The organism is Micromonospora sp. DT231 (assembly GCF_049847025.1).
Classification (GTDB): Bacteria; Actinomycetota; Actinomycetes; order Mycobacteriales; family Micromonosporaceae; genus Micromonospora.
In genome coordinates, this window is sequence record NZ_JBNCNO010000001.1 from 682,449 (window position 1) to 736,525 (window position 54,077).

General features: G+C 72.1%; 61 protein-coding genes (2 of these 61 cut by a window edge). 38 read left to right on the forward strand and 23 right to left on the reverse strand.

Annotated features, from left to right (window positions below; all coding sequences use genetic code 11):
• Nucleotides 1-277 carry the final stretch of an SDR family NAD(P)-dependent oxidoreductase gene (locus tag ACPXBU_RS02960; RefSeq protein ID WP_425756188.1) on the forward strand. 629 nt of this gene lie to the left of the window's left edge, so only the last 277 of its 906 coding nucleotides appear in the window; the start codon falls outside the window, past its left edge; its stop codon occupies nt 275-277.
• 12 nt (nt 278-289) lie between these two features.
• Here the strand turns inward: ACPXBU_RS02960 and ACPXBU_RS02965 are convergent, their stop codons facing one another.
• The 3 genes from ACPXBU_RS02965 to ACPXBU_RS02975 form a co-directional block, all read right to left on the reverse strand.
• Complete coding sequence (locus tag ACPXBU_RS02965) at nt 290-1,741, reverse strand: cryptochrome/photolyase family protein (RefSeq protein WP_393369047.1); 1,452 nt, start codon at nt 1,739-1,741, stop codon at nt 290-292.
• Between the two features lie 64 nt (nt 1,742-1,805).
• The gene (locus tag ACPXBU_RS02970) at nt 1,806-2,978 is read right to left on the reverse strand and encodes a low temperature requirement protein A (RefSeq protein ID WP_425756190.1); all 1,173 of its coding nucleotides are present in this window, start codon (nt 2,976-2,978) and stop codon (nt 1,806-1,808) included.
• Nucleotides 2,979-2,998: 20 nt separating this feature from the next.
• Nucleotides 2,999-3,418 carry a hypothetical protein gene (locus tag ACPXBU_RS02975; protein WP_393369053.1) on the reverse strand — a complete coding sequence of 140 codons (420 nt, stop codon included), beginning with the start codon at nt 3,416-3,418 and terminating at the stop codon, nt 2,999-3,001.
• Nucleotides 3,419-3,603: 185 nt separating this feature from the next.
• Here ACPXBU_RS02975 and ACPXBU_RS02980 point away from each other — a divergent pair, with 185 nt between their 5' ends.
• Nucleotides 3,604-4,689 (forward strand): S-(hydroxymethyl)mycothiol dehydrogenase, encoded by a 1,086-nt coding sequence (locus tag ACPXBU_RS02980; RefSeq protein ID WP_425756192.1) that lies wholly within the window; start codon nt 3,604-3,606, stop codon nt 4,687-4,689.
• Nucleotides 4,689-5,318 (forward strand): MBL fold metallo-hydrolase, encoded by a 630-nt coding sequence (locus ACPXBU_RS02985; protein WP_425756194.1) that lies wholly within the window; start codon nt 4,689-4,691, stop codon nt 5,316-5,318. The genes ACPXBU_RS02980 and ACPXBU_RS02985 overlap by 1 nt, the downstream gene beginning before the upstream one ends.
• Nucleotides 5,319-5,346: 28 nt before the next feature.
• On the opposite strand, the gene tsaA is transcribed toward ACPXBU_RS02985, so the two are convergent.
• The 3 genes from tsaA to ACPXBU_RS03000 all read right to left on the reverse strand — a co-directional run bounded on the left by tsaA (nt 5,347) and on the right by ACPXBU_RS03000 (nt 7,229).
• Nucleotides 5,347-5,775, reverse strand: a complete 429-nt coding sequence (gene tsaA / locus ACPXBU_RS02990; RefSeq protein ID WP_425756196.1) for a tRNA (N6-threonylcarbamoyladenosine(37)-N6)-methyltransferase TrmO — start codon at nt 5,773-5,775, stop codon at nt 5,347-5,349.
• A gap of 134 nt (nt 5,776-5,909) precedes the next feature.
• Nucleotides 5,910-6,545, reverse strand: coding sequence for a malonic semialdehyde reductase (locus tag ACPXBU_RS02995; protein ID WP_425756198.1), 636 nt, complete (start codon nt 6,543-6,545; stop codon nt 5,910-5,912).
• Nucleotides 6,546-6,752: 207 nt separating this feature from the next.
• Nucleotides 6,753-7,229: a MarR family winged helix-turn-helix transcriptional regulator gene (locus ACPXBU_RS03000; protein WP_393369067.1), complete on the reverse strand. Its 477-nt coding sequence runs from the start codon at nt 7,227-7,229 to the stop codon at nt 6,753-6,755.
• 122 nt (nt 7,230-7,351) lie between these two features.
• On the opposite strand from ACPXBU_RS03000, the gene ACPXBU_RS03005 reads away from it, so the two are divergent.
• Complete coding sequence (locus ACPXBU_RS03005; protein ID WP_425756201.1) at nt 7,352-7,810, forward strand: VOC family protein; 459 nt, start codon at nt 7,352-7,354, stop codon at nt 7,808-7,810.
• Nucleotides 7,811-8,217: 407 nt separating this feature from the next.
• The gene (locus ACPXBU_RS03010) at nt 8,218-8,937 is read left to right on the forward strand and encodes a hypothetical protein (RefSeq protein WP_425756203.1); all 720 of its coding nucleotides are present in this window, start codon (nt 8,218-8,220) and stop codon (nt 8,935-8,937) included.
• A 62-nt stretch (nt 8,938-8,999) separates the two neighbouring features.
• Here ACPXBU_RS03010 and ACPXBU_RS03015 read toward each other — a convergent pair whose 3' ends face one another.
• Nucleotides 9,000-10,370, reverse strand: coding sequence for a hypothetical protein (locus ACPXBU_RS03015; RefSeq protein ID WP_425756205.1), 1,371 nt, complete (start codon nt 10,368-10,370; stop codon nt 9,000-9,002).
• Nucleotides 10,371-10,571: 201 nt separating this feature from the next.
• Between ACPXBU_RS03015 and ACPXBU_RS03020 the strand changes: the two genes are divergently transcribed.
• The 4 genes from ACPXBU_RS03020 (at nt 10,572) to ACPXBU_RS03035 (ending at nt 13,972) form a co-directional block, all read left to right on the forward strand.
• Nucleotides 10,572-10,883, forward strand: coding sequence for a MazG-like family protein (locus tag ACPXBU_RS03020; RefSeq protein WP_425756207.1), 312 nt, complete (start codon nt 10,572-10,574; stop codon nt 10,881-10,883).
• Nucleotides 10,884-11,480: 597 nt separating this feature from the next.
• Entirely contained in the window at nt 11,481-12,068 is a 588-nt protein-coding gene (locus ACPXBU_RS03025) for a hypothetical protein (protein ID WP_425756209.1), read from the forward strand.
• A 207-nt stretch (nt 12,069-12,275) separates the two neighbouring features.
• Nucleotides 12,276-13,250: a pirin family protein gene (locus ACPXBU_RS03030; RefSeq protein ID WP_425756211.1), complete on the forward strand. Its 975-nt coding sequence runs from the start codon at nt 12,276-12,278 to the stop codon at nt 13,248-13,250.
• Nucleotides 13,251-13,303: 53 nt separating this feature from the next.
• A complete protein-coding gene (locus ACPXBU_RS03035; RefSeq protein ID WP_425756213.1) occupies nt 13,304-13,972 on the forward strand; it encodes a hypothetical protein in 669 nt (222 codons plus the stop codon).
• Nucleotides 13,973-14,233: 261 nt separating this feature from the next.
• On the opposite strand, the gene ACPXBU_RS03040 is transcribed toward ACPXBU_RS03035, so the two are convergent.
• Both ACPXBU_RS03040 and ACPXBU_RS03045 read right to left on the reverse strand, forming a co-directional pair.
• Complete coding sequence (locus tag ACPXBU_RS03040) at nt 14,234-14,914, reverse strand: DUF1345 domain-containing protein (RefSeq protein WP_425756215.1); 681 nt, start codon at nt 14,912-14,914, stop codon at nt 14,234-14,236.
• A gap of 42 nt (nt 14,915-14,956) precedes the next feature.
• Nucleotides 14,957-15,229, reverse strand: coding sequence for a DUF2795 domain-containing protein (locus ACPXBU_RS03045; protein ID WP_328654669.1), 273 nt, complete (start codon nt 15,227-15,229; stop codon nt 14,957-14,959).
• A 157-nt stretch (nt 15,230-15,386) separates the two neighbouring features.
• On the opposite strand from ACPXBU_RS03045, the gene ACPXBU_RS03050 reads away from it, so the two are divergent.
• From ACPXBU_RS03050 to ACPXBU_RS03070, 5 genes are all read left to right on the forward strand, one after another.
• Nucleotides 15,387-15,797 carry a DUF2267 domain-containing protein gene (locus ACPXBU_RS03050; RefSeq protein ID WP_425756218.1) on the forward strand — a complete coding sequence of 137 codons (411 nt, stop codon included), beginning with the start codon at nt 15,387-15,389 and terminating at the stop codon, nt 15,795-15,797.
• 206 nt (nt 15,798-16,003) lie between these two features.
• Complete coding sequence (locus tag ACPXBU_RS03055; RefSeq protein ID WP_393373102.1) at nt 16,004-17,029, forward strand: TerC/Alx family metal homeostasis membrane protein; 1,026 nt, start codon at nt 16,004-16,006, stop codon at nt 17,027-17,029.
• 76 nt (nt 17,030-17,105) lie between these two features.
• Nucleotides 17,106-17,705: a sulfite oxidase-like oxidoreductase gene (locus ACPXBU_RS03060; RefSeq protein WP_393373104.1), complete on the forward strand. Its 600-nt coding sequence runs from the start codon at nt 17,106-17,108 to the stop codon at nt 17,703-17,705.
• A 7-nt stretch (nt 17,706-17,712) separates the two neighbouring features.
• Nucleotides 17,713-18,477, forward strand: coding sequence for a ferredoxin reductase (locus tag ACPXBU_RS03065; RefSeq protein ID WP_425756691.1), 765 nt, complete (start codon nt 17,713-17,715; stop codon nt 18,475-18,477).
• Between the two features lie 34 nt (nt 18,478-18,511).
• Complete coding sequence (locus ACPXBU_RS03070; RefSeq protein ID WP_425756221.1) at nt 18,512-18,805, forward strand: DUF6510 family protein; 294 nt, start codon at nt 18,512-18,514, stop codon at nt 18,803-18,805.
• Nucleotides 18,806-18,823: 18 nt separating this feature from the next.
• Here the strand turns inward: ACPXBU_RS03070 and ACPXBU_RS03075 are convergent, their stop codons facing one another.
• Nucleotides 18,824-19,540 carry an MBL fold metallo-hydrolase gene (locus ACPXBU_RS03075; protein ID WP_393373109.1) on the reverse strand — a complete coding sequence of 239 codons (717 nt, stop codon included), beginning with the start codon at nt 19,538-19,540 and terminating at the stop codon, nt 18,824-18,826.
• A 111-nt stretch (nt 19,541-19,651) separates the two neighbouring features.
• On the opposite strand from ACPXBU_RS03075, the gene ACPXBU_RS03080 reads away from it, so the two are divergent.
• The gene (locus tag ACPXBU_RS03080; protein ID WP_425756223.1) at nt 19,652-20,209 is read left to right on the forward strand and encodes a TetR/AcrR family transcriptional regulator; all 558 of its coding nucleotides are present in this window, start codon (nt 19,652-19,654) and stop codon (nt 20,207-20,209) included.
• Nucleotides 20,210-20,263: 54 nt separating this feature from the next.
• On the opposite strand, the gene ACPXBU_RS03085 is transcribed toward ACPXBU_RS03080, so the two are convergent.
• Entirely contained in the window at nt 20,264-21,013 is a 750-nt protein-coding gene (locus ACPXBU_RS03085) for an SDR family oxidoreductase (RefSeq protein ID WP_425756225.1), read from the reverse strand.
• Between the two features lie 26 nt (nt 21,014-21,039).
• Nucleotides 21,040-21,483, reverse strand: a complete 444-nt coding sequence (locus ACPXBU_RS03090; protein ID WP_425756227.1) for a hypothetical protein — start codon at nt 21,481-21,483, stop codon at nt 21,040-21,042.
• Between the two features lie 230 nt (nt 21,484-21,713).
• On the opposite strand from ACPXBU_RS03090, the gene ACPXBU_RS03095 reads away from it, so the two are divergent.
• Together ACPXBU_RS03095 and ACPXBU_RS03100 are read left to right on the forward strand one after the other, a co-directional pair.
• Nucleotides 21,714-22,322: a TetR/AcrR family transcriptional regulator gene (locus ACPXBU_RS03095; RefSeq protein WP_393373118.1), complete on the forward strand. Its 609-nt coding sequence runs from the start codon at nt 21,714-21,716 to the stop codon at nt 22,320-22,322.
• A gap of 104 nt (nt 22,323-22,426) precedes the next feature.
• Nucleotides 22,427-23,146, forward strand: a complete 720-nt coding sequence (locus ACPXBU_RS03100; RefSeq protein ID WP_393373120.1) for a VOC family protein — start codon at nt 22,427-22,429, stop codon at nt 23,144-23,146.
• Nucleotides 23,147-23,176: 30 nt separating this feature from the next.
• Here the strand turns inward: ACPXBU_RS03100 and ACPXBU_RS03105 are convergent, their stop codons facing one another.
• Nucleotides 23,177-23,851: an NAD(P)-dependent oxidoreductase gene (locus ACPXBU_RS03105; protein ID WP_393373122.1), complete on the reverse strand. Its 675-nt coding sequence runs from the start codon at nt 23,849-23,851 to the stop codon at nt 23,177-23,179.
• A gap of 97 nt (nt 23,852-23,948) precedes the next feature.
• Between ACPXBU_RS03105 and ACPXBU_RS03110 the strand changes: the two genes are divergently transcribed.
• From ACPXBU_RS03110 to ACPXBU_RS03155, 10 genes are all read left to right on the forward strand, one after another.
• A complete protein-coding gene (locus ACPXBU_RS03110) occupies nt 23,949-24,338 on the forward strand; it encodes a winged helix-turn-helix transcriptional regulator (RefSeq protein WP_393373124.1) in 390 nt (129 codons plus the stop codon).
• On the forward strand, nt 24,335-24,862 hold the full coding sequence (locus tag ACPXBU_RS03115; RefSeq protein ID WP_425756231.1) for a GNAT family N-acetyltransferase: 528 nt from the start codon (nt 24,335-24,337) through the stop codon (nt 24,860-24,862). Before ACPXBU_RS03110 ends, ACPXBU_RS03115 begins: the two co-directional genes overlap by 4 nt.
• Before the next feature lie 110 nt (nt 24,863-24,972).
• Nucleotides 24,973-26,649, forward strand: a complete 1,677-nt coding sequence (locus ACPXBU_RS03120) for a S1 family peptidase (protein ID WP_425756233.1) — start codon at nt 24,973-24,975, stop codon at nt 26,647-26,649.
• The gene (locus ACPXBU_RS03125) at nt 26,646-28,919 is read left to right on the forward strand and encodes a tetratricopeptide repeat protein (RefSeq protein WP_425756235.1); all 2,274 of its coding nucleotides are present in this window, start codon (nt 26,646-26,648) and stop codon (nt 28,917-28,919) included. The genes ACPXBU_RS03120 and ACPXBU_RS03125 overlap by 4 nt, the downstream gene beginning before the upstream one ends.
• A 30-nt stretch (nt 28,920-28,949) precedes the next feature.
• The gene (locus ACPXBU_RS03130) at nt 28,950-30,374 is read left to right on the forward strand and encodes a VWA domain-containing protein (protein WP_425756237.1); all 1,425 of its coding nucleotides are present in this window, start codon (nt 28,950-28,952) and stop codon (nt 30,372-30,374) included.
• Complete coding sequence (locus ACPXBU_RS03135; protein WP_425756239.1) at nt 30,371-31,564, forward strand: hypothetical protein; 1,194 nt, start codon at nt 30,371-30,373, stop codon at nt 31,562-31,564. Before ACPXBU_RS03130 ends, ACPXBU_RS03135 begins: the two co-directional genes overlap by 4 nt.
• A gap of 2 nt (nt 31,565-31,566) precedes the next feature.
• The gene (locus ACPXBU_RS03140) at nt 31,567-33,009 is read left to right on the forward strand and encodes an ABC transporter substrate-binding protein (RefSeq protein WP_425756241.1); all 1,443 of its coding nucleotides are present in this window, start codon (nt 31,567-31,569) and stop codon (nt 33,007-33,009) included.
• A 16-nt stretch (nt 33,010-33,025) separates the two neighbouring features.
• Nucleotides 33,026-33,349 (forward strand): CU044_2847 family protein, encoded by a 324-nt coding sequence (locus ACPXBU_RS03145; protein ID WP_393373145.1) that lies wholly within the window; start codon nt 33,026-33,028, stop codon nt 33,347-33,349.
• 67 nt (nt 33,350-33,416) lie between these two features.
• On the forward strand, nt 33,417-35,570 hold the full coding sequence (locus tag ACPXBU_RS03150) for a glycogen debranching N-terminal domain-containing protein (protein ID WP_425756244.1): 2,154 nt from the start codon (nt 33,417-33,419) through the stop codon (nt 35,568-35,570).
• Nucleotides 35,571-35,624: 54 nt separating this feature from the next.
• Nucleotides 35,625-36,926 carry an NAD(P)/FAD-dependent oxidoreductase gene (locus tag ACPXBU_RS03155; RefSeq protein ID WP_393373150.1) on the forward strand — a complete coding sequence of 434 codons (1,302 nt, stop codon included), beginning with the start codon at nt 35,625-35,627 and terminating at the stop codon, nt 36,924-36,926.
• Nucleotides 36,927-36,950: 24 nt separating this feature from the next.
• On the opposite strand, the gene ACPXBU_RS03160 is transcribed toward ACPXBU_RS03155, so the two are convergent.
• From ACPXBU_RS03160 to ACPXBU_RS03170, 3 genes are all read right to left on the reverse strand, one after another.
• Nucleotides 36,951-38,045, reverse strand: coding sequence for an AI-2E family transporter (locus tag ACPXBU_RS03160; RefSeq protein ID WP_425756246.1), 1,095 nt, complete (start codon nt 38,043-38,045; stop codon nt 36,951-36,953).
• 137 nt (nt 38,046-38,182) lie between these two features.
• Complete coding sequence (locus tag ACPXBU_RS03165; protein ID WP_425756248.1) at nt 38,183-38,977, reverse strand: spermidine synthase; 795 nt, start codon at nt 38,975-38,977, stop codon at nt 38,183-38,185.
• 115 nt (nt 38,978-39,092) lie between these two features.
• Nucleotides 39,093-40,070, reverse strand: a complete 978-nt coding sequence (locus ACPXBU_RS03170) for a DUF2267 domain-containing protein (RefSeq protein ID WP_425756250.1) — start codon at nt 40,068-40,070, stop codon at nt 39,093-39,095.
• Between the two features lie 201 nt (nt 40,071-40,271).
• Between ACPXBU_RS03170 and ACPXBU_RS03175 the strand changes: the two genes are divergently transcribed.
• Nucleotides 40,272-40,586 (forward strand): hypothetical protein, encoded by a 315-nt coding sequence (locus ACPXBU_RS03175; protein ID WP_357572640.1) that lies wholly within the window; start codon nt 40,272-40,274, stop codon nt 40,584-40,586.
• 82 nt (nt 40,587-40,668) lie between these two features.
• On the opposite strand, the gene ACPXBU_RS03180 is transcribed toward ACPXBU_RS03175, so the two are convergent.
• The 3 genes from ACPXBU_RS03180 to ACPXBU_RS03190 form a co-directional block, all read right to left on the reverse strand.
• On the reverse strand, nt 40,669-41,328 hold the full coding sequence (locus ACPXBU_RS03180; protein ID WP_425756253.1) for a dihydrofolate reductase family protein: 660 nt from the start codon (nt 41,326-41,328) through the stop codon (nt 40,669-40,671).
• Nucleotides 41,329-41,384: 56 nt separating this feature from the next.
• Complete coding sequence (locus tag ACPXBU_RS03185) at nt 41,385-41,975, reverse strand: helix-turn-helix domain-containing protein (protein WP_425756255.1); 591 nt, start codon at nt 41,973-41,975, stop codon at nt 41,385-41,387.
• Nucleotides 41,976-42,177: 202 nt separating this feature from the next.
• A complete protein-coding gene (locus ACPXBU_RS03190; protein ID WP_425756257.1) occupies nt 42,178-42,510 on the reverse strand; it encodes an STAS domain-containing protein in 333 nt (110 codons plus the stop codon).
• A 210-nt stretch (nt 42,511-42,720) separates the two neighbouring features.
• Here ACPXBU_RS03190 and ACPXBU_RS03195 point away from each other — a divergent pair, with 210 nt between their 5' ends.
• From ACPXBU_RS03195 to ACPXBU_RS03215, 5 genes are all read left to right on the forward strand, one after another.
• On the forward strand, nt 42,721-44,505 hold the full coding sequence (locus ACPXBU_RS03195) for a SpoIIE family protein phosphatase (RefSeq protein ID WP_425756259.1): 1,785 nt from the start codon (nt 42,721-42,723) through the stop codon (nt 44,503-44,505).
• Nucleotides 44,502-45,539, forward strand: coding sequence for a cobalamin B12-binding domain-containing protein (locus ACPXBU_RS03200; protein ID WP_425756261.1), 1,038 nt, complete (start codon nt 44,502-44,504; stop codon nt 45,537-45,539). Before ACPXBU_RS03195 ends, ACPXBU_RS03200 begins: the two co-directional genes overlap by 4 nt.
• A 116-nt stretch (nt 45,540-45,655) precedes the next feature.
• Nucleotides 45,656-46,003, forward strand: coding sequence for an STAS domain-containing protein (locus ACPXBU_RS03205; RefSeq protein WP_425756263.1), 348 nt, complete (start codon nt 45,656-45,658; stop codon nt 46,001-46,003).
• Between the two features lie 68 nt (nt 46,004-46,071).
• Complete coding sequence (locus tag ACPXBU_RS03210; protein WP_425756265.1) at nt 46,072-46,518, forward strand: response regulator; 447 nt, start codon at nt 46,072-46,074, stop codon at nt 46,516-46,518.
• A gap of 112 nt (nt 46,519-46,630) precedes the next feature.
• Entirely contained in the window at nt 46,631-47,152 is a 522-nt protein-coding gene (locus ACPXBU_RS03215) for an ATPase (RefSeq protein WP_425756267.1), read from the forward strand.
• Nucleotides 47,153-47,164: 12 nt separating this feature from the next.
• Here the strand turns inward: ACPXBU_RS03215 and ACPXBU_RS03220 are convergent, their stop codons facing one another.
• The 3 genes from ACPXBU_RS03220 to ACPXBU_RS03230 all read right to left on the reverse strand — a co-directional run bounded on the left by ACPXBU_RS03220 (nt 47,165) and on the right by ACPXBU_RS03230 (nt 50,010).
• Nucleotides 47,165-48,016, reverse strand: coding sequence for a hypothetical protein (locus tag ACPXBU_RS03220; RefSeq protein ID WP_425756269.1), 852 nt, complete (start codon nt 48,014-48,016; stop codon nt 47,165-47,167).
• 436 nt (nt 48,017-48,452) lie between these two features.
• Nucleotides 48,453-48,878 carry an OsmC family protein gene (locus ACPXBU_RS03225; RefSeq protein WP_393373180.1) on the reverse strand — a complete coding sequence of 142 codons (426 nt, stop codon included), beginning with the start codon at nt 48,876-48,878 and terminating at the stop codon, nt 48,453-48,455.
• A 166-nt stretch (nt 48,879-49,044) separates the two neighbouring features.
• Nucleotides 49,045-50,010 (reverse strand): serine/threonine-protein kinase, encoded by a 966-nt coding sequence (locus ACPXBU_RS03230; RefSeq protein WP_425756271.1) that lies wholly within the window; start codon nt 50,008-50,010, stop codon nt 49,045-49,047.
• A gap of 199 nt (nt 50,011-50,209) precedes the next feature.
• On the opposite strand from ACPXBU_RS03230, the gene ACPXBU_RS03235 reads away from it, so the two are divergent.
• From ACPXBU_RS03235 to ACPXBU_RS03245, 3 genes are all read left to right on the forward strand, one after another.
• Complete coding sequence (locus ACPXBU_RS03235) at nt 50,210-50,440, forward strand: hypothetical protein (protein ID WP_088947960.1); 231 nt, start codon at nt 50,210-50,212, stop codon at nt 50,438-50,440.
• 104 nt (nt 50,441-50,544) lie between these two features.
• Entirely contained in the window at nt 50,545-51,300 is a 756-nt protein-coding gene (locus ACPXBU_RS03240) for a response regulator transcription factor (protein WP_425756273.1), read from the forward strand.
• Nucleotides 51,278-52,783, forward strand: coding sequence for a sensor histidine kinase (locus ACPXBU_RS03245; protein WP_425756275.1), 1,506 nt, complete (start codon nt 51,278-51,280; stop codon nt 52,781-52,783). Before ACPXBU_RS03240 ends, ACPXBU_RS03245 begins: the two co-directional genes overlap by 23 nt.
• Before the next feature lie 24 nt (nt 52,784-52,807).
• Here the strand turns inward: ACPXBU_RS03245 and ACPXBU_RS03250 are convergent, their stop codons facing one another.
• The gene (locus tag ACPXBU_RS03250) at nt 52,808-53,653 is read right to left on the reverse strand and encodes an arginase family protein (RefSeq protein WP_425756693.1); all 846 of its coding nucleotides are present in this window, start codon (nt 53,651-53,653) and stop codon (nt 52,808-52,810) included.
• Nucleotides 53,654-53,851: 198 nt separating this feature from the next.
• Between ACPXBU_RS03250 and ACPXBU_RS03255 the strand changes: the two genes are divergently transcribed.
• A complete protein-coding gene (locus ACPXBU_RS03255) occupies nt 53,852-54,001 on the forward strand; it encodes a hypothetical protein (RefSeq protein WP_007459587.1) in 150 nt (49 codons plus the stop codon).
• Nucleotides 54,002-54,018: 17 nt separating this feature from the next.
• Nucleotides 54,019-54,077: the 5' portion of a class I SAM-dependent methyltransferase gene (locus ACPXBU_RS03260; protein ID WP_425756277.1), read on the forward strand. 1,372 nt of this gene lie beyond the right edge of the window; 59 of the gene's 1,431 nt are visible here — the first part of the coding sequence; its start codon is at nt 54,019-54,021; its stop codon lies beyond the right edge, outside the window.

Sequence of the window (54,077 nt, forward strand, 5' to 3'; positions counted from 1 at the left end):
GTACGCGGCCGGCCGGGAGCAGTTCGAGAAACTGCTCACCATCGCGCCGAGCCGGGCCGCCGAGGTGATCCTGCGCGGCGTCGAGCGGAGGCGCGGCCGGGTGCTGATCGGCTGGTCGGCGAAGCTGCCGGACCTGCTGGCCCGGGTCCTGCCGGCCTCGTACAACCGGTTGCTGGTCGCCGGCCTGAACCGGCGCGTCGTCCGCCCGGCGCCACCCGTCCCCGGTGTGCCGGCGCCTCGCCCCGGCGACGCCGACGCGGCCCGCGAGGTGGCCTGACCGGCGGCGCGGTCACGGGGGTGTGCTGCCCCGCTTCTCCTCCTGGGCCAGCACCGCCTCGCGGTGCTCCGGCTCGTCGCGGCGGGCCAACTCGGCGGCGAGCCGCGCATCGGTCGCCAAGCGCACCCGGTTGCGGTGCAGGAAACTCTCGAAACCCCCGGTGTACGGGCAGGCCAGGTCGCCGAGCGCCTGCTCCGGGACGTAACGGCAGCCGGAGCAGTAGTCGCTGATCTCGTCGATGTCGGTGCCGTCCACCGCGTACGGGCGGGTGTCCACCCGAGCCAGGTCGGCGTACTGGCTCATGCCGATCACCGTCGCGTTCATCACCCAGTCGGCGCCGTCGACGAAGCAGCGCTGGAACCAGTCCGCCACGTCGGTGGGGCGCCAGCCACGTTGCAACGCGTAGTTCGCCAACACCAGCAGCCGGGGCGTGTGGTGCGTCCAGGCTCCGTCCCGGACGGTGGCGAGGACGTCGGACAGGCAGCGGGCCTCCACCGCGTCGGCGTCCAACTCGGCGAACCACTGCGGCAGCGGCTCCGTCGCGGCCAGCCAGTTCGCCCCCCGGTAGCGCGGCTCGAAGTACCAGTACAGCTGCCAGAGGAACTCCCGCCAACCGAGCAGCCCCCGGATGAACGGCTCCACCGCCGTACGCGGGGCCGTGCCGGCCCACCACGCCTGCTCGGCGGCGCGTACCGCGGGCTCCGGGTGCAGCAACCCGAGGTTGAACGAGGACGAGAGCGTCGAGTGCGCGAGCAGCGGGTCCGCACCGCTCATCACGTCTGCGTAGCGACCGTAGCCGGGTAGCCGATGGGTCAGGAAGTGCGTGAGTCGGGCCTGCGCCTCGGCGTGGGTGGCCGGGTGCCGCCGGGGACCGTCGCGGCCGACGAACCGCACCCCGTCGGCGGCCCACCGGTCCAGGTCACGGCGGACCTCCGCGTCGATGTCATCCTCGACGATCGGCGGGGGTGGAGGTGGTGCGACAGGCGCGGCGCGGCTCTCGGGTCGCGGTCGGCGTCCCGGCCCGGTCGTGGCGGTCAGCACGTCGTGGCGGCGGCGGGCGTGCCGGTAGAAGTCGGCCATCCGCAGTGTGCCGCGGCGCGCGCGGTCCGCCCAGTCGGCGAAGTCGGTCCGGCTGGTGATGAAGCCGCGCGGCGGCAGCACGGTCAGCTCCGGCACCGATTCTGCGAAGCGCAGCGCCGCCCGCGAGTGCGGATGGCACACCTCCAGTGGCTCACCGACCTGCGCCAGCGCCTGCCGGAACGTGTCGGTGCGCAGCAGCAGCGCCCGGTCACCCAGCTCGGCGGCGCGGTGGCGCAGCGCGGACAGGATCAGGTGCGCCCGCTGTCGGTGCATCGGCCGGCGGCGGAACAGGTCCCGGACCTCCACCAGCAGCACCGGTTGGTCGGGGTCGTCGAGGAAGTGCGGCCCGAGTTGATCGGCCAGCAACCATCGGCGGCGAGGCATGCCGTAATTCTGCCTACCCGCGGGCCGTCCCGCTCGGTGCCGCACCGGAATGGCCGTCGGCGAGTCAGGTGACCGCGGTGCTCGGCCCGACGTCGCGGCGGCGCAGCAGCACGGTAAGCGTCACGAGCGCGACGAGCAGCGCCGCGAGCACGGACACCGGGGCCGGCCCGAGCGGCGCGAGCAGCGCCAGCAGCGCGACGACGGGGAATGCGACGACCACCGCGCCGTGCTGCTGCCGGCGGACGTGCAGCACCCAGACCGTGAGCAGGAAGACGGCGACCGGGATGGCCACCGCGTACCCGGCGGTGCCTGCGGAGACGTGCGCGAGGTGCCGCTCGACGTCCACCGACACCCCCAGGCCGGCGCCGATCGCGGCGATCGCGGCGAAGATCAGGTAGTGGCCGTAGCCCCAGATCAGGGAGTACGGCAGCCGGTCGGGCGCCTCGTTGGGCCGGTCGAAGTAGAGCCACCAGAGCGCGAACACGATGACCGCGCCGGCCGCCGCGAGAGACCAGAGGCCGTGCTCCCCGGCGTCCAGCCCGGTCTGGATCGCGATCGAGATGGCCAGGACGGCCTCGCCGAGCACGATCAGGGTGAACAGCCCGTACCGTTCGGCGATGTGCTCGGGGTGCCAGGGGGTCATCCCGGGGCGTTCGGCCACCGCCGGCACCAGCAGGTCGGCGAGCGCCAACAGCACGAACGTCGCGACGCCCCACTCGGCGGGCAGCGTCAGCCGCAGCAACCAGGCGAGCTGCACCACTGTCACGCCGATCGCGTAGCGGCGCGCCGCCGCACGGTGGCGGGGGTCGCCGATCGCCGCTCGGGTCCAGTGCACGACCGCCGCCAGTCGCATCACCACGTACCCGTAGGTGATGACGGCGAAGTCGCCGTCGGTGAAGGCGCGTGGCACGCCGGCCGCCAGGATCAGCGCCCCGGAGATCTGCACAAGTGTGGTGATCCGGTAGACGTCGTCGTCGGTGTCGTACGCCGAGGCGAACCAGGTGAAGTTGACCCACGACCACCAGATCGCGAAGAACACCATGGCGTAGCTGGTCGCGGCGTGCCCGAGGTGGCCCTCGGCGACGTCGTGGTGCAGGCTGGTGGCCGCCTGCGCGACGGCCACCACGAAACAGAGGTCGAAGAAGAGTTCCAGCGGGGTGGCCGCGCGGTGTGGCTCGTCGCGACGACGGGGGCGCATCGGCCGGTAGAACGGCCGCACCGCACGGGAGTTCGTCACCGCCGCTCCTCAGGTGGGGCTCACCGGCGTCGACGGCCGTGGGTCAGCCCCTCCAACACCAGGGTCAGCCCGGCGCCGACAAGCCAGACGTCCTTGGCGAGCCCGGCGCCCTGCTGGGTCGGGCGGATGCTGCCGGGCTCGCGCATCCCCGGCGTCTTCAGGTACAGCTGCACCAGACCCGCGCCGAACGCGGTCAGGCCCAACCCGACCAGGGGGGTCGGGACGAACGGCGCGAGCAGCGCGGCCCCCAGCGCGATCTCCGAGTACGACAGCAGCTTCGCGAAGCGCGGTGGGTCCAACTGACCGAGTTGCGGCATGGCGGCGACCGCCATCCCGTGGAGGCCCTCCGCGGCGGCCCCCTCCAGGGTCCGCTTGCCGAGACCCGAGTTGAGAAAGTACGCGCCGATGCTCAGCCGGAGCGGCAGGTGCGCGAGCTTCATGATCACTCCCCGTTTGCCGTGGTCGAATGCGGCAGGCGTACCCCGGACCGCCCGCGATAACCCGCCGGGCCGGCTGGGCCGGCCGTGGTGGTCGGGGTAGGTTCGCCCGGGGCCCACCGCCGAGCCCGTGGCACACCCGCCCACCCGGCTTCCGGCCCTGCCGCACACCACCAGCAGGAGGCGAAGTGAGCCAGGAAGTCCGGGGAGTCATCTCCCGCAGCAAGGGCGCACCGGTCGAGGTCACCACGATCGTGGTGCCCGATCCCGGCCCGGGTGAGGCCGTCGTCCGGATCCAGTCCTGCGGCGTCTGCCACACCGACCTGCACTACCGCGAGGGTGGCATCAACGACGACTACCCGTTCCTGCTCGGCCACGAGGCGGCGGGCATCGTCGAGCAGGTGGGCGAGGGCGTCACCGACGTCGCCCCGGGTGATTTCGTGGTCCTCAACTGGCGCGCGGTCTGCGGGGTCTGCCGCGCCTGTCGCCGGGGCCGCCCGTGGTACTGCTTCAACACCCACAACGCGAAGCAGCGGATGACCCTGACCGACGGCACCGAGTTGGCCCCGGCGCTGGGCATCGGCGCGTTCGCCGAGAAGACCCTCGTGCACGCCGGGCAGTGCACGAAGGTGGATCCGGCCGCCCGACCGGCCGCCGTGGGCCTGCTCGGCTGCGGGGTGATGGCCGGGCTGGGCGCCGCGATGAACACCGGCAACGTCACCCGCGGCGACTCGGTCGCGGTGATCGGCTGCGGCGGCGTCGGAGACGCGGCGGTCGCCGGCGCGGTCCTGGCCGGCGCCACGACGATCGTCGCGGTGGACACCGACAGCCGCAAACTCGACTGGGCCCGGAAGTTCGGCGCCACGCACACCGTCAACGCGTCCGAGACCGACCCGATCGAGGCGATCCGGGCCGCCACCGGCGGCTTCGGCGCCGACGTGGTGATCGACGCGGTGGGTCGACCGGAGACCTGGAAGCAGGCGTTCTACGCCCGGGATCTGGCCGGCACCGTGGTGCTGGTCGGCGTACCGACCCCGCAGATGCGGATCGAGCTGCCGCTGCTGGACGTCTTCGGGCGCGGCGGCGCCCTGAAGTCCAGCTGGTACGGCGACTGCCTGCCCAGCCGGGACTTCCCGATGCTCACCGAGCTGTACCTGCAGGGCCGCCTCGACCTGGACGCGTTCGTCACCGAGGAGATCGCGCTCGACCAGGTCGAGACCGCGTTCGAGCGGATGCACCACGGCGACGTGCTCCGCTCGGTGGTGGTGTTCTGATGACCGCCCGCGTCGACCACGCGGTCACCGCCGGCACGTTCTCCCTGGACGGGCAGACGTTCGACGTGGACAACAACGTCTGGGTGATCGGTGACGACAGCGAGTGTGTCGTCCTGGACGCGCCGCACGACGTCGCCGCGATCCTCGCCCTGGTGGGTGACCGGCGGGTCCGGGCGATCCTGGCCACCCACGCCCACGACGACCACGTCCGGGTGGCGCCCGAGCTGGCCGAGGCCACCGGCGCGCCGGTGCTGCTGCACGCCGCCGACCGGGTCCTCTGGGACATGGTCCACCCGCACCTGCCGCCGCACGGCGAACTGCACGACGGGCAGGAGATCGAGGTGGCCGGCACCACCCTGCGGGTGCTGCACACCCCCGGGCACAGCCCCGGCGCGTGCAGTTTCCACGCCCCCGAGCTGGGTGTGGTGTTCACCGGCGACACGCTCTTCGCCGGTGGTCCGGGCGCCACCGGCCGCTCGTACAGCGACTTCGACACCATCGTCGGCTCGATCCGGACCCGTCTGCTCACCCTGCCGGCGGAGACCGTCGTGCACACCGGCCACGGCGCGGACACGACGATCGGCGCGGAGGCGCCACACCTTGACGAGTGGCTGGCCCGGGGCCACTGAGACCCCCTGTGGGGCGCGGTCGGCGGGCTCAGCGCTCGTCGGCCGCGCCGAGCACCGGTTTGACGTCCAGGACCGGGGTGCCGTCCAACGCCTCCAGGTCGGCCACCCGGACGCGCAGCCCGTCCACCGCCAGCACCCGCACCCGGTGCAGCCCGATCGGGTTGGGTCGGTGCGGGGAGCGGGTGCTGAACACACCGGTCTCGGGCCGGCTCTCGTCGCCCCGCGGGCGCACCGCCAACACGTCGCGGCGGGCACGGTCCAGCCAGGTCAGCACCAACAGCTCGACGCCGGCACGCAGGTCGCGCAGCGCCGGTGCGACGTGCGCGTCGAAGACCAGCCAGGCGTCCGGCGCGCCCTCGTCGCCCTGCCGGGGCGCGCTCGCCGCGTCGGTCAGCGGCGAGGCGACCCGACCGACCGGGCGCAGCAGGTACGCGTCGTCGCCGTACGTCTCGACCATCGTCGCTCCCTTTCCGACGGTGCCAGCCTAGGCGCAGGGCCGGCGCTGCGACGAAGCTGGCGCGTGATCCTGCCGGCTCTCAGCGCGGCCGGCCGGCCTTCAGGAGGTGGTCGACGGCGCGTTCCCGCGCTCGTTCAACTCCACTGCACCACGTCGTCGTTGCTGAGGCGGGGGAGTCGGGGGTGCCAGGGGTCCTTACCGGGGTGACCGATGTTGACCACCAGGAGCGAGCGGAACCGGCCGTCCGGGAAGAATTCGGCGTCGACGGACGCAGCGTCGAAGCCGCCCATCGGCCCCGCCGCCAGTCCCTGGGCACGGACGGCGAGGATGAAGTAGCCAGCTTGGAGCGTCGCGTTGAACGAGGCGGTTCCCGCGCGCAGATCGTCGTTGCCCGCGAAGACGTCCTTCATCTCCGGCTTGTGCGGCAGTACGGCCGGGATGTGATCGTGGAACCGGGTGTCCATGGCCAGTACGGCGACCGCGGGAGCCGTGGCCGTCTTGGCTCGGTTGCGCTCGTTCATGTGTTTCACGAGCCGGTCGCGGCCCTCGCCCGGGCGCACGAACAGCACCCGCAGCGGCTGGGAGTTGACGGAGGTCGGTGCCCATTTGACCAGCTCCCAGACTCCGGTCAGCTCGGCGTCGGTCACCGGGGTCTCGGCGAAGGTGTTGGCCGTGCGAGCACCGGTGAACAGCGTGTGCTTCGCCCTCTCGTCCAGGCGGCTGAGTCGGTGCTCGCCGGACCGGATGACATCGCTCGGAGCAGAACTCATGGCAATCCCCAATTCGGTTAACGTGTCAACCAAAGCGTACGGCGATTTGGTTAACGCAGCAACCAAAGGCGTGATGGCGTCGCTGTGAGCCGCGCCTCTCTCGAGCGGGTGCCGGTGCGGAAACGCCGAACGGCCCCGAGCGAGTGCTCAGGGCCGTGACGAGTTGCCCGGTGGCGGGCGTCGGGTCGACGAGTGATTGCCGGCGGATCAGCCTCGCGTGGCGGGATCCAGTGCCGCGAGTCGTCGGCGTACCTTGTCCGTGATCGTGGCCAGGGTCTTCAGCTCGGTCTGGGTGAGCTGGTCGATGACCACGTCGCGGACGTCGGCGACGTGCTGCCGGGCGGCAGCGGCGATCAACTCTGTCCCCTGCGCGGTGATGGTGACCGTCGCCCCCCGCTGGTCGACCTCCGAGCGCTCACGCACCACCAGGCCCCGCGTCTGCATGCGGGAGAGGTGCTGTGAGAGCCGGCTCTTCTCCCACTGCAGCAGACCCGCGAGTTCGAACGATCGCAACCGCCCGTCGGGCGCCTCCGACAGGTGAGCCAGCACCCGGTAGTCGGATTGCGAGACGCCGCAGTTGGTGCGGAGCTGGCGATCCATGAAGGCCACCAGGCCTTCCTCCATCGCCATGAGGCCACGCCACGCCCGCTGCTCCTGCTCGTTCAACCAACGCGGCTCCGTCACGCCGCGAGCCTATCAATGGTTGAGGTGTCAACCCGGCGGTGACCACTGTCCACCCCTGTTCCACGAGGTGCCGCGACAAGCGCGCCAGGACGCGTCCCAGGAGCGTTGTTACGATCCGGCGTATGGCCGCCGAGCACCCCGCACCCGTCGTCCGTCAGCTGCGCCTCGTCGTGGAGGCAGCCGACCACGAGGCCGCGGTGGCGTTCTTCCGGGACGCCCTCGGTCTGCCCGAGGAGGCGGCGTTCACCGGGGACGGAGACGCCCGGGTGGTGATCCTGGACGCCGGTCGGGCCACCCTGGAGATCGCCAACCCGGCACAGAAACGCATGATCGACGAGGTCGAGGTGGGCCGACAGGTCGCGCCGCGCATCCGGGTGGCCTTCGAGGTGGACGACGCGCGGGCGACCACGGCCCGGCTCGTCGCCGCCGGGGCGAGCGAGATCGCGCCGCCGACGCGTACACCGTGGCAGTCGCTGAACTCCCGTCTGGACGCCCCGGCGGACCTGCAGATCACCGTCTTCCAGGAGCTGGGCACGCCGCAGGAGCGGACCGTGGACCCCGGCCCTGACGGCGACGTCTGACCCGGGTGGGGTCCGCTCCACAGTTCTCACCCCGACGCAGGCGGCCGTCCTCGCGTACGTGCCGTCGTCGGCCGTGATCGCGCGTCCCGCCTGACCTCGTCCGGCCGCGCCGCGTCGATCATCCGGTTTTGTCGCACCGGTGCCGGCCTGTCGCTGCCCCGTCCCGCAGGCCGCCCGGTTGCGGCGCGCTCCGCGCCGGCCGCCCGGTTGCGGCGCGCTCCGCCCCGGCCGCCCGAATTTTGCGGCGTGGCCGGACCGTCGGTGGGGCGGCTCCGGCATTTCCGGAATGCCCGACACGTGAACCCGGTTGTGTCCCCCGTACCGTCGGAGCCCAAACCCTCTTCCGCGGTCAACTCCCGAGGAGCGTTCACCCCGGAGCGTTCCGCACGATCGAGAGGGCCACCATCGTGAAGGTCGACTTCACCCGATGGCTCCCCGCCATCGCCAAGGACTCGTACCGCAAGACCGCGCTGAGCGTGGTGGGCGTGGCCGCCCTCGGCGGCCTGGCACTCGCTCCGACCGCGGCGGCCGCCCCGGTCACCTCCGGGCCCCACGAGGGCGCCGTGGCCGCCATCGACCTGGCCACCGGCAAGGCCAAGGCCGCCACCCCGGTACGCCAGGACGAGCAGCCCGTCGAGTCGGGGCTGACCACCGGCTCCGCCACCGGCAAGCCGCCGGCCGGTAAGCCCAGCCGCGACCAGCTCATCCCGCACGGCATCGAAGGCGCGCAGTCGCGCATCCCGCTCGACGACGCACAGCTCGCCAACGCGCGGGCGATCGTCGACGCCGCCAAGAAGACAGGCGTCGGTGACCGGGGCGCGGTGATCGGCGTCGCCACCTCGTTGCAGGAGTCGAAGCTCTACAACCTCGGCCACCTCGGCGCGTACAACGACCACGACTCGCAGGGCCTGTTTCAGCAGCGTCCGTCGTCCGGTTGGGGCACGCCCGACCAGATCACCGACCCGGAGTACGCCGCCACGGCGTTCTTCACCGCACTCCGCAACGTCGGTGGCTGGCAGGACCTGCCGCTGACCGCCGCCGCGCAGACCGTCCAGGTTTCCGCCTTCCCCTACGCGTACGCGCAGTGGGAGGAGCAGGCGGCGGACATCGTCCAGCAGATGTGGTGACACCCGGACCACCGCCGGCCGGTTCCCCCTCGGGGGAGCCGGCCGGTTGGCGTCGGTAGCGATCAGCAGGCCGGGTAGAGGCGGCGGGTGCCGACCCCGGCGGCGTACGCGTCCCGGTCGCTGAACCGGCAGCCGTAGTCGGGCCGTGCGACCACCGCCGGATCCGTCACGGTGTCACCGGCCGGGCGCTTGCCGGTGCGTACCCAGGACACCAGGTCGTCCCAGGCGGCGCCGGCCTCGGCCGGGGTGAACTCGCAGTGTTGCGTGGACCGGATGGCCCGTTGCACCACAAGCCTGCCGCGACCGTTGCGCGCCACGTCGGTGGCGTACGCCTGCTCCATGCTGAACGGGACGAACAGGTCACCGAGGCTGTGCAGGCTGAGCACCGGCGCGGTGGGCCGACCGGCGATCCGCGGCACCTCGGTGAGCGTCGGCAGGAGCCGCTGTACGACGTTCTCCGGGGCGACCCGCCGCACCGTCGCGTTGACGTCCACCGGGCTGTTCGGGGTGTACCTGGTGCCCAGGTTCGTGGAGAGCTGACCGGGCCGCTGGGCGGGGGAGTCGCCGCTTCCGGTGGGCACGCTGATGGAGAAGAGGAAGTCCTTCCAGACCGCGAACGCGGCGTCCGCACCGGGACGCGGCCCGCCCGAGCGGTTCACCGTGATCGCCCGCAGTTGCCTGCCCCGCTCGGTGGTGGTGTCCGGCCCGGTCGGGGTCAGCCCCGCCAGGCCGAGCGCCGCCTGGATGCGGGGCACCGCGGTGGTCAGGTAGTCGGCCGGCGTCGGATGGGCCGGCACCCCGGCGAGCGCCTGCGCGACCAGGTTGTAGTCCAGGTAGAAGTCGAGAAGCGTCTGGTCACCGAGCACCCCGCACATCGGCAGCGCCCCGTCGTAGTAGCCGGGATACTGCTCCAGCGAGCGACCGATGACGTACCCGCCCATCGACACCCCCGCCAGGTAGGTGTGGTGCGGTCGGCGAACGATCCGTCCGAAGTGGTCGGCCAGGTCCCTGGTGCCCAGCACCCCGGAGCGGATGTCGAAGCCGTTGCGGTCGTACGACGACGACGCCCAGGCGTACCCCTGCTCCAGGAGCCGTTCGCGCAACCCGAAGGCCGGCGGTTCCGGCGTGAGCACCGTGCCCTGGCCCCGGTAGCCGTGCGCCCACAGCACCAGGTTGCCGTTCCACCGGGCGGGGACCTCGATGAGGTAGCCGGCGTGGCGGTGTACGCCCTGGCGTACCGTCGTCGGCCTGCCGCCCACGACCAGCGGGGCCAACGGCGGGTTCTCGATCGTGTATCCGGGCAGCGGTTGGCCGCCACTCGGGTCGCGACCGGTGGCGCCGGCCGGCGCGGCACCGGCCAACCCGACCGAGAGGGTCAGCGTCACGGTGGTGGCGAGCAGCCGGCGGAGGGTACGAACGGGTGCGGACAGCATCGATGCTCCCCATCGGACGGATGTCGCCCCGCGGGCGACCAGGCGGGACGGTTGCCTACCGGCCGGTAGCGTCCTGAACCTAGGACCGCCGTCGACACGTGTCAATGGCTGCTCGGATCGACTGGCTGCCTGCTCGTGGTTGGTCCGAGCGCGCGTACCCGGCTGCCAGGGCGGATGGGCCGGTCGGGTTGACTGATCGGCGTGGACGAGTTGATCTGGAATGCGGCGCGGGCGTCGCGCGACTGGTTGGACGCGGCGAACGGCACCGGGCAGACCGAACTGACCTGCCGCATCCTCAAGCTGACCGAGGAGGCGGGGGAGGCGTCCGCCGCCTGGATCGGCCTGCTCGGGCAGAATCCTCGCAAGGGTGTCACCCACACCCGCGAGGACGTCGCGGCGGAGTTGGCGGACGTCGCCTTCACGGCGTTGGTGGCCATCGAGAGCCTGGGGTTGGACGCGCAGACCGTCCTGGACGCCTGCGCCGCGAAGGTACGGTCCCGCCTCGCCGGGTGAACGCCGCAATCCGCACCTGCCGGCCAGGCGTGGCGACCGGGCTTGATCGACTCGGTGTTCTTGATATCGGGGTGTCCGGGTGTCCGGGATGCCCCGACGTCCGCGAAGCCGAGTGGATCGTGCCCGGTGGTGGTGGCTCGGGGTCGTGGTCGGCGCCCGATGTGGGTGATTTGTCCGGCCGAAGGCGGTCCTGGGCTGTGACCGGTCGCATCCGTGGGCCGGAATCGTGGCCGGGGCGGGGTCGTTACATACCCTGACGATCGCAGCACCACCGGCTCGCCGCCCCGCCAACGGGGTCGGCCGCCCCGCCCAGCGGGGTCGGAATGCGGGCCCCGGTCCGGTCGTTACAGTCCCCACGAACGACCACCCGGTGACCGCCTCCATGTGGGTGCCGACGGATGGGCCACCCCCGGAATGACCCCCGGCCCCCGGTCGTTACCGATGAACCCGGCGCCATGAGCCCTCGCTCGTAGGTCGCCGATCCGATGCCCGGTGGGCGTCGACCCCCAATGACTTTCTCTGCTTTTCAGCGCCGGACGAGGTGCTCGCATCCTGCCGTTTCTGGTGGGGTGTTCTACCCCCGAAGGAGCTTCCCCCATGAAGACGATCGTGCGTAAGAGTGTGCTGTCTGTTGCTGGTCTGGCCTTTGCTGGTGGTGTGTTCGCCGGTCCGATCGCCGCGCACGCCGCCGCCCCGGTGGACGGTAAGCCGGTTGCGGTCGCGGTGCAGGCGGACAAGCCTGATGTGGGCAAGCTAATCCCGCACGGGACGCAGGGCGACCAGTCGCGTATCGGCCTGAATGATGAGCAGGTCGCCAACGCGAAGGCGATCATCGCCGCGACGAAGAAGGCGGGTCTGCCGGAGCGTGCCGCGGTGATCTCGATCGCGACGAGTCTGCAGGAGTCGAAGTTGGAGAACCTGGGTCACCTCGGCGACGCCAACGACCATGACTCGCTGGGTCTGTTCCAGCAGCGCCCCAGCTCGGGTTGGGGTACGCCGGAGCAGATCACCGACCCCGCCTACTCCACGACCGCGTTCCTCAAGGGGCTGCGTCAGGTTGACGGGTGGCAGGACATGCCGTTGACCGAGGCCGCGCAGACCGTGCAGGTGTCGGCGTACCCGGATGCGTACGCCCAGTGGGAGCAGCAGGCCGCTGATCTGGTCGGCCAGTACTGGAACAGCTGACCCCAGCACCACCGCTACCGCAGGACATCGCCCGCTGGCCGGCACCCCGCAACCCCGGGGGTGCCGGCCAGCGGCGTTCCCGGCCCGGTGATGGCCACCCGGACCGGGGCCGCTCCGCCGAGCGGATCCACCTCGACCTGGCTGTCGAGCGGGAACTGGTCGAGGAAGCGCCGGGTCGGCTCGTGGGCGTGCGCGTACAGTCGGGCGGTGGAGCGTACCGAATCGATGCTGGCGCAGACCCGGCCACCTGGCGTGGCCGACGTGGATCCCGGCAGTGTGTTGTTGCCCGGCCACGACGTGCCGTTGGGTCGGTACACGACGGTGCGGCGGCTGTTGCCGCAGCGGGTCCGCCGGATGGTCGGCGCCTGGTGTTTCGTGGACCATTTCGGCCCGGACGATGTGGCGCAACGGCCGGGCATGGAGGTGCCGCCGCACCCGCACACCGGCCTGCAGACGGTGACGTGGCTGCTCGACGGCGAGATCCTGCACCGCGACAGCCTCGGCAACGTCCAGCCGATCCGGCCCGGTCAACTGAACGTGATGACCTCGGGGCACGGCATCGCGCACTCCGAGCGGTCGCCGGCCGTCCACCCGCCGGTGATGCACGGCGTGCAGCTCTGGGTGGCGCTGCCGGACCCGGCGCGGGCCGGAGCTGCCGACTTCGCGCACCACGCCGACCTGCCGCGTTGGCGTGCCGGGGATCTGGAGCTGACGCTGCTGGTCGGTGAGTTCGCCGGGCAGCGCTCGCCCGCGGTGGTGCACACCCCGCTGGTCGGCGTGCAGGTGGAACTGAGCGGCGAGGCGCCGACGACGCTGGAGCTGCGGCCCGACTTCGAGTACGCCCTGCTGGCGATGTCCGGCGCCGCCGAGGCCGCCGAGGTGGGGTTCGAGCCGGGGGAGCTGCTCTATCTGGGTTCGGGTCGCCGGGAGCTGATCGTTCGCGGCGGGGCCGGGGCGCGGTTGTTGCTGCTGGGCGGTGCGCCGTTCGAGGAGCCGCTTGTCATGTGGTGGAACTTCGTCGGCCGCTCGCACGAGGAGATCGCCGCCGCCCGGGCGGACTGGATGGCGGGGGACGGCCGGTTCGGCGTGGTCGCCGACGATGCGGCGCCACCACTGCCGGCCCCGGCCCTGCCGACCACCCGCCTGAAGGCCCGCGACCGCACCGGCGGCCTGCACGGCTGACACCGCCCGACGAGGGCCGGGTGTGACCGAGGGTCACCCGGGTAGTCGCCGGGATGTCGAGCACTCTGATCACGCCCGTGGCGGACCGCAAGCGCCTGGCGCGCCGCCTCGCCGGCAGCGGACGGGGCTTCGCCGAGCAGTACGGCTTTCGGGTGACAAACAACCCCGCGAGTCTGTTCCAGGTGTTGTACCTGTCGGTGCTGCTGGCCCGTCGGGGCGACTTCCGTCGGGCGTTGGACGGGGCGCGGGCGTTGCGCGACGAGGGGTGGGACAGCGCGGCCCGGCTGGCCCGTTCACCCATTGAGGACCGGGTCCGGGTGCTGCGCGCCAGTGGTCAGCGCGGCGACGTGGACGCGTTGGCCGACGTGTTGGGTGACCTGGCCGGCACGGTGGTCGAGCGGTACCGGGGCGACCTGCGCCGCCTGCGGGCGGTGGCGCGGCACGACCCGGCCCGGGAGTTGGCGCTCCTTGGCGAGCTTCCGGGCGTGGACGGTCAGGTCGTCGAGTTGTTCCTCCGCGAGACGCAGGCGCTGTGGCGGGAGGTGGCCCCGGTCGCGGACCGTCGGGCGTTGGCCGCGGCCCGTCGGCTGGGCCTGGGCAGGTCGGCGGACGACCTGGCCGGCTTGGCCAGCGGCGAGTCGGAGCAGCTCGCCTGGCTGGTGGGGGCGTTGGCCCGGGTCGACCTGGAGCACCGGTACGCGGAGGTGACGGGCCGGCGGTGACGTGCCCTGGCCCACACTTCACCAAATTCTGACCAAACGGAGGATGTTCTGTCGTATGGTTGGACCCGGCAGTGGTGACCGCTCGGTTCGGGCGGGCATCCACCGCCTGGTGACCGCGACCGGTTCGGACGTGGTTCACCGCCTGGGCAGGCTTGCGTGGCGCCCTGGGTCGCGGTTCGCGACCAGGGGCGCCCGCCTGTCCCGGCCCTTCCTTCCGTGCCGCCCCGTGCCGTCCCCGGGGCCAACGCGACCCGCCCCCGCTCAGTTGGCCAGACCCGCCAACAGGTTCACGGTCACGGCGATGATGAAGGCACCGAACAGGTACGACACCATCGAGTGCCGGAGCACCGTACGACGCATCTCGTTGCTGGTGAGGTTGGTGTCGGAGATCTGGAACGTCGTCCCGATGGTGAACGCGACGTACGCGAAGTCGGAGTAGCGCGGCGGCTCGGACTGGTTGAAGTTCACCCCGCCGTCCGGGCCGGTGTAGTAGATCCGGGCGTACCGGGCGGCGAACACGGTGTGCACCACGAACCAGGACAGCACCACGCTGAGCACGCCGAGGCCGCCGTGCGCCTCCCGCCCCAGCCCGGGTGGCGCGCTCTGGGCGCTGGCCACCACCAGTCCCACGGCCAGCAGGCTCGCCAGGCAGGCGACGAGCAGCAGCGCGTCGCGGATCGCCCGGTTCGGGTCCTCGTGTACGGCCAGTCGGGCGGTCCGCTCGGCGTCCATCGGCCAGAGTTTGTGCCAGACCAGCGCGAGCCAGCTCAGCGCGCCCACGTCCCAGCCGGCGAGCGCGGCGAGCGGTAGGGGCAGCAGCAGCGCGAAGAGGCAGCCGGCGAGGACGCCCACCACCGCCACCACGGCGAGCTGCACCGCGGCCGGGAAGCGCACGTCCGGCGGGCGGGACGGCGGGCGGGAGGCGGGGCCGGTGGGGGTCATCGGCGACGCCCCGGTGTCGAAGCCGTGGCCGCCACCGCCGGGTCAGATGCCGCGCAGATGCTGCGAGACCCGGTTGTGCGTCTTGTCCCGGGCCTGCTCGGCGCGCTGCGCGGGGCCCACCTCGGGCGCGGCCTCGATGCCGGCCGACCGGGCGACCTCGGTGCCGTTGGCGTAGTCCACCGGCGGCAGGGCCCGCAACGCCTTCAGCACGTCCGGCGGGGCGCCCTCGCGTTCGGCCTCGCGGACCACGTCGTCCTTCTCGGCCGGGTAGTCCAGGCTCGACAGGTACTGCAGGACGTCGGCGTAGCTCGCCATGGCGTGGGCTCCCTCGGGGCATCGATGTGGTCACGACCGGCGGCGGTTACCCACCCGCCGGCCGGTCACGCCCGACCGGCCGAGGAATCCCGGCGCCGTTTCCCCTCCGCCGCCGCGGGTACCCGCAGACGCCGACGCGAGCCCGAGGGAGTACGCGATGAACTACGACACCTTCATCGACCAGGTTTCCCACCGCACCGCGACGTCCTCCGAGCAGGCGGTCGAGGTGACGCACGCCGTTCTGGAGACGTTCGCCGAGCGGCTGACCGGCGGTGAGGTCCTGGACCTGGCCGCCCAGTTGCCGCAGCCGTTGCAACTGGTGCTGAAGCCCAGCCCGAGCACCGAGCAGGCGGACCGGTTCGGGGCGGCCGAGTTCGTCGCCCGGGTGGCGTTGCGCGCGGGCGTGCGGGAGCCGGCCGCCCGGGACGCCGCGCGGGCGGTCTTCACCACCCTGCGGGAGGCGATCACCGGTGGTGAGTTCGACGATGTCGTCACCCAACTGCCGAGGGACTACCGGGACCTGGTGGAGCCGGCGATGGCACCGGGGGCGGCACTGCGCCGTGGCTGACCACCGCACACACAGCTGTTTACCAGGGCAACCATCGATGTCCCGCTTGGCGCGGGGATTCGGCCTGGCCTAACCTTGTCGTGCGAGGGGAGTACTTCCCACGAACCATTCCGGTCAGTACGGCGCGCCCGGCGCGCCTCGGGTGGTTGCCCATCAGGTGATGGGTGAAGGAGACCTCGAACATGACGGTGTTCGAGGAGACCCCAATGAGCGAAGTGTCATACCTGTCCGCCGCCAGCGACCTGTCGTCGGTGGGCACGCCCACGCTGTGGGCGGTGACCATCATCGGCGTACTCCTGCTGTTGGTGTTGGATTTCCTGGTCACGCGCCGCCCGCACGAGGTGTCGATGCGGGAGGCGATCGGCTGGTCGGCGTTCTACATCGCGCTGCCGCTCGCGTTCGGCGGCTGGCTCTGGTCCCGCTACGGCTCCCAGCAGGGCGTGGAGTACCTGACCGGTTACCTGGTGGAGAAGTCCCTCTCGGTCGACAACCTCTTCGTCTTCATGCTGCTGCTGGCCGCGTTCGCGGTGCCGGCCGTGCTCGCCCAGCGGGTGCTGCTCTACGGCATCGCCGGCGCGCTGGTGCTGCGGGCCGTCTTCATCGCCCTCGGCGCGGCGGCGTTGCAGACCCTCGACTTCGCCTTCCTGCTCTTCGCGATCATCCTCGTCGCCACGGCGGTGAAGCTGCTGCGCGACGCCATGTCAGGGCATCAGCAGGAAGTCGACATCAACAAGATGCGGTCGGTGAAACTGCTGCGCAAGGTCATGCCGGTGGTCGACGACTACCACGGCACGAAGATGACCGTCCGGCAGGGCGCGAGGCGAGCGCTCACCCCGTTCGCGCTGGTGGTGGTCGCGGTGCTGGCCACCGACATCGTCTTCGCCGTCGACTCGGTGCCGGCGGTCTACGGCATCACCGAGGACCCGTACCTGGTCTTCGCCACCAACGCGTTCGCCCTGCTCGGCCTGCGGGCGCTCTACTTCGTCCTGCACGCGGCGCTGAGCCGGCTGGTGCACCTCAGCTACGGCCTGGCCGTCATCCTGGCGTTCATCGGCCTCAAGCTCGGTCTGCACTGGGCGCACGGCATCTGGGACAGTGTGCCGCAGATCCCCACGCTGGCCTCGCTCGGCGTGATCGTCGGCGTGCTGGTGGTGGTCACCGTGACCAGCCTGCGCGCCACCCGTGGCGGCGACGTGCCCGAGGAGCGCGAGGTCGTCGCGGAGCGGCACTGACCGCGCCGCGCCGGGGCGACGAGGAGGTACGCGGGAAAGCTCCCGGCCGGGCCGGCGCGGGTGGTACGACTGTGCAATGGGAATCGTGTCACCGGGCTTTCAGGGTCGGCCCCGAACGCAGGAGCCGGCCCTGCCACCGGGCCAGTACCTGACCGAGGACTATCCGGTGCTCTCGGCCGGTCCGACGCCCCGGGTGTCCCTGGACACCTGGGAGTTCGTCATCTCCGCCGAGAACGGCAGCGAGCACCGGTGGTCGTGGCAGGAGATGATGGCCCTGCCGCAGGAGACGCCGACGGTGGACATCCACTGCGTCACCCGCTGGTCCAAGCTCGGCACCACGTGGCAGGGCGTCTCCCTGGACACCCTGCTCGACGGCGTCGACACCGGGGCCCACTTCGCGCTCACGCACTCCTACGGCGGCTACACCACAAACCTGCCGCTGGACGACCTGCGTGGCGGTCGGGCCTGGCTGGTGCACACCTTCGAGGGTGCGCCGCTGCCCGCCGAACACGGCGGCCCCGCGCGCATGCTGGTGCCGCACCTGTACTTCTGGAAGTCCGCCAAGTGGGTGCGCGGCATTCGTCTCAAGACGATGGACGAGCCGGGGTTCTGGGAGACCGCCGGATACCACGACTACGGCGACCCGTGGCGCGAACAGCGGTACCAGGGTGACTGAGCGCGCCGTGGCCACGAGCAAGCCACCCCGGACGGCCAACCGGTGGCAGGTCGGCCGGCTGGTGGAGCGTCGGGTGGAGACACCGACCGCGCAGACCCTGGTGCTGGAGGTGCCGGACTGGCCGGGGCACCTGCCGGGGCAGCACGTCGACCTGCGGCTCACCGCTCCGGACGGTTACCAGGCGGCACGGTCGTACTCCATTGCCGGGCCCGTCGTGGACGGCCCGGGTGGCCCGCGCATCGAGGTGACGGTCCAGCGCGTGCACGAGGGCGAGGTGTCCCCGTACCTCATCGACGTCTTTGGCGACGGCGACCCGCTGGAGGTCCGCGGGCCGCTCGGTGGCTGGTTCATCTGGCGGCCCGAGGAGACCGCGCCGGTGCAGTTGGTCGCCGGTGGTTCGGGCATCGTGCCGTTGATGGCGATGATCCGGGCCCGGCGGGCGACCGGCAGCAAGGCGCCGTTCCGGCTGATCTACTCGGTGCGCACACCCGGCGACGTGATCTACGCCGACGAGCTGCGCCGCCGGGTCCGCGACGACTTCGGCCTGGACATCGCGTACGTCTACACCCGCGAGGCGCCCGAGGGCTGGCGCGGCGAGCCGCACCGGATCGGGCTGGCCGACGTCAACACGCACGGCTGGCCGCCGGACCTGGAACCGCTCACCTACGTGTGCGGTCCGACCGCGTTCGTGGAGACCGTGGCCGACCTGCTGGTGGGGCTGGGTCATCCGTCGCGGCGGGTCAAGACCGAACGCTTCGGCCCCACCGGCTGACCGCCCGCCCGCTCCCGTACCGCGAGGAGATCCGATGACCGAGATGTCGTACCTGGACGGCAACATGCTCGACGGCCCGATGCGTGAGCTGTTCACCGTCGACCTGAGCAGCGCGATGGGCCGATGCGAAAACTGCGGGACGACCGGCTCGATGGCCAGCCTGCACGTCTACTCGCACGCCCCGGGCCTGGTCGCCCGCTGCCCCTCCTGCGCGGAGGTGATGGTGCGACTGGTCCGCGGACCGGACCGGGCGTGGCTGGACCTGCGCGGCACCACCTACCTGCAGGTGCCGATGCCGATGGAACAGACGTTTCCCGGCCCACTCTGACGGGTCGGCCGGGCGGGGTCAGGCGCCGGCGACGGCCCTGATCGCGTGAATCGCCTCGGCGACTCCACCCGACCACGGGGTGCCGTGGCCCGGCAGCACCCACGTCGCCTGGACGTCTTCGAGGTGGCGCAGCGACGCCAACGCCTGGTGGGGATCGTCGGTGAAGGGCGCGGGTTGCGGGCCCCGCTGGCCGGTCAGCACGTGCCGGGTGGTCAGGGCGTCGCCGACGAAGATCGCGTCGGCCACGGGCACGTGGATGGCGATGCTGCCCGCCGAGTGCCCGGGGACTCCGATGACGCGGGGCGCGCCGGGCAGGTCGAGCACCTGGCCGTCGTGCACGGTGACGACCTCGGTGAGGTGGGTGGTGCGGAGTCCACCCCTGCGCATCGCGTACCAGAAGAAGCCGGCCGTCGCGCCGAGCTTCATCGTGCCCCACGAGACGTCGGCCTTGACCTCGCCCCGCGCGCGGGCGGCGTCCGCCTCGTGCACGTAGATCGGCACTCCGTGGTCGCGCCGGAGCCGTTCGGCGAACCCGAGGTGGTCGGTGTCGCCGTGGGTGAGGACGACACCGCGGATGTCGTCCACCGAGCGGCCCAGGTCCGACAGCTCGGCCAGCAGCTCGCGCCAGTGTCCGGCCAGGCCCGCGTCGATGATCGTCACACCCTCGTCGGTGTCGACGAGGTAGACGGCCACGATGTCGTTGCCGATGCGGCGCAGGTGCGGGGCGAGCCTCATCGCCGCACCCGGGTCGGGATTGCTATCGTCAGCATGATGGCTACGATACATAGCCATCATGGCTATGGTCAATAGCCATCGGACCGACCCACCCATCCGGAGGGAAGCGGCATGCCCACGCCCGATCGGACCTCCCTCGACGCCATCGTCGACGCGGGACGCGACATCCTGGAGGCGGCGGGCATCGCCGGGCTGACCATGCAGGCCGTCGCCGACCGGGTCGGCGTGCGCGCGCCGTCGCTGTACAAGCGGGTGCGAAACCGTGACGACCTGGTGCGCCTCATTACCGACGCCACCGTCCGCGACCTCGGCGAACGGCTCGCGGCGATCGGTGTCGGCACCGATCCGCGCCGCGAGCTGGCCGAGCTGGCCCGTGCCTTCCGCGCGTTCGCGCACGCCCGGCCGAGGGGCTACCAACTGATCTTCGCGGCGCGACCCGACCCCGCCGGGCCCAGCATGGAGGCCCTGACCCGCGCCGTCGAACCCGTGCTGCGGGTGACCGCCACACTCGCCGGCGACCACCACGCCCTGGACGCCGCCCGCACGCTCACCGCGTGGGCGAACGGATTCGTCAGCATGGAGATGGCCGGGGCCTTCAACCTGGGCGGCGATGTCGACCAGGCGTACGAGTACGGGATCGCCCGCCTCGCCGACGCGCTGGCCCGATGAGCGCCGGCCGGCGTTTCGTCGCCGGCCGGCGCCGTGGTCGAGCCACTGTCCTGGTCAGACCTGGTTCGCGCCACCGTCGACGAAGATCTCGCCGCCGGTCATGAAGCTGCTCTGGTCGGAGGCCAGGAACAGCGCGGCGTTGGCGATCTCCTCCGGCTGGCCCATCCGGCCCAGCGGCACCGTGGCGGCGAGCATCTGCAGCAGCGCTGGCGCCTCCTGCGGGCTGGCGGCCAGCCCGGTGATGCCCGGAGTCTCGGTCGGGCCCGGGACCAGGGTGTTGACGCGGATCTGGCGACCGGCCAGCTCGGCGGCCCAGGTGCGGCCGAACGATCGGATGGCGGCCTTGGAGGCGGCGTAGACGCCGAAGGCGGGACCGCCCTTCGTCGCCGCGGTCGAGCCGGTCAGGATGATCGACGCGCCGTCGTTGAGCACCGGCAGGGCTTTCTGGACGGTGAACATGGTGCCGCGCACGTTGCGGTCGAAGGCATCCGAGTAGTGCTCCTCGGTGATGGTGCCCAGGGCGGCGAACTCCCCTCCGCCGGCGTTGGCGAACAGCACGTCCAGTCCGTTGCCGCGGGCCGTGATCGCCGCGAAGACGCGGTCGAGGTCGTCGAGGCTGCTGACGTCGCTGCGGATCCCCGTGGCGTTCGGGCCGATGGCCTGGACGGCCTCGTCCAGCTGCTGCTGGCGGCGGCCGGTCACGAAGACGTGCGCGCCCTCGGCCGCGAAGCGGCGTGCCGCGGCCAGGCCGATGCCTGTGGTGCCACCGGTGACCAGGGCGGTCTTGCCATTGAGCTGAGCCATGAGTCGTACTCCTTGGGGTTGGTGTTTCAGAAGCGGGACAGCAGCGTGGCGAGCTCCCGCCACTGCTGCCGCGGCAGGTCGGCGCCGTCGCCGGCGTCGGGCCGCAGGACGTGCAGGGTGACGTGGTCGGCGCCCGCGTCCAGGTGGGCCTGGATGCGGTCGGCGACGTCGTCGAGGTCGCCCCGGGCGACGAGGGCGTCGATGAGCCGGTCGCTGCCGCCCGGGACCAGGTCGTCCTCGCCGAAGCCGAGGCGGGCCAGGTTGGCGCGGTAGGCGGGGAAACCGATGAACATCCCGATGCCGTCCCGGGCGGCCGCCCGTGCCCGGCTCGGATCACGGTCGAGGACGACCGCCAGGTGCGCGGCGATGAGTGGGGCTTCGCCCACGCGCGCCCGTTGCGCCGCCGAGTACTCGGGCGTCACGAGGAACGGGTGCCACCCGGAGGTCCGCGAGCTGGCCAGATCGACCATCTTCGGACCCAGTGCGCCGAGAAGGCGCCGGTTGGCCGGAATCGGGTGGGCCGCTCCAGATCCCGACCGGGCCGAGCGCACGCCTCACCGTGTCCATGACGACTCCCTCCAGGATTTCTGTACCGCTCGGTATGAAACGAAACCTAGCAGGGTCCACCGCCATTCCCCCAACTTCTGTACCGATCGGTTTCGCCGGGCGGTAGAGTCGGTGCGGTGAGGAGGTGCGGAAGATGACCCAGACCGGACGACCGCGTGGTTTCGACACCGACGAGGCCCTGGATCGGGCGATGGAGGTGTTCTGGCGACACGGCTACGAGGGCGCCTCGCTGGCCGAGCTCACCGGGGCCATGGGCATCAACAAACCCAGCCTCTACGCCGCGTTCGGCAACAAGGAGGGCCTGTTCCGCACGGTGGTGGCCCGGTACGCGGACGTCGAGATGGCGTACGCGCGCGACGCGCTGGCCCAGCCCACCGCCCGGGACGTGGCGGCGGTGCTGCTGCGGGAGAACGCGGTGGCGCTGACCCGACCCGACCGTCCCGCCGGCTGCCTCTCGATTCAGGGCGGCACCGCCTGCGGCACCGACAACGCGGCGATCGCCGACTTCCTCGCGGCCAGCCGGCTGACTGGCGAAACAGCCCTGGCCGCTCGTTTCGCCCGTGCCGTCGAGGAGGGCGACCTCCCACCGGAGGTCGACCCCACCGCACTGGCCCGCTTCCTCAGCGTCGTCACCGAGGGGCAGGCCGTGCACGCGGCAGCCGGAGCCCGACGAGACCAACTGGAACAGTCGGCCGAGATCGCCCTGCACGCCTTCACCGCCGCGGCGTATCCCGTCCGCTGACCACGGCGCGCCGAAAACTCGGGTGCGGATGATCCCGGCTCGCACCTAGGCTCCCGCACCATCGGCTGGCGCGGCGTCCGGCCGGACGGGAGACGGGCGAAGCGATGACGGCACACCTGTTCGCGATCACGTTCGACGCGCACCAACCCCTGCGACTCGCGCGGTTCTGGTCGGGGCTCCTCGATCGGGACGTGGTCGACGATCCACAGGACGGCGTACTGGTCCTGCCCACCAACGACACCGAGTTCCGGATCCGCTTCGCCCCGTACGAGCAGCCGAAGGTCGTCCAGAACCGGATGCACTTCGACCTGACCAGCAGCTCGCTGGAGGACCAGCGGCAGAAGGTGGCCAGGGCACTGGAGCTCGGCGGACGGCACGCAGACATCGGCCAGGGCCCGGACATCGATCACGTGGTGCTCGCCGACCCCGAGGGCAACGAGTTCGACGTGATCCCGCCGGGCAACAACTTCCTCGCCGGCTGCGGGCCGGTCGGCGCTCTGGCCTGCGACGGATCACAGCAGGTCGGCTACTTCTGGAGCGCGGCGCTGGGGTGGCCGCTGGTCTGGGACCAGGGCGAGGAGACCGCGATCCAGTCACCCAACGGTGGCACGAAGATCTCCTGGGGTGGTCCGCCGTACATGCCGAACGGGGGCAGGGAGCGGGTGCGCTTCGACATCGCCCCGTCCGCCGACGTCGACCGAAAGGCGGAGATCGACCGTCTGATCTCGCTCGGCGCGACGGTCATCGACCTGAGCGACGTCGGCGGCCGGGTGCTGTTGGCCGATCCGGACGGCGTCGAGTTCGCGGTGTTGACGCCCCGCTGACCCGGGCCGCCCGGGTTCGGACGCCGTGGGTCAGTCGAAGACCGAGACGCGGGTGCGGTGGTGTCGGGGGGTCTCGATCTCGTCGAGCACCGCGACCGCGAGATCGGCGTACGACAGGGTCGTCGATCCCGACGGGGGGACGCGATCCCCGCCGAGGTGGTAGCGGCCCAGCCGAGGGCCGGCCGCGTCCAGCATCGCCGGGGGAGTGAGCATGAGCCAGTCGACCGGGGTGTCCGCCGCGCGGAGCCGGTCCAGGCCGGCGGTGTGCGACAGGGCGAACGGACGCAGGTGACCGGGGAACGCCGCGGGGTCGTCCAGGATCAGACGGCCCTGCTCGTCGCGAAGGTTGGCGAAGAGTCCGATGAGGACGAGGCGGGGCACACCGGCCTCGGTCATGCCGTGCAGGAGCGCGTCGACGGCCTTGACGAAGAACCGGTCGTCGAGCTGGCCGAGGGCGGCCAGCGCCTCGGGTCCGGACGCGGGGCTGACCGCGCTGACCACGGCGTCGTGACCCTCGGAGATCGTGTACGTCGAGTGCGGGTCCGTGACGTCGCCCCGGACCACCGCGACGCCGTCCGTGCCGATGTCGCTGATCGTGCCCGGATTCCGGACGACGGCGGTGACCCGATGTCCACGGGCGCGCGCCTCGGCGGTGATGGCCCGTCCCGCCCTGCCGCCGGCCCCGAAGATGGCGATGCTGCTCATGGATTCGTCCCCCGTCTGGCTGTCGCTGCGAACCCCGGGAACGGTATCTACGAGATACTGGTTACTACAAGGAAACTGGGATGGATGGGGGCATACCATGACGGAACTGGATCCCGAGATGTTCGATCCGATGTGCCCCTCCGGTGCCCTGCCGTTCCAGATCGGTGACAAGTGGACCGGGATGGTCGTGCTCTGTCTGCAGGGCGGGCGGCGTCGCTTCACGGAGATCCGGGTGCCGCTTCGGGGCGTCACACCCAAGGTGCTGACGCAGACCCTGCGAGCGATGGAACGCGACGGGCTGGTGGTGCGGACCGCGTACCCGGAAAATCCGCCGCGCGTCGAGTACGAGCTCACCGAGCTGGGGCGCACGCTGTTGACCCTGATCGAGGCGGCGCGCACCTGGAGCAAGGAGCACCTACCCGCCCTGCTCAGGGCTCGGGAGGAGTGGACACGATCGGCACCGGTCGGTCAGGGTGGTCGGCCGTGAGATACCTGCGTACCAGTGGTCCCGCCGCGATCCGGCGGCCCCGGCCCACCGACGCCGACGAGTTCGTCGCCGCCACCCGGCGCAGTCGGGACCTGCACCACCCGTGGTTGGTTGCGCCGGCCAGCCCGGAGGAGTACGACCGTTACCTGCGGCGCATCCGCCGCCGGGACAGTGCCGGCTACCTGATCTGTGACCGGGCCAGCGGTGCGATCGCAGGCTACGTGAACATCAGCGGGATCGTGCTGGGTGCCCTGCGTGGTGGTTACCTGGGATACGCGGCGTTCCAGCCGTACAGCGGGACCGGGCACGCCTCGGCGGGCGTCGCGCTGGTGATCGACCACGCGTTCCACACGGTCGGCCTGCACCGGTTGGAGGCGAACATCCAACCGGGCAACGAACCGTCCCGCCGGGTGGCCCGCAAGCTCGGTTTCCGGTTGGAGGGCTTCTCCCCGGACTACCTGTTCGTCGACGGCGCCTGGCGCGACCACGAGCGCTGGGCGATCACCGCGCCGAGCGTGTCCTGACGGCTGCCGCCCGCTCGCGCGGCAGAATAGTCCGGGCAAGAGCCGCAAACCGGGATGTACGCAACGACGGGGGTCAACGGATGTGATCCGGTTCCATTACCCTCAGCGAAGTGGCGGTCAGTCCTGGTAACGAGCCATGGCTGGTTCGCGTCCGCAGGACCGACGGCGTGGTGCGAGGCGCCGGGTTGGCGTTGGATGCTCGTCACGTCCTGACCTGCGCCCACGTCGTCAGCAAGGGCGGCGAGAGCAGGTCATCCAGCAGTGAGCCCTCCGGGGAGGTCCTTGTCGACCTCCTCGGCCAGCCGGGCAGCCGGACGGTGTCGGCCCGGGTCGTGCCCGGCTGCTGGTGGCCACCCACCCCCGACGAACGAGACGACATCGCGTTGCTCGAGCTAGCCGAGCCGATGTCGCAAGGCCCGTTCGCGCCGCTGCGCCGCACGGTGACCGTGGACCGCCGCGTCTTCATGTACGGCTTCCCGGCAACAGTCGTGCACGGCGTACGCGTCGAGGCGAAACTCAAGGGCCGGTCCGGGGCGGGGTGGGAACGGATCCAGATGGTCTCCGCGGCGACCGAGCTCCGGGTCAGCCGCGGCTTCAGCGGCACGGCGGTGGTCGACGCGCAGACCGGGCACGTCGTCGGGATGGTGGTCAGCACGTACGAGGTTGACGACCGCGAGGGCGACGTGGTCGGCGGTGCCGACCAGGGCAGCGGCCTGTCGTGGATGATCCCGGTCGAGACGATCCTGAACCGCCTCCCGTGGCTTCGTGACCGGGTGCCCGGCGAGTCCTCGGTCGACCCGAGCTTCCGGTCCTCCGACGGCACTCTGGCAAACCCGCGGGTCCTTCGTCAGATCGCGAACTTCTTCGGTCGCCTCTCGCCCGACAACGTGCTGGTCATCATCAACCAGCACCACGATTCCGACATCGCCGAGGCGGTGCGTCAGGCCGCCGTGCTCTCCAGCCGTGAGCTTCGATCATCGGTCGACTCGGATCACCTCTCGGACGCTCCGCCGATCGGCAGCATCGACCTCGCGGTGGACGCGACGGACCGGAGCACGGCAGAGGTCTCCCAGCGGATCGCCGACTGGGCCGACGGCGCCGACGCCGCGACCACGCCGCCGGAGGGCGACCGGGCCGTCGAGTCGACGCCTCGCTCGATGATCATCAACAACATCGACGAGGCCACCGACCCGGAGACGCTGCTGTCCGACGTGGTGCTGCCCCTGGTCGACCAGGCGTCGACACGGGATCTGCGGATGCTGCTGACCTTCCGAGGCGAGTCCATCCGGTTGCGTACCACGCTGCTGGCTCGTCGTGTCGCCAGCCTCCAGGCCAGCGAGGAGGCCGCCCGGCGGGCATACCGCAGGGCAGCCGCCATGGTCGCCGACGTGCCCCGGCTCCAGCCGATGGCGACCGAGCTGCGCATCCAGCTGACCAAGCTGCGCGCCGCCGCTGCCACCACCGACAGCGCCGTCCTGGCCAACCTGCTCGCCTCTTCCGAGCGCGCCACCGATCGGGCGCTGGCCGAGGCCGAGTCGGTCCGGCGGGAGATCGTGGCCCGGGAGGATCTCTGGTCGGAGCTGCGCGGCCGGCTGGGCGCCTATCGCGCGATGGCCGTGCAGCACGGCTTCGCCGAGGATCCCGCGCTCGGCACGTCGTACCGGGGCGGACACGACCTGCTCATGGCCGCGCCGTGCGATCTGGCAACCGCCGAGGCGGCGGTCCGCGAATACACCGAGGCGGTTTCATACCGAGTTGGCGGCCAACGCGGCGGGGGTGGGTCGTGACACCGTGCAACTGGCCAGGCTGCACCGGCACTGTCGACGAAACCGGGTTCTGTGACGTCTGCGGCCTGGCACCGCTGCCCGCCGGCACCGCCACGCCGGCCGCCGCGCCGTCCCGGTCGACCGGTCGCGACATCTGGACGGTGGCAAGCATCGTCCCCCTGCCGGTGCTGACCTTCTCGCCCGACGGGGCGACGACCGCACCACTGCGGGTGCCCGAGGAGTTCCGCTTCTGCCCCAAGGGTCACCCGGTCGGTCGGAGCCGGGGCGGACGACCCGGTCGGGACAGCGGGTTCTGCCCCTACTGCCCGACCCCGACGCCGTTCAACTTCCGTCCTGGCCTGCGCGCCAACGATGTCGTCGCCGACCGCTACAAGGTGGTCCGCTGTGTGGCCCGGGGCGGGCAGGGGTGGGTCTACCTCGCCCACGACACCCACAACGACCACGTCGACGTCGCGCTCAAGGGTGTGCTGCACGCCGCCGACGAGGCCTCCCTCAAGGCCGCCGTCGAGGAACGACGGTTCCTCAACGCGCTGGACCACCCGAACATCGTGCGGAGCATCGACTTCGCCACCCACGACGACCCGGTCGCCGGCCCCACCGGTTACATCGTGATGGACTACCTCGACGGCATGTCGCTGCGCAGGTTGCAGGTCGCCGCGAAGGACCCCCGACAGCCGGATGTCTCGCTGCCGATCGACCACATCCTCGCCTACGGTCACGAGATCCTCGCCGCACTCGACTACCTGCACCGGCGCGGGCTGCTCTACACCGACATGAAGCCCGACAACGTGATGCGCACCGCCGACCGGATCAAGGTGATCGACCTGGGCGGGGTCCGCAAGGCCGACAGCGGCACCGAGGGGATCGTCCACTCCGTCGACTTCTCGGTCAGCCGGACCGAGTTCCAGACCCGAGGGCCGACCGAGCGCTCCGACCTGTTCGCCGTCGGTCGTACGTTGGAGGAGTTGTACCGGTCCCGCACGCCCGGCCCGGATACTCCCGGCGCGGCCCCGGACGCCCTCGGCATCGAGTCGTTCCGCCGGCTCGTCGCCCGGGCGGTCCGTCCCGACTGGGACCGGCGGTTCGCCTCCGCCACCGAGATGTCCGAGCAACTCCTCGGGGTGTTGCGGGAGATCCTGGCGGGTCAACCGGACCGGCGTCAGCCCGAGCCGATCTCGCTCTTCCAACCCTCCGCCCGGCTGCTGGACGCGGGGCTCGGGCTGGTCCTGCCACTGCGTGTCTGGATCGACGCGGGCGACAGCACCCTGCTGGACGACGGTCTACCCGCCTCCGTCGATGTGGCGTTCGGCCTGGCGGTGCCCCGACCCGACCCGGACGACCCGGCTGTGGACGTGCTGCGCACGGTCGACGCGTCGGACCCGCAGGCGCTGCTGCGTGAGCTGGCCATTGTCGAGCAGACGTCGGTGGAGATCGAGTTGAGCAGGTGTCGGGCGCACCTCGCGCTGGCCGATCTCGACTCGGCCACCGCGGCGCTGGGTAGCGCCGAGACGATGACCGGCACCCGAGGCGACGTCGACTGGCGGATCGCCTGGCACCGCGGGCTGCTCGCGCTCGCCGCCGACCGGATCGACGAGGCGGGGCAGCAGTTCGACGCGGTCTACAGTGACATCCCGGGTGAGGTCGCCCCGAAGCTCGCGCTCGGCTACTGCGCCGAGCGGGGCGGCGACCACGTGCGGGCGGCTCGCTACTACGCGGCCGTCTGGCAGCGAGATCCCTTCCAGGCCAGCGCGGCGTTCGGGCTGGCCCGGCTCCGCCTGGCGACGACCGACCGGGCCGGGGCGGTGGCGGTCCTCGACGAGGTGCCCGCGCTCTCCCGGCATCACGACGCCGCCCGGGTCGCCGCGGCGCGGGTGCTGTCGTCCCGGTTGCCCGGCGGTCCACCCACCGCCGGTGAGCTCAACCAGGCCATCCACCGGCTGGCCGCGCTGAATCTCGACGGCGAGGCACGCGACCGACTGATCACGGCGATTCGGGAAATGGCGCTCGACCTGGCCCGTTCCGGAGACGCCGCCGATCTGACCGGCGGCCCGGTGCTGGCCGCGCCGCCGACCGAACGCGCCATCCGCGAGTTGCTGGAGGGGTCCTACCGGGCCCTGGGCCAGCAGGCGCACCACGCCGAACTTCCCGACCCGGTGGTGGTGGCGCGCTCGGGCCGCTTCCGGCGGGCCGTTCGCGTCGACGCCCGGCGCGCTGCCCATGACCTGCTCGTCGACCGGGCGAACGCGGTCCGACCCCGCACCCGATGGTGACGATGCCGACCCGGAACGGAGCGTGAACCGGTGGAAAGCGCAGTCGAGTTCGACCTGGAAGTCAACCAGAACAAGTTTCTGCGCGTTGGCGGTCGGGAGCTGCACGCGGTCCTCTCGGTCACCGGGCGGGGCCTCGCGGCTGAGGACGACACACCAGCCCGGTCGGATCCGTCGCGGCTGGTCGAGGTGCTGGTGATCGACTGCTCCGGGTCGATGGCGGACCCACCGACCAAGATGGCCGCGGCCCAGCACGCCGCCTCCGCGGCCATCAACGTCCTGCCGGATGGTGTCCGGTTCGCGGTGATCCAGGGGACCCACGAGGCCGCGCTGGTCTACCCGCCGACCCGGACGCTGGCGACCGCCTCGTCGGCAACCCGGAAAGAGGCCAGAGCGGCGGTCGCGCGCCTCGGCGCCAGCGGCGGGACGGCGATGGGCAGTTGGCTCGCGGCGGCACATGACCTGCTTCCGCCGTCATCGACGATCAACCACGTGCTGCTGCTCACCGACGGCATCAACGAGCACGAGACTGAGGACGCGTTGGAGCGCGTGCTGCGCAGCTGCGCCGGGCGGTTCGTCTGCGACCCCCGAGGCATCGGGGAGGGCTGGCACCCGCCGGACCTGCTCCGGATCGCCGCCGCGTTCAACGGCGCCGCCGAGGCGGTCCGGCGGCCGGCCGAGCTGGCAGCCAGCTTCCGGGAGTCCGTTCTCGCCGCGCTGACCAAGCTCCTGCCGGACGTACGGATCCGGGTGCGGACCATGCCGTACGCGCAGCTGGTCTTCTTCAAACAGACAAATCCCGTCATCCAGGATCTGACCGAGTACGCCGAGCGGGTCGACGAGCGGACGTGGGAGTTCGCCACTGGCTCGTGGGGTGTCGAACGCAGGGATTACCACCTCTGCCTGCGGGTCGAGGCACCCGACGACATTCTGGAGCGAGACCGGTTGGCCGCCCGGGTCGACCTCGTGGTCGACGGGGAGGTGCGGGCCACCTTCGCCAAGGTCCTCGTCAACTGGACGGTCGAGATGGCCAAGTCCTCCCGCATCGATCTCAGCGTCTCCCAGGTGACCGGCCAGGAGGACGTCCGGCAGGCCATCAACGCCGGCTGCGACGCGCTCGACCGCGGTGACCGGATCGAGGCACACGCGCAGTTGGCCCGAGCGGTGGCGTTGGCAACCGCGACACGGGACGAGGCCGCCCTGGAGCAACTGCGGCACCTGGTGGACATCGAGCCCAACGGCCTCGTCCGGCTCAGGGAAAACCTCAGCCAGACCGACATCAAGGTCAGCATCGTCGACTCGGTGCAGAACCCGTTGCAGCCACCGGTGCCACGGGTGCCGGCGGTCGCGGACAAGATCTGCGATGTCTGCCTGGAGACGTCGCCTGCCGGCTCGGAGAGCTGCGAAGCCTGCGGCCACCCATTCGGCGGAGGCCAGACGCCCGGAGTGCCGGTATGACGGCGGGTTCACGGACTCCGCCGCGGGTCAGCACCACCCGGCAGACCCTCGTGCGTCTGCGCGGGTGGCTGTTCGGGATCACCGCGCTCACCCTGGTGACAAGCCTGGCGGTCTTCCTCGGTGTCGCCAGCAACGCCGACGTCGCCGCGGAGCGGTCGGTGCCGGCGATCCTCGCCAGTTACAACGCACAGGACGCGCTGCGCAACGCGCACCTCGCGGCGGTGGGCAATCTCGGCCAGGGTGGCGTCGTCCTCGGTGGCCCCGGGGCGGACTACCAGCGCCAGATCGCCGCCGCCGGCCAATACCTCACCCTGTTGGCGGAGAACAACGCGGCCGGTGAGGGGGGCACCCAGGACATCCAGACCATCGAGGCGCTGCTGGTGACCTACACCGCGATCATCGGCCAGGCCGACGCGCGCTTCCGGGACGTCGACCTGAAGGCGCTCGGGGTGGCCGCGCTCCGGGACGCGGCGAGCCTGTTGAACGACATCCTCGTCCGGCTCGAGGATCTGCGGGGCAAGCAACTGCTCGCCCTGGACGACCAGGTGGACAACACCTGGACCAACAGGCTGACCGTGGCCGTCTGGGTGCTGCCGCTGGTCGCGCTCGTCGTGCTGTTGGTGCGGACACAGGTCTATCTGACCCGCCGCTTTCGCCGGACGGTGAACCTCCCGCTGCTGTTGGCCACGATCGCGGCGGTGGGGATGATGGCCCTCACCGCGTTGAGTCTCCTGTCGGCGGACAAATTGGACCAGGCCCGTACGGCGGTCCGTGGCGTTGACGGCAGCAGGCAGGGCCAGCTCGTCGACGTGGGATCCCTTGCCGCTTACGGCCTCGCGGAACAGGTGGAGTCGCAGTGTAGGAAGGCCTGCGCCGACACCCTTGCTGAGCTTCGCACCCCCTTCCCGTCTCCGTCCCTGTCCCTTTCCCTGTCCCTGTCTCCGTCACCGTCCCTTTCCCCGTCCCCCTCTCCGTCTCTGTCTCCGTCTTCGACGTCGGGTTCCGTCGCGAGGGACCCCGTCGTCGCGGACCGAGGCGAGGTCGCTGCCGACGACGCCATCACCGAGGATGCCGAGGGCGCGGCCAAGAGCTACGCCGGTGAACTCCTTTTGCCGGTGCTCGCGCTCGTCATCGCGGGGCTGGTCCTGTGGGGCTTCCAGCTCCGCCTGGCGGAATACCGAGAGCGGTGACCATGAAGCACAGCACACGGACGGCGTTGGCGATGGCCACGGTGCTGATCGCTGGTGTCGCGCTGAGCGGTTGCTCTGTCGAGCCGACTGAGGAACTGACGGTCTTCGCCTCGTGGGCTGGTGACGAGGAGGTTGCGTTCAAGGCGGTGCTGGAGGACTTCGAGAAGAGGTCCGGTATTCGAACTCGTTACCAGGGGCACCGCGACGTCAGCCAGGTGCTCCAGGTGGCGATCGAGCGAGGCCGCCCGCCCGACGTCGCGGTCCTGCCCCGCGTCAACGACCTGCAACGCTACGTCAACGCCGACCAGTTGGTGCCGCTGGAGGGCGCCGTCACGACCGATCCGGGCGCCGCTCCGCAACTGATCAAGCTCGCTCCGAAGAGCGGTCCGGCCGGCGCGCCCGACGGTGACGCGCTCCCCTACGCGGTCGCGATCGCCACAAGCCTGAAGAGCGTGATCTGGTACGACACGAAGCAGTTGGAGAAGGCCGGCCAGGGTCCGCCAACGACCTGGAACGAGCTGGTCGGCCTGAGCCAGCGCAAGATCGATGACGAGCAGGTGCGCTGGTGCCTCGGCATGAGTTCCCAGTCGGTCTCCGGTTGGCCGGGCACCGACTGGATCGAGGACATCCTGCTGCACCAGTCCGGCCCGACCTTCTACGAGCCGTGGACGCGTGGTGACCTCGCCTGGAACTCCCCGCAGGTCAAGGCCGCCTGGGAGACCTGGGGCTCCCTGTTGCGGGTCTCCGCGGAGGGGACGGCCCGCGCCAGCCTCTACACCACCTTCGAGACGGCGGCGAAGGGCCTGCTTCCGCGCCCGGAGGCGTCGGGGTCGTCCGCCTCCCCGCCGGCGGAGCCGGCGGCGTCCGACTCGCGGCGGTGTCACCTGGACCACCAGGGTTCCTTCGCGATCAGCAAATACCGGCCGAAGCCTTCCGCAAAGCCGAGCCCGACGGCTTCCGGTTCGCCGGCCCTGTCGTTGGCCTTCTTCCCGACACCGCCGATCGGGCCGACGGGCACCTCGGCGTTCAGCGAGGTTTCCGACGACGTCGCGGTGATGTTCGGGGACCCGAAGGACCCCGAGCGCGCCAAGGACTCCAAGGGCACCGAACGGGCCAGGAAGCTGATGAGCTACCTCGCCTCCACGCAGGCCCAGACGGAATGGCGTGAGCACACCGACGGCCTGGCCTTCAGCCGGCGCGGCGAAGCGCCCGCAGACCAGGACGGCGTCCTGGCGGCGGTCGCGCAGCGGCTGCGGACCGGCACTCTCTGCTGGGACGGGTCGGACCTGATGCCGGCGGCGATGGCTACGGCGTTCGAGCGGGCGGTCCTCGTCTACCTGGAAGCGCCGGAGCGCCTGGACAGCCTCCTGCTCGAACTCGAAAAGATCAGAACGACGGTGCCCAGGGCCGAGTGGCTGAATCTGATGTGCGTGCCGCCCGCGTGAGACAAGGACGTGAACGATGACGGAACTGCGCAGATTCGACCTCGACGGTGGCGGCTCGGTGGTGGTCGAGGTCGACGGTCGGGCCGGCGTGACGCCGGCCGGCAATGCCGGCAAGGTGGTGCGTGAGGCGCGGGCGACGTTCGACCGGGCGCTCTCCGAGGTCCGCGACGCCGCCTCCGCCGCGCTCGGCCAGTTCCAGTCGATGGCCCACCGCCCCGACGAAATCGAGATCACCTTCGGGGTGCAGTTGACCGCGGAGGCCGGCGCGGTGATCGCCCGGACCGGCGTTCAGGGCCAGCTCACGGTGACGGTGCGCTGGCAGCGGCCACCGACCGCGTAGGCCGGTCGGGACGTTTCACCCGGTCCGGGTGATGACGCTCAGTTCCCCCCTTCCTACCGTGGGTGTCATGGCTGCCGCTCGCGCGACCCCTGCCAACCCCTTCCCCGGCCCGGCCCTCGCGAATGCGGACAGCGCCGACCAGCGGGCCATCCCGCCCGAGCTGGGCACCGACTCCTTCGCAGTGCTCAGCGGGCCCACGTTCCTGTATTCCAACGGGTGCGGGAATGTGCCAATGGGCAGTATCGGGGGACTCGTCCACCTGGACACTCGCCTGATCAGTGGTTGGAGCCTGACCGTCAACGGCGGCGAGCTGCTGGTGCTGCGCGCCGAGACGATCGGCCACTATTCCGCGCAGTACGTGCTCACCAACTCGGAGTTGCCCGGGCTGCCGCCGAACTCGCTGGGCGTGCGGCGGCTGCGCTACGTCGGCGACGGATTTCACGAGCGGCTGGAGATGGTCTCCTTCCGACTGGAGCCGGTGCGGGTGGAGTTGCGGCTCGCCGTCGCCGCCGACTTCGCCGACCTGTTCGAGGTCAAGTCGAGGGTCCGGGACCGCTCCGACGAGATCACCCGTCAGCACGCCGCCGACGGGTCCGAGCTGTGCTTCTCCTATCAGCGCGGCGACTTCTCGGCGCAGACCCGGGTGTGTTGCGCGAAGCCGGCCGACCGGATCGAGGGCGACGACCTCATCTGGGAGCTGGAGCTGGGCCCCAGCGAGGAGTGGCAGGTCGACCTGCACGTGCCCCTGCCGCCCGGGATGGGGGTGGTCGAGCCGGTCCGGGGCGACATCGCCGACGTCATCCACGGCCGTGCCGACGATCCGCTGCGCCGGTGGCTTGACGACCGGGCGGTGCTGCGCAGCGACAGCGCGGCGTTGGAGCACACCGTGCGGCAGTCCCGTAACGACCTCTCCGCACTGCGGCTCGACCTGGAGGTCAAGGGTCAGCGGATCATGTTGCCCGGGGCAGGGCTGCCGTGGTTCCTCACCGTCTTCGGCCGGGACACGCTGATCACCGCCTACCAGACGCTTGTCGCCGGGCCCGCGCTGGCGAAGGGCGCGTTGCTCGCCCTGGCCCGGCTCCAGGGTGAGACGTGCGACGACTTCACCGACGAGGAGCCCGGCAAGATCCTGCACGAGGTGCGCAGCGGCGAGTTGACCCGCAGTGGCGAGAAACCGTTCGGGCCGTACTACGGCAGCGCCGACGCCACCCAACTCTGGCTGATCCTGCTCTCCGAGTACTGGCGTTGGACCGGTGACGACGAGACCGTCCGGCACCTGCGGGACAACGCGGTGGCCGCGTTGCGCTGGATCGACGAGTACGGCGACCGGGACGGCGACGGCTACGTCGAGTACGCCACCCGCTCGCCGGAAGGGCTGGGCAACCAGTGCTGGCGGGACTCCCCGGACGGCGTCTGTTTCGCCGACGGCCGGATCCCCGTGCTGCCGCTTGCCACCTGCGACCTGCAGGGCTACACCTACGACGCCAAACTGCGGCTGGCCGAGTTGTTCGACGGGCCGCTGGACAACCCCACGTTGGCGCGCCGGCTGCGCGACGAGGCCAACACCCTGCGCGAGCGCTTCAACCACGACTTCTGGATCGAGGAACGGGGCGGCTACTACGCGGTCGCCCTGGACGGCGACAAGAACCGGGTCGATTCCAAGACCTCCACCATGGGTCACCTGCTGTGGAGCGGAATCGTGCCGCCGGAGCGGGCCGAGGCGGTGGTGCGACAACTCATGTCGAGGGACATGTTCTCCGGTTGGGGCATCCGCACGCTGTCCCGGGAGGAAGCGCTCTACAACGCCCTCGGCTACCACCTGGGCACGGTCTGGCCGCACGACAACTCCCTCGCCGCGCTCGGCCTGGCCCGGTACGGCTTCCGAGCCGAGTCGAACCGCATCAGTCTGGCGATGATCGAGGCGGCCGAGCAGTTCGGTTACCGACTGCCGGAGGCGCTCAGCGGGTTCGACCGCGAGCGGCTGCTCTTCGCCGTGCCGTTCCCGACCGCGTGCAGCCCCCAGGCGTGGGCGGCCGGCACGCCGCTGGCCCTGATCCGCGCCATGCTCGGCATCAACCCGGTCAACGGCCGGTTGGTCCTCGACCCGGATGTCCCGGAGGAACTGGGCCGGATCACCGCCGAGCGGGTGCGGGCGTTCGGCCAACAGTGGGAGTTGGAGGCGATCGGTCGCAGCGGCCACGTCCGGCTCCAGCCGAGCTGAGCGCGGCTGGCGCGTCCGACGTTTGTCCCGGGCCTCGACGGGAAACGGCCCGCAATGACGAAACCTCGTGTGGTGATCGTGGGGGCCGGGTTCGCCGGTTACCACGCGGCGAAGACGTTGAGCCGGATCGCCCGGGACCGGGCCGAGATCGTGGTGCTGAATTCGACCGACTACTTCCTCTACCTCCCGTTGCTGCCCGAGGTGGCGGCCGGGGTGGTCGAGCCCAAACGGATCGCGGTGCCGCTGACCGGGACGCTCAAGGGCGTACGCGTGGTGATCGGCGAGGCCGACCACGTCGACCTGCAGAACCGCTGGGTCGGCTTCACCCAGGCGGAGGGGGAGAAGAACCGGCTGGCGTACGACCGGCTGATCCTCGCCGTGGGCAGCGTCAACAAGCTGCTGCCCATCCCCGGGGTGACCGAGTACGCGCACGGCTTCCGCGGCCTGCCCGAGGCCGTCTACCTGCATGATCACATCGTCCGGCAGCTCGAACTGGCCGAGCAGGCCGAGGACCCGGCCGAGCAGCAGGCCCGCTCCACGTTCGTGGTGGTCGGGGCGGGTTACACCGGCACCGAGGTCGCCGCGCACGGGCAGTTGTTCACCGACCGGCTGCACGCCCAGCGGCCTCGCCTCCCGGTCCGGCCGCGGTGGATGCTCCTGGACGTGGCACAGCGGGTGCTGCCCGAGATGGACGAGCGGATGTCGAACACCTCGCACCGGGTGCTCAACCGCCGTGGCGTGGACGTCCGGCTGGGCACGTCCGTGGCGGAGGCGACCTGCGACGGGGTGAAGCTCACCGACGGCGAGTACGTGCCGACCTGCACCCTGGTGTGGTGTGTGGGGGTGCGCCCCGACCCGTTCGTCAACGAGTTGGGCCTGCGCACCGACCGGGGTCGGCTGGTGGTCGACGAGTTCCTCAACGTCCCCGGCTACCCGGAGGTGTTCGCCTGCGGCGACGCCGCCGCGGTCCCCGACCTGGTGAACCCGGGAAAGATCTGCGGGATGACGGCGCAGCACGCGCAGCGGCAGGGCAAGCGCGCGGCGCACAACATCGCCGCGTCGTACGGGTTCGGCAAGCGCAAGCCGTACAAGCACCACGACCTGGGCTGGGTCGTCGACCTGGGGGGCAAGGACGCGGCGGCGAACCCGTTGCAGGTCAACCTGGCCGGGTTGCCGGCCAAGACGGTCACCCGGGCGTACCACCTGATGGCGATGCCGGGAAACCGCACGCGGGTCAGCGCCGACTGGGTGCTCGACGCCGCGTTGACCCGCTCGGCGGTGCAGTTGGGGCTGGTCCCGGCGAACGCGGTGCCGCTGGAGAGCACCACACCCGAGATCGCGTCCCGAGCCCGCTGAGCGGGCCGCCCGCGCACCGGCCGGTCAGCCTCGCGCGGCGGGGCCGGCCGGTCGCCGCGCGTCCGGGCCGGCCGGCGGCGCGGGCCGCAGCCGGCGTGGGCCGTACTCGCGCAGCAGGGTCTGCGCGATCCCGGCGGCGGGGATGGCCAGCAGCGCGCCCAGCAGACCGGCCAGCTCCGCCGCGAGCAGCACGCTGACCAGCACGGTCAACGGGTTGAGCCGGACCGCCCGGGACAGGATGAACGGCTGCAGCAGGTGGTTCTCCACCTGCTGGTAGATCACGAAGAAGACGAGCACCACCACCCCGGCGGTGGGGGAGTGCAGGAAACCGGCCCCGGCCGCGATCACCGCGCCGAGCGTCGCGCCGACAAGCGGTATCAGGTCGGCCACCGCCACCAGCAGGGCGATCACGGCCGCGAACGGGACCCCGGTGACGACGAGCACCACGAATGTCAACACCCCGCAGACCACGCTGATCAACAGGTTGCCGGTGAGGTAGCCGGTCACGGTGCGCGACACCTCCCGGCCCACCCGGCGCAGCCGCTCACCCTGACCGTCTCCGGCCGCCGCGAGCAGGCCGCGGGTGATCCGCGGCGCTTCCAGGACCATGAGGTACGCCAGCACGACGACCGTGACCAGCCCGGCGACCGTCTCGACGACGCCGCGCAGCACGCCCACCGCTGGTTGCCGCAGTCGCGTGCCGAGATCACGGAGCTGGTCGGAGTGCTCGCTGACGTACCGCCGTGCGCCGGTGCGCTCCAGCAGTTGCCCCAGCGGGCCCCGTCCGGCGCGGGCGTCGCGCAGCAGCTCGGGCGCCTGGTCGGCGAACCGGGCCAGCTCGCCGGACAACGGCACCAGGATCAGCGCGGCCAGGACCGCGATCAGCACGAACGCGACGAGGAACACCAGCAGCGTGGCTACCGAGCGCCGCCGCACGAGGCGGCGTTGCACGCGGTCGACGAGGGGTTTGAGCGCCACGGCGAAGAACGCGGCGACCACCGCCCAGACCAGCACCCGGCGGGTGGCGTACACGAGGACCAGCGCGAGTGCGGTCGCGAGCAGCAGACCGATCACGATCAGGGTCCGGCGGGCGGTCACCCGGTCGTCGGCGTTGCTCATCCGCCGCGCCTTCCCCGCACTCGCCGTCGGAAACCCGGCATTGCGGACGCGACGCCGGCTCGGTGGGTGTGCGGGGCGGCGAGGGGCCGACGTCGACCGCTCTTCAGGTGCGTGCTGGCCGGCCGATTCGACGTCGCTCAGCGGCGCCCGCCGTCGTCCGCGTCGGTGAGCGGGTGCGCGCCGGCGACGAACGTGTCGAGTGCGGCGGCGTGCAGCAGCCCGCCTGGCACGGGGTCGCGCAGGGCCGCCACCGCCAGCCGGGCGACCGGCAGCCCGCCGGGGCGGGACGTCGCGGCCAACACGACGTTGCCGTACCGGCGACCGCGCAGCATCCGCCGGTCGCCGAGCACGCACACGTCGGCGAAGACCGCCCGCACCGTGGCCACCTGGACCCGGGTGGCGACCAGGGGCGGCAGGTCCGTGACGTTGACCAGGAACATCCCGTCGGGGCGCAGGACGCGGGCCACCTCGGCGGCGAACTCGACGGTACGCACGTGCGCGGGCATGAGGGCGGCCCGGTAGATGTCGGCGATCACCAGGTCGTGGGTACCGGCCGCGGTGGCGGTGAGCGCGTCCCGGGCGTCGGCGACCTCCACCCGCACCTGCGGCGGCAGCGGCGGCAGCTCCCGGGCCACCAGCTCGACCACGGCCGGGTCCCGCTCGACGACACGTTGCGGGGAGCCGGGCCGGGTGGCGGCCAGCCAGCGGGGCAACGTCAACGCGCCACCACCCAGGTGCAGCACGTTCAGCGGGGCGCCCGCCGGGGCGGCCAGCTCCACCGCCGAGGCGATCCGTCGCACGTACTCGAAGTGCAGGTGCCGGGGATCCTCGACATCGACGTACGACTGCTCGACCCCGGCGGACAGCAGGGTCCGCCCGGTCCGCCGGGCCGGGTCGGCGACCAGCTCCAGCCGGTCGGCGGCGCGGTTCATGACCGGCACGCTAGCTCAGGTCCGGGACTCGGTCGGCGGGTGACCCGGCACGGCCGACGGGCCGGCGGAGCGGGAGGTCCCGCGTCCACCGGCCCGACGGTGCCGCCACGTCCGGTCAGCCGCCGGCCATCCCGGCCCCCACCTCGTCGATCGCGTCGTCGATCCGGTGCGCGAGGTCCACGTCGAGCGCGGTCACCCCGTTGGCCTGACTGGTCCGCACGGTCAGCACGGCGGCGGTGTCGCCCGGACGTCCGATGCTCGGTCCGCGCCCGCTGTCCTGGCGCATCCGGTCGAGTCGGTCGAGCACCCGGTCCAGGTTGTCCGCCGGCAACGCGACCACCCGGTGCAGGCCCTGCGTGTCACCGGCCCAGTAGGGCAGGTCATCGAGCGCGGCGTCGATCGCGTCCGGGTCCAGGGTGGGCGTGGCGGTGGAGGCCCCCACCAGGCCGCCGCCGGCCTCCGGTGGGTTCAGCAGGTCACGCAACCCGTCGGGTACGTGCAACGACTCGACCAGGTCGTTGTCCTGCGCGGCGAGCGCGGCGATCGTCGCCTCCGCCTGGTATCGGGCCTGCTCGGGGGTGTTGCCGCTGATCCGGCCCACCTCGGCGAGGAAGCCGGGCAGGTCCCGGTGCCGCTCGATGCCGTCGACGGGCAGCACGTCGTGCAGCGACGCCGGCACCGCCGCGAGCAGGCGTTGCCGCTCGGCGGCGTCCAGGGCGAAGGCGAGGACCAGCACTGTCGCCTCGGTGCCCACCTTCGCCGTCTTGAAGTCGACCCCGGCCCGGCGACGGACCTCGTCGACCAGTTCGTGGTAGCCCATGGCGCCCACTCCGGCCGTGCCGGTCGGCGGGGACGGCTGCGGCCGCGGATTGTCGGCGCTGCCGACCGGCGGCGGCGCCGGCCCGCCGCGCGTGCTGTCCGGCTTGTGCGGTCCGGCCGCCGGTGGGCCGGTCCGCCTGCTTTGGTCGAGGCTCGTGAGCTGCTTCGAGGCGCTCAGGCTGGCACCGATCTCGCTGGGCTGGCGACCCTGGTCGCGGGCCTGTCGAGCCAGCGCCCGACGCCGCTGGTTGTCGCCCTCCATCTGCTTGCGCATGGTGGCACCCCTTCCGCTGGGGATCGTGGGCTGTGTCAGCCGCGTTCCCGCCGTCCCGGGAGCCGAAACGGACGCCGCCGGGCCTGTCGGCCCGCTGTCCGGGACGCTTCATCCGGCGGGGGTGAGGGGTGCTCACCCACCCGGCCCGCACGATCGGGTCAGGACCGAAGTTCTTCCGAGGTACGCGGAAGGAAGGTCGTCATGAAGCAGATCGTCGAGATCGTCCCCGCCCGACGTGGCTGGTACGCCCGCTGGCAGCTCACACCCGAGGTCACCAGGTGTTACCCGGTGAGCCTGTGGGCGCTGCTGGAAGAGGCCGACGGGACCGGCCGTGAGGTCATCGGAATGGACTGCATCGGCCAGTGGCCCGGCGCGGACGACAACGAGGCGGGTGGGCAGTTCGTCCGCTACCTGTACCAGACGCCCGATTCGGGAGAGCCCGACGACGTCGATCCGGCCCCGACGGGCGAGCTGCGCGAGAACGGTCCGAGACTCCAGCCGATGACGACACCCTAGACATTCCTCCGGCCCCCGACCCCAGGTCCCAGGGTCGGGGGCCACCCCGCTCCCTCGAGACCCACCCGACCGGGCATGGGTGTCAGTGGGGGACCGCCGTCGAGCGCCCGCTCTCCACGGCGTACGCCCCCGCGGCGAGCGAACCGACGGTCGTGGGGGTCAGCGTCAGCGAGACGACACCGCCGGGCAGCACACGCGCGCTTCCTTCGGGGGCGGCGAGTGTGGCGGGCGTCGACCCGTCGGGGAACAGTCGTTTCCCGGTCCCGACGACCACCGGGTACTGGAGCAGCCGGTACAGGTCGACAAGCCCGGCCTGGTGGAGCGCCTGCACGAGCTGCCAGCTGCCGTGCACCTGGAGCTCGTTGCCGGGAAGGCCCTTGAGCCGGCGCACGCTGTCGACGATGTCGCTGCGCAGGACCGTCGTCGGGCTCCAGTCGGCCTCCTGGTCCGTCAGCGTCTCGCTGACGACGTACTTCGGCAGCGTGTTCAGCTTGGTGGCGATCGGGTCGTCCGGCGCGGTGACCTTGGGCCAGTACCCGCCGAGCAGGCCGTAGCTCGTGCGGCCGAAGAGGAACGCGTCCGCCTCACGGAACCAGCCCTGGACGACCTCGTTGGTGTGCACGGATGCGTGCGGGACGAGCCACCCGCCGCGGTCGAAGCCGCCGGAGCGGTCCTCGTCGGGGGCTCCCGGTCCCTGCATGACCCCGTCGAGGCTGACGAAGACGTTGACGCTGAGCAGCACGATTCTCCTCCGAATTCCGGAATTGGAACAGCCCGCCGAGGGCTGGCAGACGGAGGCTAGCTGCCTGGCCGCGGGCAGATCTTGTACAGGAACGACACCGTCGCGTCGCCCGCCTGCATCTCCCGCGCGGTGTGCCCGACGTAGCGCCGCAGGGCGTGTGCCAGGTGAGCTTGGTCGAAGTACCCCAGTGTCTCGACGACCCCACGCCAGTCGCGCCCATCGCGCAGCATCGTGGCCGCGGCGTTCACGCGGTCGATCTGGGTCACCGCGGTCTGCGAGAGCCCGGTGATCGTGCGGTACCGCCGCTGAAGGGTCCGGCTGGACGGACGGCCCTCCGGATGCCCGGCGATGTGGTCGTCGATCCCGAGACGTGGTCGCACCAGCAGACCCGCGTCCCGCAGGCGCCGGACGAACTGCTCGACATTGTCGTACGTCGGCGCTTCCCATGCCTCGCCGCCGATGACGATTCGGCCCGAGTCCGTCACGGGGAAGGGCACGTACCCGTCGACGATCGAGGTTGCGGGATGCGGCCGAAGTACGGTGCCGAGCGTGAGCCGGATCCCGAGGAACTCGGCGTTGGCGGGGACCGGCGCCGTGCTCGCCCTGGTCTCCGGACCGCGCAGTGTGGCGAGGAGCTGCCCCCGCATCCGCGTGAGGATCAGTTGGCAGCACGTGCGCGCCGCGGATGTCATCGTATCCTCGGCGTCGCTGTCGGTGCGCCACACCCGATCGACGATGCTCGCGTCCGTCTCGGTGTCACGGTGCTCGAAGCGCAAGCGCGGGCCCCCCTCAGACGACGCGCGACACGTGTCCCCTGCCGAATCGTCGGGCGACGGGGAGGGCAGCGGGTCAGCCGATGGCGCGCAGGTCGTCGTCGGCGTGCTCCACGGTCAGCAACTCGGTCAGACCGGTGCGGTCCAGCATCCGTTGCAGGTGTGGCCGGGCCCCGGTCAGCCGGATCGCCCCGGCGGCGCGGCGCACCACCAGCAGCGCGCTGAGCCCGGAGGAGTCGCAGAGGCTCACGCCCGTCAGGTCGACGAGCACCTGCTGGTCGCCACGCAGTTCGGCGGCGGCGGCGATCAGCTCGGGCGCGGAGGCGTAGTCGAGCTCGCCGGTCAGCCGCAGTCGGACGTGCCCGGCGTCGGGCCGGGTGGTCTCGATGGTCAACAGCTGGTCAGACATCTCACCATGTTCTCAGCCAGGTGGACGATCGCAAGTCGGGGGCCGGCGACACGCCCGCCCGCCGCCGCTGCGCCGCTGGTGGCGGCACCTCGGCAGCCGCGCTGAGATGCCGCTTTGCGCGTCCCGGCGTAGGGTGGGCCGGAGAGTTTGGACCATGGACGCCGGTTCCGGTACGGGTTCGGGTGGACGACAAGGAGTGAGGCTCAGCTGGTGACTGCTTCCGACGTCAGGGACTGGGACCCGGGCGACGGACGGATCCTCACGCCGAGCACGACACCGGCTCCGGCGTGGGGCGCCGACGTGTCGCCTCGGCCCGCCGCGACCCCTCCGCCCCGCTCCGGCCCACCGCCGTCGACCCTGGACCGCGACGCCGCCCCGTCCGACTGGTTCGAGGTCGTCGAGCACCTCCGTGAGGGCCTGGTGGTCTGTGACGCCGACGGCATCGTGCGCCACGTCAGCCCGGTGGCCGAGCGGTTGCTGCCCGGCGTGACGCCCGGTGAGCCGCTCAGCGCGGCGGGCGTGCCCGGCCTGAGCGAGGGCGACCCCGGCGGCTTCACCTACCGTGGACGTCGGTTGACCGCCCGCCAGGTGCCCCTCTCCGGCGGCCACTGCTGCTGGTACGTCGAAGACGTCACCGACAGCGTCGGCCGCGCCGACGCGCTGCTCGCCGAGCGGGCCCGCTCGACCTTCCTGGCCGTGGTCGGCGCCAAGCTGGGCAACCCGCTGCACCCCGCCCGGGCCGCCGCCGCGATCGTGCGACTCGCCGTGCCGACCCTGGCCGAGGTGGCCGTGCTGGTTCTCGCACCGCGTTCCGGTCGGGCCGGCTGGTGGCGGGCCTCGGGCACCGACGACGAGGTGGCGTCGGTGGACAACGGCGTGCTGGCCGGCGGTGAGCTGCCCGCCGCCATCGCCGACGCGCTGACCGGGGTCGAGCCGCACGCCCTGGACTGGCTGGTCGAGCAGGCTGTCGACGCCGGCTGGCTGCCCGAGCCCGCCGGCGCCGCGACCGCCGCCCGGGTCGTCCCGCTGCCGGGCCGGGACGCGCCGGTCGGTGTGCTGCTGGTCGCCCGTCGCGCCTCCGACTCGTACGACGACGTCGACGCGGAGCTGATCCGCGCGTTCGCGGCCCGTGCCGGCGCGGCGATGACCACCGCGCTGCTCTACCGCGACCAGACCGAGGTCGCCGACACCCTCCAGGCCAGCCTGTTGCCGGTCGAGCCGGCCGAAGCCGCGGGCGTGCAGTGGGGGACCGCGTACCGGCCCGCGCAGGCGGGGCTGCGCATCGGTGGCGACTTCTACGGCTCGCACCGGCTCGCCGACGGCGGCTCGGTGTTCTTCCTCGGCGACGTGTCCGGCAAGGGGGTCGAGGCGGCTGTCTTCACCGGCCAGCTACGCCAGTGCCTCCAGGCGCTGCACCGCCTGGAGTCGCACCCCGGGCGGTTGCTGCGGCTGCTCAACGACGCGTTGCTGGAGACGACCCAGGCGCACGGCCAGGGGCGTTTCGCCACGATCGTGCTCGGCGTGGCCCGTCCGCATCGCGACGGTGGCCTCACCCTGACCATGGCCGGCGGTGGGCATCTGCCGCCGCTGGTGCTGCGCGCGTCCGGCGAGGTGGAGTCGGTGCCGCTGCGCGGCATGCTGATCGGGGTGGTGCCCGACCCCCGCGTCGGCGAGGTGACCGTCCGGCTGGCTCCGGGCGAGACCTGCCTGCTCTACAGCGACGGGGTGACCGAGGCCCGTGGCGGCCGTCGCGGCGACGAGCAGTTCGGCACCGAACGGCTTGTCGCCGCGGTGACCGGCTGCCAACGGATGCCGGCGCCGGCCCTGGCCGAGCGGGTCGAGCAGGTCACCTGCGACTGGTTGGCGCAGGGCGACCACGACGACATCGCGGTGCTGGCGCTGCGGGCGGCCGGCCCGGGTGGGCGCGCGCCGCGGCACCTGCACTCGGTGCCCACCCCGTTGCACAGCGACCCGCCCGGGGAGTTCGACGCGTGACCGCCCCCACCGCCGCCGTCGACCCGAGCGACGCCTACGTCGGCTACCTGGACTGCCTCGCCGACGCCGACGAGTACGCGGCGATCGACATGGCGATCGGCCTGCTCGACGCGGGCGTGCCGGCGGAACGGGTGCTGCTCGACCTGGTCGCGCCCGCTCAGGCCGAGGTGGGCGAGCGGTGGGCGCGCAACGAGTGGAGCGTCGCCCAGGAGCACGCGGCCACCCACATCAGCGAACGGGTGGTGGCGGCGGTGGCCGCGCACGTCAACCCACGCCCGACCGGCGGGCGGGTCGTCGTCGCGTGCATGGACGGCGAGTGGCACGCGCTGCCGCCCCGGCTGGTGGCCGAGGTGCTGCGGTTGCGGGGTTGGCAGGTGACATTCCTCGGCGCCAGTGTGCCGGCGGCGCACCTGGTGTCGTACCTGCACCGCTACGACGCGCACGCGGTCGCGTTGGCGTGCGCGCTGCCGATGCGGCTCCCGCACGCCCATCGGATGATCGAGGCCTGCCGCCGGTCGGACGTGCCGGTGGTGGTCGGTGGGCGTGGGTTCGGTGCGGACGGCCGGTGGGCGCGCCGGCTCGGGGTGGCCTGGGCACCGAACGCGCCCGCGGCGGCCGAGCTGGTCGCCGACGAACGGGCGCTGCGCGGGGTGCCGCCGGCGCGGCTGGCGCACCTGGCCGACGACGAGTACGCCAGCCTGGTGCGGCGTCGTGCCGAGCTGATCGACAGCGCGTTGGCCGACCTGCGGGAGCGGGTGCCGGTGACGCGCGCCTACACCGCCAGTCAGCTCGACTCCACCGTGAGCGACCTGGGTCATGTGGTGGATTTCCTGGCCGCGGCGGTCTACGTCGACGACGCCTCGTTGTTCACCGAGTTCGTCGAGTGGCTGGCGGGGATCCTGTCGAGTCGGGGGGTGCCCGGGGCGGCCGTCGCCCGGTCCCTGGAGCACGTCGCAGGCGCGTTGCGCGACTTCCCCCGGGCGGAGCGCATGGTGGCCCTGGGGCGTGCCGCGCTGCCCGACGCCTGCCGCTGAGCGCCCACTCGCCCACGTCGCTGTCGATCACCGCGCGCTGCGGTCCGCGGGGCGACCCTGCGTATACTTGCCGCACCGCAAATGTCCCACCCGAGGGTGGAGCGAGGGGGAGTACGGTGACGTTCAGCGTCAGCAACGTCGAGCGCGACGGCGGTGGCGCCTGCCTGCGTCTGGCGGGTGAGCTGGACATGAGCACGTCCCCGGAGCTGACCGCCGCGATCGACCGGCTCATCGCCGCCGGCGAGTCCCGGGTGTTGCTCGACCTCACCGACCTCACCTTCTGCGATTCCACCGGGATGGCCGTGTTCGTCCGGGGGGACAATCAGGCCGCGGCCGACGGGGGGTGGCTTCGGCTCGTCGGCGCCAACGGCCGCGTCGAGCGGGTGTTGCGGATGACCGGCCTGGCCGACGTGTTGCGCTACGAACCGGAATCGGTCGACCCCGCGTCCCGCACCGCCTCCTGATGGGCTAGATTTCCCCGCCAACGCGGTGACCGTCAGGTCCCGTCCCCGCCGACCCGAGGCAGGTAGTGATGGGCGCAGACAGCCCGCAGCCGGTACGAATCCTGGTCGTCGACGACGACCCCGGTGACGTACTGATGATCGAGGAGGCGTTGGCGGACTCCGACGTCGACAAGATCATCGACGTGGTCAGCGACGGCGAGGAGGCGATGGAGTTCCTCCGCGCCGAGGGCCGGCACCAGCAGGCCCGCCGGCCCGACGTGATCCTGCTCGACCTGAACATGCCCCGGATGGACGGCCGGCAGGTGCTCGGCGCGGTCAAGCAGGACGAGGACCTGCGGACCATCCCGATCGTGGTGCTGACCACCTCCAACGCCGACACCGACATCGTCGGCAGCTACACGTTGCAGGCCAACGCGTACGTCACCAAGCCGATCGACCTGGACGACTTCAACGACGTGGTCCGCCGCATCGACGAGTTCTTCGGCCGGGTGGTCGTGCTGCCCAAGCGCGTCTGACGCGGGCCCCGTGCGCGCATGCTGAACATTTTTCCCGAACCTCCTCGGTCGTCGCGGTCGCGGCCGAGGATCCAGGAGGGGAAGTAACAGCGGCTGCCTGGGGGGCGACGGGATGAGGTTCTCCATCGTTGAGACCGGTTACGACGTGCGGCAGGTCGATTCCTGCCTGGACGAGTTGGGGATCCGGCTGTCCCGGCTCGCGACGCGCGCCGTGGGCGTCGCCGGGGCCACCGGCGAGTGGGACGAGATCCGGCAGGAGGCGGCGTGGCTCAGCGGCCTTCTCCAGCGGCTGGACCTCGGCGACACCGCCGTCACCCGGGATGCCGGTGCCGCCGAGCGGCGTACCGCCGCCGAGATCCTGGCCCAGGCCCGTGCCGAGCTGGACGAGGCCCGCGCGGAGGCACAGCAGGTGCGCGAGCGGGCGTACGAGGAGGCGGTGCAGGCCCGGCGCGACGTCGAGGCGGCGCTGTACGCCCGGCGGCGAGGTGCGGCACGGGTGGACGAGATCCTCGGTCAGGTGACGGAGGACCAGGTGCCCGTCGACACGTCGACCGCGGCTGCCGGCGTACCGGGGAGCCGGGTCGGAGTCGGCGGCCTGGACGCGGGCGCGGAGCCGCCGTCCGGCCGGCACTGAGAAGGTGTCGGCTCAGGCGGTGAGCGCCGCCGCGACGGTGGTCGCCCGATCCTCGTGCTGGGCGTACGCGTCGGGGTAGGCGGAGATCTGCACGGCCTGGGCGGCTGCGGTGACGCTCATGTCCTGCCAGCCGGGGATCTCGTTGAGCGCGCTGTAGAAGGCCCGCGCGGCGTACGACGGGCGCATCAGCTCGGCCACCGTGCCCCAGCCGCTGCTGGGCCGCTGCTGGAACAGCCCGAGCGAGTCGTGGTCGGAGCCGCTGCCCTGGTTCGGGTAGTCGGCCGACTCGGGGAGGACGTCGCTGGCCAGGTTGTAGAGGTTGCTCTCCTGCATGGCGGTGGCCAGGGCCACCACCAGGGCGCGGCGCGGCATCTTCAGGTCCAGCCCGACGTCCACGATGATCTTCGCGTTGTCCATCTGGGCCTGGTCGAGGCCGGCGACCGGGCGGGGTCGGCGGGGCTTGACCGGCTTCTTGGGGGCCTTGCGCGCGACGGTGGGCGCGGGGGTGGGCGTTGCCGTCGGGCTGGGCAGGATCCGCGCGGGGGCGAGGTCACGGTCGAGCGACCGGGAGGCGCGCTCGTCGGCGATGGCGGCGCGATCGGCCACCGCCTCGGCGAGTGGCTCCACGGGGCGGATCGGGTCGTCCCCGTCGCCCCGGGCGGTGGCGACCGCGACGAGGCTGAGGCAGCAGGTGACGCCTGTGGCCAGGGCTATCCGGATCGGGGTCGAGCCGAGCAGGGGACGCCGGGGCGGTTCGGGGACGCGGTGCCGGCCGATCGTCCGTTCGGTTGATGCGACGTCGCCCGGGTGGGTGGTCGGGCGCGTGTCGGTCAGCTTCTGGTCGGAGGGGTCGTCGGGATGCACCTGACGAGGTTAAAGACCCAATTGCTCGATATCGCCTGTCCGTACGGTGGCCTGCGCCACAATTTGCCCAGATCGTGCCGACTTCACGCACCAGACCTCAGTAGACCGGCCCAATCCTCTCCGATGGGACTAGACGGTTATTCCCGATTAGCCGGTCGATGACGGTCACGCCTGCGGACCGACCGCCGAGAATCCAGGCAGAACCCAGGGTCCACCGATCGCCCGATATCGACTCCACCGAACGGCCAGCCCTCACCTCGCCCCGCCGCATGATCGTGCTGGATCCTGGAAATAGGGGCCTCAACCACGATCGATGCCACTACAACCAGGATCGAGCACGATCATCAGGCGGCACGGTCGAGCGCGGCGGCGGTCGAGCCGGCGGCAGTCGAGTGGCGCGGCGGTCGAGCCGGCGGCGGTCGAGTGGGGCCGGACCTCAGTGGCGACCGTTCTCCGCCGGCGTGACGGTCAGCCGATGGCGGCTCGTGTCGCCGCTGGAGAACGGCCAGAGGCGGTCCGCGTACTCCACCAGGTCGGCCAGTTGATCTCGACTCAGGCCGGCCGACGAGATCGAGGCGTGCACGTCGGCCCGGTAGAGGCCGTCGTCGTCACGCCCCAGCTTCGCCTCCGCGCGCACCTGCACGGTGTGCGCCTCGTCGGTGATCTCCCCGGCCGCCTCCACCGCAGCGTGGTGCAGGCAGGACGCGAAGGCGGCGGCCAGCAACTGCTCTGGTCGCAGCCCCGTGCAGTGCGCCGCCAGTGGCGACGCCAGCGGGGTGGAGAGCCCGCCATCGTCGGTGCGTACGTGACCGCCCTCGGCGGTCGCGGTGGCCTCACGCAGCCAGGAACTCGGATCCGACATCGCGGTTCTCCCGTCGCTCGGCAGGTCGCCTACCCGGCCCCCGCCCGCCGAAACGCCGCGCCCGCGCTCAGCCGTCCGCCGAAACGCCGCCGCGCCCGCGGTCAGCCGCCCGCCGAAACGCCGCGCCCGCGCTCAGCCGTCCGCCGAAACGCCGTCGCGCCCGCGGTCAGCGCCCGGAGGCCGCCTCCGGCTCGTCGAGCAGGACCACCGCCTCGGTCGCCTCGGCGGCGGCCCGTTCGGTCCACGCCGACGTCGGCGCCGGCCGGCGGGGCGTCGGGATCGCCATCGGCACGTACACCCGGGCGTCCACGGCCTCGGCCAGCAGCAGCGCCGCGACCATGCTGCTGGGGCGCAGCGTGGGATCGTCGGCCAGGCAGGAGTGGCACAACTCGGCCACCTCCGGCGGGAGCCCGTCGATCTCGGGCAGCGGCTCCGGTGGCTGACTGCGACGTACGCCGAGCAGTTCGGTGCTGGTGCTCGCGTGGTACGGCAGACGTGCGGTCAGGCAGTAGTAGAGGACCACGCCGAGGGCGTACATGTCGGAGGCGGGGGTGGCCGGGGCCCGCTCCAACTGCTCGGGCGCGAGGTAGGCAGGGGTGCCCAACACCATCCCGGTCGGGGTCGGATCGGGTGCGCCGGCGGGGATGGCGATGCCGAAGTCGAGCACCTTCACGCCCGACGGGGTGAGCATGACGTTCGCGGGCTTGACGTCGCGGTGCACGATGCCCTCGGCGTGTGCGGCGGCCAGCGCCGCGGCTACCTCCGCGCAGACCCGTACCGCGATCCGCCAGTCCAGCGGCCCGGCCCGCAGGTGCGCGGCGAGCGTCTCACCCTCGGCCAGCTCCATCACGATGTAGGGCACCGCACGACCCGGCCAGGTCGAGGCGGTGCCGAAGTCGTGCACGCTCGCCACGTTCGGGTGCACCAGGCGGGCGGCCGACCGGGCCTCCGCGCGGATCCGGTCCACCGGGCCGCCCTGGCGGTGCCGGCCGTCCTGGTCGTCCGGACCGGGAAGGATGAGCTTCACCGCGACCGTCCGGTCCAGCACCTGGTCGTGCGCCCGCCACACCTCGGACATCCCGCCCACACCGATGCGCTGCTCGAGCTGATACCGCCCGTCCAGTGTGCGCATCGACCGCTCCTTGCCCTCGCTCCGCCGACGGCGGGTGTTCCGGTCGCGGTACCCGAGCGCCAAGCTGGGCAAACCGCAGCGGTGTTCGGGGGGATCGGCGCGCGTACCGCGCTGCGCCGACGGCGGCCGGTGCGGTAGCTTGCGAGCCAGAGCCGGCGTCACTGATTGTGCCGGCACGGTCACCCAGGGGGACGCCGCGATGAGCGAGGTCACCGTACGCTTCGTCGGCGGGCCAGCGGACGGCCTGGTCCGTCTCCTGCCGGCCGGGTCGGACGGCGCCCCACCACCGCGCTGGATCATGCGGCACCCGGACGGCACCGGGCCCGTGCAGCCCGGCCCGGACCACCTCTACGAACGCGACCGGCCCGACGACGCGGGCGGTTGGAGCATGCGGTTCGTGCGCACCGACGCGTACGGGGTGTCCGAGTGACCACGAGGCGGTGCTGACCGGTGGCGACGCCGGCGTCGGGTCGGGCCGGCCGCACAGCTGGCACACAGCTCCCGCAGGGGCGTGGCACAGACGTCGCGGCCACGATGGGCGCCATGGTCACACACGGGCAGACCGCGCCGAGCCGGATCGAGCTGCGTCGCCCCGACGGCGAACCCGTCCGGGTGCTGGTGGTCGACGACGAGGCGACGCTCACCGACCTGCTGTCGATGGCGCTGCGCTACGAGGGCTGGCAGGTCCGCAGCGCCGGCAACGGCATGGCGGCGTTGAGCGCCGCCCGACAGTTTCAGCCGGACGCCGTTGTCCTCGACGTGATGCTGCCCGACCTGGACGGCTTCCAGGTGCTGCGCCGGCTGCGCGAGCACGCCCCCACCGTCCCGGTGCTCTTCCTGACCGCCCGGGACGCCGTCGAGGAACGCATCGCCGGCCTGACCGTGGGCGGCGACGACTACGTGACCAAGCCGTTCAGCCTGGAGGAGGTGATCGCCCGGCTGCGCGCCCTGCTGCGCCGCTCCGGCTTCGCCGTCGCCGCCCGGGAGGACGCGGTCCTCACCGTCGGTTACCTCAGCCTCGACGAGGACAGCCACGAGGTCCGCCGCGACGGCCACCTGATCACCCTCACCGCTACCGAGTTCGAGCTGCTGCGCTACCTGATGCGCAACCCACGCCGGGTGCTCAGCAAGGCGCAGATCCTCGACCGGGTGTGGCACTACGACTTCGGCGGCCAGGCCAACGTGGTGGAGCTGTACATCTCGTACCTGCGCAAGAAGATCGACGCCGGTCGGGCGCCGATGATCCACACGTTGCGCGGTGCGGGCTATGTCCTCAGACCCGCCGAGTAACCGCCGCCCACTGCGCGCCGCCCGCCGGTGGCTGGCCGGTCGTTCCCTGCGTACCCGGTTGGTGTTTGCCCTTGTCGCGTTGCTGGCGGTGGTCAGCGTCGCCGTCGCCGGCCTCACCACAGTGGCGCTGCGGCACGTCCTGATCGCCCGGATCGACGCCGAGTTGGCGCCCGCCACCGTCCTGCGGGGTGAGCGTCCGGGGCGGCCGGCGTTCCCGGGCAGTGGCCCGGCCATCCCACCCGGGTCCCCGTCGGGCACGGTGGTCGCCGAGATCACCGGCGGCCGGGTGACGAGCGCCCGGACCCTCACCGACAGCCCGTCGGGCGACGACCCGTTCCCGGACGAGCAGACCGTCGCGGTCGGGGAGGTCGCCGCGCTGGCCGACCTGCCGGTCGACGCCCGACCGCGCACCGTCGACCTGGGCGCCCGCGGCGACTACCGGGCGGTGGCCCGGCAGTACTGGGACGGCCGGGTACGCGTCGTCGCCGTCCCGCTGGCCGGCGTGCGGGAGACCGTCCGGCGGCAACTCGCCGCGCAGGCCGGGGTGGTCGCCGTCGGGCTGCTCCTCGCGGGCGCGGCCGGGGCGCTGATCGTGCGGGCCACGCTGCGCCCGCTCAACCGGGTGGCCGCCACCGCCACCCGGGTCACCGAACTGCCCCTGGACCGCGGCGAGGTGGCGCTCGCCGTCCGGGTCCCGACCGCGGACACCGACCCGCGTACCGAGGTCGGCCAGGTCGGCGCGGCGCTGAACCGGATGCTGGGCCACGTCGCCGACGCGCTGTCCGCGCGGCAGGCCAGCGAGACGCGGGTACGCCAGTTCGTCGCCGACGCCAGCCACGAGCTGCGGACGCCCCTCGCGGCGATCCGCGGCTACGCGGAGCTGGCCCGGCGCGGGCGCGACGAGGTCCCCGCCGACGTGGCGCACGCCCTGCGCCGGGTGGAGTCGGAGAGCACCCGGATGACACGCCTCGTCGACGACCTGCTGCTGCTGGCCCGTCTCGACTCCGGTCGGCCGCTCGCGGCGGACCCGGTCGATCTGACCGCCCTGCTCGTGGACGCGGTCAGCGACGCGCACGTCGCCGGCCCCGACCACCACTGGCAGCTCGGCCTGCCCGAGGTGGCGATCCGGGTGCCCGGCGATGCCGCGCGGCTGCACCAGGTGGTGGCGAACCTGCTCGGCAACGCCCGGGTGCACACCCCGCCCGGCAGCACGGTCGTCACCACGCTCGCCGTCGACGCCGACAACGCCGTGCTCACCGTCGCCGACGACGGACCCGGGGTGCCGGCGGAGCTGCGACCGGAGATGTTCGAACGCTTCGCGCGCGGCGACAGCTCCCGGTCCCGGGAGCACGGCAGCACGGGCCTCGGCCTGGCGATCGTCGCCGCCGTGGTGGAGGCCCACCACGGCACCGTCGCGGTGGACAGCGCTCCGGGCCGGACCGTGTTCACCGTCCGGTTGCCCCATGCCAGCGCGGACACCTGATCGGCTCGCGGGTGCAGGTGTGGGTCAGCCGCCCAGCATCCCGGTGAGGACCTCGACGACGCGTCGCGTGTGACGCCCGTCCGGGTCCTCGTCGGTGTTCAGGTCGGTCACGCTCATTCCGAGCAGCCGGTCGGCTCGGGCCAGTGGGGTGACGAGCGCGATCAGGTCGGCCCAGCGCAACCCGTCCGGCTCGGGGTAGGTCACCGCGGGCAGATCCCGCGGGTCCACCACGTCCAGGTCGAGGTGCAGCCAGGCCGGCCCGTCGGAGTCGGTGGCCAGGCCCGCCCCGACCGTCGCGGCGCCCCGGCGCAGCACCTCGGCGGCGTTCACCTGCTGGATCGCCGGGTCGATCCGGGCCGCCTCGACCCGGCTGCTCTCGTCGCTGGCCGGGCGGTGCCCGAGCAGGTGGACCCGGCTCGGCTCGATCAGCGCGCGGCCGGAGGAGATGGCGGCGGGGCCGTGCCCGCTGACCACCGAGAGGTCCATGTCGGCGGCCTCACCGGTCGGTGAGGTCGCGCCGTCGAGGAAGTCCGGGTGGGCGTCCACGAACCACAGCTCGGTCTTCGGCGGCAGGGCCCGGCAGATGCCGGGCAGGATCGCGCAGTCCCCGCCGAGCACCAGCGGTCGACGGCCGTCCGCCAGGATCGCGCCGACCCGCGCGGCGATCGCGCCACCGGCCCGGACCAGGCCCGCGGCACCGATCACCCCGCTGGCCGGGTCTCGGATCGGGTCGCGCAACCGGGCCTCGTCGATCTGCCCGCCGTCGTCGGCGGACAGGGCGTCGTGCAGGCCGGCCCGGCGCAGCGCGGCCGGTGCCCGTTCCTCGCCGCGCCCAGCGCCGGAGGAGTCCAGCGGGGCGTCCACGATCATCCAGCGCACGTCCGCAGCGTACCGGCGCGGTGGGGCGTTTCGACCACATTCTGTGGCGAGGCTGGGAGTCCGCGAATGTGCCCGCGACGGCGATGACGAGCGGCGTACGGTGAGGGACAAGTCCGGCTTTCTGGGTCAAAAGCCTCATGGTGTACGCCTGGGACCGGGGTCGGGACAGGCGAGGGCAAGGAGCGATCGGTGATACATCTGGCCTACCTGGACGCGGGATCCGGCAGCCTGATCGTGCAGGCCGTCGTCGGCGGGGTGGCCGGCGCCGCGGTCGCCGCCAAGCTCTACTGGCGACGCCTCGTCGACAGGTTCCGCCGGCAACCGACCGACCAGCGGTGAGCGGGCCGGTCCCCACGATGGCGATCTCAACCACCGAGGTACGACAGGAGCCGGCCTCCTTCCGCGACCCCGCCAA

Bases quoted from the DNA above. Each gene is read 5' to 3' on its own strand.
- ACPXBU_RS03075 (WP_393373109.1), bottom strand. From the start codon at position 19,540: ATGAGGCTCGCCCCGCACCTGCGCCGCATCGGCAACGACATCGTGGCC.
- ACPXBU_RS03070 (WP_425756221.1), top strand. From the start codon at position 18,512: ATGACCGAGATGTCGTACCTGGACGGCAACATGCTCGACGGCCCGATG.
- ACPXBU_RS03015 (WP_425756205.1), bottom strand. From the start codon at position 10,370: ATGCTGTCCGCACCCGTTCGTACCCTCCGCCGGCTGCTCGCCACCACC.
- ACPXBU_RS03050 (WP_425756218.1), top strand. From the start codon at position 15,387: ATGAACTACGACACCTTCATCGACCAGGTTTCCCACCGCACCGCGACG.
- ACPXBU_RS02995 (WP_425756198.1), bottom strand. From the start codon at position 6,545: ATGAGTTCTGCTCCGAGCGATGTCATCCGGTCCGGCGAGCACCGACTC.
- ACPXBU_RS03175 (WP_357572640.1), top strand. From the start codon at position 40,272: ATGAAGCAGATCGTCGAGATCGTCCCCGCCCGACGTGGCTGGTACGCC.
- ACPXBU_RS03080 (WP_425756223.1), top strand. From the start codon at position 19,652: ATGCCCACGCCCGATCGGACCTCCCTCGACGCCATCGTCGACGCGGGA.
- ACPXBU_RS02985 (WP_425756194.1), top strand. From the start codon at position 4,689: ATGACCGCCCGCGTCGACCACGCGGTCACCGCCGGCACGTTCTCCCTG.
- ACPXBU_RS03215 (WP_425756267.1), top strand. From the start codon at position 46,631: ATGAGGTTCTCCATCGTTGAGACCGGTTACGACGTGCGGCAGGTCGAT.
- ACPXBU_RS03005 (WP_425756201.1), top strand. From the start codon at position 7,352: ATGGCCGCCGAGCACCCCGCACCCGTCGTCCGTCAGCTGCGCCTCGTC.
- ACPXBU_RS03055 (WP_393373102.1), top strand. From the start codon at position 16,004: ATGAGCGAAGTGTCATACCTGTCCGCCGCCAGCGACCTGTCGTCGGTG.
- ACPXBU_RS03185 (WP_425756255.1), bottom strand. From the start codon at position 41,975: ATGCGGGGGCAGCTCCTCGCCACACTGCGCGGTCCGGAGACCAGGGCG.
- ACPXBU_RS03145 (WP_393373145.1), top strand. From the start codon at position 33,026: ATGACGGAACTGCGCAGATTCGACCTCGACGGTGGCGGCTCGGTGGTG.
- ACPXBU_RS03165 (WP_425756248.1), bottom strand. From the start codon at position 38,977: ATGAACCGCGCCGCCGACCGGCTGGAGCTGGTCGCCGACCCGGCCCGG.
- ACPXBU_RS03170 (WP_425756250.1), bottom strand. From the start codon at position 40,070: ATGCGCAAGCAGATGGAGGGCGACAACCAGCGGCGTCGGGCGCTGGCT.
- ACPXBU_RS03105 (WP_393373122.1), bottom strand. From the start codon at position 23,851: ATGAGCAGCATCGCCATCTTCGGGGCCGGCGGCAGGGCGGGACGGGCC.
- ACPXBU_RS03040 (WP_425756215.1), bottom strand. From the start codon at position 14,914: ATGACCCCCACCGGCCCCGCCTCCCGCCCGCCGTCCCGCCCGCCGGAC.
- ACPXBU_RS02975 (WP_393369053.1), bottom strand. From the start codon at position 3,418: ATGAAGCTCGCGCACCTGCCGCTCCGGCTGAGCATCGGCGCGTACTTT.
- ACPXBU_RS03245 (WP_425756275.1), top strand. From the start codon at position 51,278: ATGTCCTCAGACCCGCCGAGTAACCGCCGCCCACTGCGCGCCGCCCGC.
- ACPXBU_RS03045 (WP_328654669.1), bottom strand. From the start codon at position 15,229: ATGGCGAGCTACGCCGACGTCCTGCAGTACCTGTCGAGCCTGGACTAC.
- ACPXBU_RS03025 (WP_425756209.1), top strand. From the start codon at position 11,481: ATGAAGACGATCGTGCGTAAGAGTGTGCTGTCTGTTGCTGGTCTGGCC.
- ACPXBU_RS03210 (WP_425756265.1), top strand. From the start codon at position 46,072: ATGGGCGCAGACAGCCCGCAGCCGGTACGAATCCTGGTCGTCGACGAC.
- ACPXBU_RS03250 (WP_425756693.1), bottom strand. From the start codon at position 53,653: ATGATCGTGGACGCCCCGCTGGACTCCTCCGGCGCTGGGCGCGGCGAG.
- ACPXBU_RS03095 (WP_393373118.1), top strand. From the start codon at position 21,714: ATGACCCAGACCGGACGACCGCGTGGTTTCGACACCGACGAGGCCCTG.
- ACPXBU_RS03160 (WP_425756246.1), bottom strand. From the start codon at position 38,045: ATGAGCAACGCCGACGACCGGGTGACCGCCCGCCGGACCCTGATCGTG.
- ACPXBU_RS03240 (WP_425756273.1), top strand. From the start codon at position 50,545: ATGGGCGCCATGGTCACACACGGGCAGACCGCGCCGAGCCGGATCGAG.
- ACPXBU_RS03225 (WP_393373180.1), bottom strand. From the start codon at position 48,878: ATGTCGGATCCGAGTTCCTGGCTGCGTGAGGCCACCGCGACCGCCGAG.
- ACPXBU_RS03090 (WP_425756227.1), bottom strand. From the start codon at position 21,483: ATGGTCGATCTGGCCAGCTCGCGGACCTCCGGGTGGCACCCGTTCCTC.
- ACPXBU_RS03235 (WP_088947960.1), top strand. From the start codon at position 50,210: ATGAGCGAGGTCACCGTACGCTTCGTCGGCGGGCCAGCGGACGGCCTG.
- ACPXBU_RS03140 (WP_425756241.1), top strand. From the start codon at position 31,567: ATGAAGCACAGCACACGGACGGCGTTGGCGATGGCCACGGTGCTGATC.
- ACPXBU_RS03150 (WP_425756244.1), top strand. From the start codon at position 33,417: ATGGCTGCCGCTCGCGCGACCCCTGCCAACCCCTTCCCCGGCCCGGCC.
- ACPXBU_RS03110 (WP_393373124.1), top strand. From the start codon at position 23,949: ATGACGGAACTGGATCCCGAGATGTTCGATCCGATGTGCCCCTCCGGT.
- ACPXBU_RS03100 (WP_393373120.1), top strand. From the start codon at position 22,427: ATGACGGCACACCTGTTCGCGATCACGTTCGACGCGCACCAACCCCTG.
- ACPXBU_RS03155 (WP_393373150.1), top strand. From the start codon at position 35,625: ATGACGAAACCTCGTGTGGTGATCGTGGGGGCCGGGTTCGCCGGTTAC.
- ACPXBU_RS03060 (WP_393373104.1), top strand. From the start codon at position 17,106: ATGGGAATCGTGTCACCGGGCTTTCAGGGTCGGCCCCGAACGCAGGAG.
- ACPXBU_RS02965 (WP_393369047.1), bottom strand. From the start codon at position 1,741: ATGCCTCGCCGCCGATGGTTGCTGGCCGATCAACTCGGGCCGCACTTC.
- ACPXBU_RS03135 (WP_425756239.1), top strand. From the start codon at position 30,371: ATGACGGCGGGTTCACGGACTCCGCCGCGGGTCAGCACCACCCGGCAG.
- tsaA (WP_425756196.1), bottom strand. From the start codon at position 5,775: ATGGTCGAGACGTACGGCGACGACGCGTACCTGCTGCGCCCGGTCGGT.
- ACPXBU_RS03190 (WP_425756257.1), bottom strand. From the start codon at position 42,510: ATGTCTGACCAGCTGTTGACCATCGAGACCACCCGGCCCGACGCCGGG.
- ACPXBU_RS03035 (WP_425756213.1), top strand. From the start codon at position 13,304: ATGTCGAGCACTCTGATCACGCCCGTGGCGGACCGCAAGCGCCTGGCG.
- ACPXBU_RS03085 (WP_425756225.1), bottom strand. From the start codon at position 21,013: ATGGCTCAGCTCAATGGCAAGACCGCCCTGGTCACCGGTGGCACCACA.
- ACPXBU_RS03230 (WP_425756271.1), bottom strand. From the start codon at position 50,010: ATGCGCACACTGGACGGGCGGTATCAGCTCGAGCAGCGCATCGGTGTG.